Here is a 57,671-nt window from a genome sequence, read left to right on the forward strand (position 1 = left end):
CTGCGCGACACCTACATGCTCTATGCCGGCGCGAACCTGATCTGGTCGCCGGTGAAGGACCTCGATATCGGTGTCGAGGGCATGTACGCCCAGTACGGTGTCCAGAACGGCCGGGTGCTCGACACCCAGAAGTTCAACTACTCGGCGGCCTACGTGAATGCCGGCAACCCGGTGAAGACGGTCTCCAGCACCGACGTCTTCCAGGCCCGCTTCCGCGTCCAGCGCGACTTCTAGTCCCGAACGAGGGCCGCACCGCCGCCCTCCCCGGAGGCTGGCGGTGCGGCGACGGACTTGGGTGATCCTCGCGGTCTTCGGACGGCAGGGATCACCCGAGCGGAGGGCCGGCGGCCGTGACGTCCGCTCCGTTCTCCGAGCTCAGAGACCGACTGGGGCGTCTCCCGTGATCCTGTGATCCCGGGAGGCGCCTTTTTTGTCCGTGAGGCGGCCCCCGCCGCTCAACGCGCCTGCGCCCCGAGGCCGCGTCGGCGGCCGCGTCCGCCGGCCACCCCGTCAGGCCGCCGGGAAGCCGGCATGGCCCTTGTCGAAGTCGAGGTAAGCCGTCTCGATCACGATCTGCGTCCGGCTGATCACTTCGAGCTTGCGCAGGATCTCCGACACGTGGGCCTTCACGGTCGAATCGCCCACCTGCAATTCGTGGGCGATCTGCTTGTTGAGCTTGCCCTGGCGGATCATCATCAGCACGCGCATCTGCTGCGGCGTCAGGCGGGCGATCCGCTCGGCCAGGGGCGATTTGCGGCTCGGCGCCGGCTCCGGCGCTCCGGCGAGGTCGGGCGGGGTGAACAGGGCGCCGTTCATCACCTCGGAGATGGCCCGGGTGAGGGTCGCCTTGTCCACCGCCTTGGGCACGAAGCCGGACGCGCCCCGCTGGACCGCCTCGCGCATGATGCGCGGGTCCTCGAGGCCCGACACGATCAGCACCGGCACCCGCGGGAAGCGGGCGCGGATGGTCACGAGGCCGTCGAAGCCGGCCACGCCCTGCATCGAGAGGTCGAGGAGGGTCAGGTCGATCCCCGCCTCGCGGCCCAGCACCTCGCAGGCGGTGCGGATGCCGTCCGCCTCGTGGAGCACGGCGTCGGGGAAGGCGAGGGTGATGGCGCTCGCCAGCGCCTCCCGGAACAGGGGATGATCGTCCACTATCAGCAACTGCATCCCGGCCACCCCCGTCTCCGCCCCGCCGCCCCCGGGGGCGAGGATCATAGCGCCGGTCGCCGCGCGGGCAGAAGTCTCCGGCGTCGGGGCGTCCGGCAGGGGCGTCGTCGCGGTCATCGTCGCCGTCTGGCCGGTAAGGAGGGGGGATCCGTCGCCGCTTGTGGCCCCGGCCGGCTCTGGTGGCCGGCCGGGGCAGTCGGACGGGACCGGGGAGCGGTCCCGCCGGAGCGCCGTCTTAGCGCGACGCGACCTTCTTCGGCAGCTTGAACGCCCAGAAGCTGCCGCCCTGGTTGATGCCGGCGGTGGACTTGGCGACCTCGCCGCCCCAGAGCGGCACCGCGCCGCCCCAGCCGGCGGTGACGCCGACCCACTGCTCGCCATCCTGCTCCCAGGTGATCGGGGAGGACACGACGCCGGTGCCGACCTGGAACTTCCACAGTTCCTCGCCGGACTTGGCGTCGAACGCCTTCAGGAAGCCTTCGGGGGTGCCGGTGAAGACGAGGCCGCCCGCGGTGCTGAGCACGCCCGCCCAGAGCGGCGCCTTGTTCTTGTACTCCCACACCGTCTTGCCGGAGGCGGGGTCGATGGCCTTGAGCGAGCCGATATGGTCGTCGAAGACCGGCTTGATGGTGAAGCCGGCGCCGAGATAGGCCGCGCCCTTCTTGTAGTTCACCGGCTCGTTCCAGATGTCCATGCCCCACTCGTTGGAGGGCACGTAGAACAGCTTGGTGTCGGGGTTGTAGCCGATCGGCATCCAGTTCTTGCCGCCGAGGAAGCTCGGGACCGCGAAGACGGACTTGCCCTTCTTGTCGTCGCCGGTGGCCTGGCTCGGATCGCCGGGACGGTTCTCGGGGATGTAGATCGGGCGGCCGTCCTTATCGATACCGCTCGCCCAGTTGATCTTGTTCACGAACGGCGTGGCCGAGATGAACTTCCCGTTGGTGCGGTCGAGGACGTAGAAGAACCCGTTGCGGTCGGCGGTGCCGCCGGCCTTGATGGTCTTGCCGTCCTTCTGCATGTCGAAGGGCACGAACTCGTTCACGCCGTCGAAGTCCCAGCCGTCGTGCGGCGTGGTCTGGAAGCCCCACACGATCTCGCCGTTCTCGGGGTTGATCGCGAGGCGCGAGGCCGACCACTTGTTGTCGCCCGGGCGCAGCCAGGAGTTCCACGGGCCGGGGTTGCCGGTGCCGACGTAGACCAGGTTCAACTCGGGATCGTAGGTGCCGCCGAGCCAGGTGGCACCGCCGCCGAACTTCCACATGTCGCCGGGCCAGGATTCGTTGACCTTGCCGGTCATGGTCGAGGGCTTGCCGTTCAGCTCGCCCATATGGCCTTCGATGACCGGGCGCTTCCACACGACCTCGCCGGTCTCCGCGTCGCGGGCCTCGATCCGGCCGATCACGCCGAACTCGCCGCCGGACACGCCGGTGATGATCTTGCCCTTCACGATCATCGGCGCGGCGGTGTAGCTGTAGCCGGACTTGAAGTCGTCGATCTCCTTGCGCCACACCACCTTGCCGGTCTTGGTGTTGAGCGCCACCAGCTTGGCATCGAGGGTGCCGAAGTAGATGTTGTCCTTGTAGAGGGCGGCGCCGCGGTTCACCACGTCACAGCAGGGCAGGATGCCCTCCGGCAGGCGGGCGTCGTATTCCCACTTCTTCTCGCCGGTGTGCGAATCGATGGCGTATATCCGCGAATAGGACCCGGTGACGTAGATCACGCCGTCCTTGACCAGCGCCTGGCTCTCCTGGCCGCGCTGCTTCTCGCCGCCGAACGAGAACGACCACGCCGGGACCAGCGTCTTCACGCTCTCCTTGTCGATGGCCTTCAGCGGGCTGTAGCGCTGGCCCTGCGGGCCGAGGCCGTAGGTGACGACGTCGCCGGGGGTCTTGGCGTCGTTGATGATGTCCTGCTCGGTCACGCCGCCGCCCGGGGCCGCGGCGGCCTTCTCCGGCTCCTTGGCCGAGGCGGACAGGCTCGCCGCGCCGGCGGCGAGGGCGGCGATCCCCACCGCCGCGAGAAATTGCGTGCGCATTCTCATGACATCTCCTCCGGGTGTTCGACGGCCGATGGGGTTCGGACCCCTTGTTGGCGGCGCGGCCTTGACGCGATCCTCAGGCTAGGCGGAATCGCGCGGCCGAGTTATTGGCCATAAGTCTAATCTGAGAATGTCTATCCGGGTGCAGATGTGGCGATGATCTCGCTGCGATGCACAGTCTTGCCGGATCGATCATTGTATTCGCGGCCCGTCATCGCGGGCGAGGCGAGGCGATCCAGGGCGGAGAGACATCGGCCCGGGGGCGACGTATCTCGGGATTGCTTCGCCCTGCCCGCGGCGATGGGATGGGCGATCAGTATCCGGTCGGCGGCTCGTAGCTCACGCCGTGCTTGGCGAAGATGTCCTTCATGGTGCCGTTGTCGATCATCGCCGTCATCGTGTCCCCCACGGCGTAGCCGAGGTCGCGCGAGTCGCTCTTCACCGCGCCGCAGAGTTCCCAGGAGGTCTTGATCGGCCCGGCCATCTTGACCTGCGTGATGCCGACCGTGTCGCGCGGCGTCTTCGCCGTGGCCAGGGCCCCCTCGATCTCCGAGCGGGTGCCGGCCAGGATCGGCGCGTCGCCGGCCAGGAACGCCTTCGCCGCCTCGTCGAAGCTCTTGAAGTGCTTGAGGTTGGGGCGGAGGCTGCCGCCGTTGGCGGTGAGTAGCATGGCGTCCGAGGCGCTGTTGCCCTCGACGTCGATGGGCGTCTGGCCGATGTCGCCGAGCGTCTCGAAATCCTCCGTCACGCCCCGGCGCCACGCCAGGGCGAGGCGCTGCTGGAGATAGGGCCGGGTGGTGAAGACCTGCTCGTTGCGCTGGGCGAACATCCGGTCGGAGGGGACGTGCAGCATCACGTCCGACAGGGCGGAGTTGGCGAGGTCGCCCCGCCACAGGGCGAGGCGCAGGTCGCCGTCCGAGTTCTCCCCGGCATCGATGAGCCGCAGGTCGAGCTTCAGCTTGAGGGCCTCGGCCAGGGCCTGCGCGATGTCCACCTCGATCCCGGCGGGCTTGCCGTCCTTCAGGGCGGAGAACGGGGCGTTGTCGTCGTAGAGCGCCACCCGCAGGGTCCCGTCCGCGCGCACCGCGTCGAGGGGGCGGGACAGGGCGGGGGCCGCCGCCAGCAGCAGGGAGGCCGCCGCCAGCAGGGAGCGCCGGGGGAACGCGGGGGTCATCGCGGCGCGCTCAGTTGTCGACGTGCTGGGATTCGATGTAGCTGCGGATCGCCCACAGCCCCTCCTGGGAGATCACGCCCGCGAAGACCGGCATCTTGGTCATGCCGTCGATGATCGCCCCGTGGGTCACGCGCTCCTTGAACCACTCGTCGCCCTCCTTGCCCTTCTCCAGGTAGCGGAGATCGGGGGCGATGCCGCCGGAGATGACCTGGAGGCCGTGGCAGCGGGCGCAGTTCTGGTTGTAGGCCGAGGAGCCGATCTTCACGGCCGTCGCGTTGTCGCGATAGGGGTTCTCGTCGCGCCAGGTCTCGCCGAGGGACGGCAGGCCGTCGGTGTTCACGGGCTGGGGCTGCACGTCCCCGTGGCCGAAGACGGCGCCGCTCGACACGACGAGCGCAGCGAGGACGCTGCCTGCAAGCGCAAGCCTTCTGGACATCCCGATTTCCTCCCTCGCGGCCATCGGCCTACATCCGCCGTCCCGTTCGGCGGCTTGTTTGAATCGGAAGCTATCAAGCTCGCCGGGACTCACCCATTGTGCTTTGGTACGGTCCCCCGAGACTGTCTCCGGGCCGCACCTTGGTCCTATTCCCCGCCGCGAATGCGCCCTCTATGCCGGGGGCAAGAACGATCGACGGGTGGAAACGAGACCAGCCGGATGCGGGTGGCGACCGAGGGAGATGGCCGGGGCATGCGGCGCGCGGGGCGAGGCGCGGGACGCCTCGCGGCCTGCCTGATCCTGTCCGGCGCGGGGCTCGTGGCGGGGTTCGTGGCAGGACCGGCGCGGGCGGGCGATCCGGTCGGCGTGGCCTATCTCGAACGGCGGATCGCCCGGCCGAACCCCGTCAACAACGAGGACCCGGTCCCGGCCGACGAGGGGCTGAGGGGCGCGGAACTCGGCCTGCGCGATTCCAACGCGACGGGCCGGTTCGTCGGCCTGTCCTTCGCTCTCCAGAGCGCGGTGGTCGAGCCGGGGGCGGATATCCGCGCGGCCTTCTCCGACCTGCTCGCCCGGACCGGCAACCCCCGGTTCGTGGTGGTGAATGCCCCCGCCGCCGACCTGCTGGCCCTAGCCGACGCCCCCGAGGCGAAGGACGTGGTGTTCCTCAACATCGGCGCCACCGACACCGCCCTGCGCGACGGCGAGTGCCGGAAGCGCGTGCTGCACGTCATCCCCTCGCGGGCGATGCTGACCGACGCCCTGGTCCAGCTCCTCGTCTTCAAGCGCTGGACGCGGATCCTCCTCGTGTCGGGCCCGGAGGCGGGGGATGGCCTCTATGCCGAGTCCCTGCGCCGGAGCGCGCGGAAGTTCGGGGCGCGGATCGTCGCCGAGACGAAGTTCGACGCCCGCGGCGCGGACCTGCGGGACAGCGCGCTGCGGGAATTCGCCCTGGCGACCCGGGGGCCGGAGCACGACGTGGTGGCGGTGGCCGACGAGGCCGGCGAGTTCGGCACCAACCTCGTCTACAACACCGAGGCGCCGCGGCCCGTGGTGGGGACGCAGGGCCTGAGCCCCGCCGCCTGGGGCCGGGCGGTGGAGGCCTGGGCGGCGGCCCAGCTGCAGCAGCGCTTCAGGAAGCTCGCCGGGCGGACCATGGACCCGGTGGACTGGGCGGGCTGGATGGCCGTCCACGCGGTCGGCGAGGCGGCGGTGAAGCTCAAGTCGGGCGATCCGGCGGCCATCGCGGCGCTGATGCTCGACCCCACCTTCGAGGTCGGCGGCTTCAAGGGCCGGGCCCTGAGCTTCCGCGCCTGGAACGGGCAGCTGCGCCAGCCCCTCTATCTGCTCTGGCCCGGTGCGGTGGTCGGCACCGCGCCGGTCGAGGGGTTCCTGCACCGCTCCACCGACATGGACACCCTCGGCCTCGACCGGCCCGAGAGCGCCTGCAAGGCCTTCGGAGGATGACATGATCGGACAGCGTCATCGCGGGCGCAGCGAGGCGACCCAGGGCAGAGGGACGTGTCAGGCCGTCGCGCGCCGGGATTGCTTCGCTCCGCTCGCAATGACGGCGGTGGCCCTCCTTCTCCATGCCGCCCCCGCCCGGGCCGCCGAGATCTTCGTGACCAACGAGCGCGACAACACGGTCTCGGTGATCGATTCGGGGACCTACGCGGTGACGCGCACCTTCCCCGTGGGCCGGCGCCCCCGCGGGGTGGTGTTCTCGAAGGACGGAAAGCGCCTGTTCGTCTGCGCCAGCGATTCCGATTCCGTGCAGGTGATCGACCCCGACAGCGGCAGGCTCCTCACCGACCTGCCCTCGGGCGAGGACCCGGAGCAGTTCGCCCTCTCCCCGGACGGGCGCACCCTGTTCATCGCCAACGAGAACAACGCCACCACCACCGTCGTCGATGTCGACACCAAGAGCGTGAAGGCGCAGATCGACGTCGGGATCGAGCCCGAGGGCGTGGCCGTGAGCCCGGACGGCAGGGTCGCCGTGACCACCTCCGAGACCACGAACATGGTCCACTGGATCGACGTCGCCACGCTCAAGGCCATCGACGCGACCCCGGTGGACCAGCGCCCGCGCCACGCGGAATTCGCCAGGGACGGCAAGACCCTGTGGGTATCCTCGGAGATCGGCGGCAGCGTCGCGGTGATCGACGTGGCGACCCGCAAGGTGGCGCGGACGATCCGCTTCGAGATCAAGGGCGTCGCCGCGGACCGGATCCAGCCGGTGGGGATCAGCCTCACCGATGACGGGCGCCTCGCCTTCGTGGCCCTCGGCCCCTCCGACCGGGTGGCGGTGATCGACACCAAGTCCTTCCAGGTGACCGCCTATATCCTCGTGGGGCGGCGGGTTTGGCACACGGCGCTCACGCCGGAGCAGGACCGCCTCGTCACCACCAACGGCGTCTCCGGGGACGTGACGGTGATCGACGTGCCGGCCCTGAAGGCGATACGGACCGTGAAGGTCGGCCGCTTCCCCTGGGGGGCGGCGATCCGGCCCCAGGCGGGCGATGCGGCGGGGAAGTAGGGCCGACGCCTGCGACGCGCGCCCTCCCCCTCTCCGGGGTCTTCGGGGCCGTTTGCAAGATTTGCCCGCCACGACTTATAGTTCTGGCGACGAGGGCCGCCATGTCAGAGCAGCTCCGAGCGGGAGTGACGCCGTGATCGATGGGGCGCGGATGCGTTCGCATCTGTGCGGGATCCAGTCGGCCTGGACCGAGGCGTCCGACGTGAGGGAGGCCGTGGCCTCCGTCGCGTCGCTCCTCGACCGCGCGCCGATCGGCCACCTGCTCGTCTTCTTCTCCCCGGCCTACGATCCGCGGGAGCTCGTGGCGGCGGTGGCGGCGCATTTCCCCGGCGTGACGCTGCTCGGATGCAGCTCCTCCGGCGGGATCAGCCCCGCCGGCGCCATCGACCGGGGCCTCGTGGCCATCGCCTTCCCCCGCCGGGGCTTCCGCATCGTCAGCGACGTGCTCACGCACATCGATCGGCTGGATGTCGGCCGCACCGCCAGCGCCGTCCGCAGCCTGCGCCGCAACCTCGACCTGATCCGGCCGGACCCCGTATCCGGCAGCCAATTCGCCCTCTCCCTGATCGACGCCCTGAGCAATGCCGAGGAGACGGTGGTCTCCGCCGTCGCCTGGGCGCTCGACGGCATCCCCCTCGTGGGCGGCTCGGCGGGGGACGACCTCGCCTTCGCGGGAACCGTCCTGATCCATGACGGGGCGATCCACACCAACGCCGCGGTGCTGATCCTGGTGGAGACGGATTTCCCGATCCGCATCTTCAAGAGCGACAACTTCGCCCCGACCCAGCACAAGTTCGTCGTCACCGCCGCCTCGGAGGACAACCGCCGCGTCCACGAGCTGAACGCCGAGCCGGCGGCGCTGGAATACGCCAAGGCGGTGGGGCTCGACCCCGAGCGCCTGACGCCGATGAGCTTTGCCGCCTATCCCCTCGCGGTGAAGGTGGGCGGCGAATACTACTGCCGCTCGATCAGCCGGATGGAGGCGGACGGGTCGCTGACCTTCTTCTGCGCGATCAGCGAGGGCGCGGTGCTGACGCTGGCCGAGCCGCACGACATCGTGGAGGCGACCCGGGCGGAGCTGTCGGGCCTCGACGAGACGCTGGGCGGGCTCGACCTCGTGATCGGGTTCGACTGCGTGCTGCGCCGGCTCGATGCCGAGAGCCGGCAGGTCCGCCACCGCATCTCGGACCTCTACGGCCGCTACGGCGTGGTCGGGTTCGAGACCTACGGCGAGCAGTACCGCTCCATGCACCTGAACCAGACCTTCACGGGCATCGCCATCGGCCGGAACCACCCGGCGTGACCGCGGCGTGGGGCGTGCCGGCGGCGGACGGGGAGCCCGCTGCGCCCGAGGATCTCGCCCGCCGGGTCGTCAAGCTCGAGCGCATCAACGCCGCGCTGATGGCCCATGTCGAGCGGACCATGGACCAGCAGGGGGGCGCCTACGCCCTGTTCCAGACGGCGATCATGCTGGAAGGCCGCGTCCGCTCCCGCACGGAGGAGCTGACCTCCCTGATGCAGAGCCTGGAAGGCTCGAACGCGGCGCTCCAGGCGGCGAAGGACGAGGCCGAGACCGCCAACCGCTCGAAGACCCGCTTCCTCGCCGCGGCGAGCCACGACCTGCTCCAGCCCCTCAACGCCGCCCGGCTCTCCCTCTCGGCGCTCGCCGACCTCGCGCCGGGCCCCGAGGCGCAGGCCGTCGCCGGGCAGGTGGAGCGCGGGTTGCAGACCATCGAGGACCTGATCAAGGCGCTGATCGACATCTCCAAGCTCGATGCCGGCGTGGTGCTGCCGGTGATCAAGCCGGTGCGGCTCGCCGACCTCGTCGCGCATATCGAGGCGAGCTTCCGGCCCTTCGCCGAGCGCAAGGGCCTCCGCCTCGTCACCCGCACCTGCGACGTGGTGGTCGCCACCGACCTCGTGCTCCTGCAGCGGATCCTGCAGAACCTCGTCTCCAACGCCGTGCGCTATACCGAAGCCGGCGGGGTGCTGATCGGCCTGCGCCGCCGGGGTGGCCTGTGCCGGGTGGACGTGGTCGATACCGGCCGGGGCATCCCGGAGGAGGAGCGCGCCCTCGTCTTCGATGAATTCTTCCGCGGCACCGGCGAGGGGGAGGATGCGGGCGGGCCGGGGCTGGGCCTCGGCCTCTCCATCGTCCAGCGCATGGCCTGCGCGCTCGGGCATCCGGTGCAGCTCCATTCCCGGGTCGGGCGCGGCACGCGGATGAGCGTGGGGATCCCGCTCGCGGGGTCCGCCCCCGATGCGCCGGCCCATCCGGTGCCGGTCGCCACGACGCTCACGGGCGCGCGGGTGCTGGTCATCGAGAACGACGTCTCGACGGCCGATGCCCTGGAGCGGCTGCTGCGAGGGTGGGATGCGGAGGTCGAGAGCCACCGCGCCCTGTCCGGCGTGGTGGACGCCCTGCGCGCCGGGATGCGGCGGCCGGACGTGATGATCATCGATTACCACCTCTCCGACGGGGCCTGCGGCCTCGACGTGGTGGATTACCTCCGTCAGGCCTGCGGCTGGATCACCCCGGTGATCGTCGCCACCGCGGATTACAGCGCCGATGTCGGGCGCAGGGTGGCCGGGGCCGAGGCCGAGCTGATGCTGAAACCGGTCAAGCCGGCCCAGCTGCGCGCGCTCCTGGCCCACCTCCTCGCGTGAGGGGGGCGATCCATCCAATTTGAACGAATCGCCTTACGCGACCTCCAGGGCTGTGTGGGATGGTGCGGTCCTCCGCCGAGGCTCGCAATGAACGAACGCCGCGCTGCATCCCGTACCCGTCTCGACGTCCCGGGGCGGATCTGCCTCGATGAACACCGCTCGCTGTCCTGCCTCGTCTACGACCGGTCGGAGGGCGGCGTGCGCGTCACCCTGCCGGAGGCCGAGCTGATCCCGGAGACCTTCCTCCTGGAGATCGCGCAGGCGACGACCTTCTTCGTCTGCCGCACGATGTGGCGAAAGGGCGAGGAGATCGGCGCGCAGATGATGGCGGCGTGAGCCCCTGCCATTATCGTCCTGCGCCGCCGGCGCGGATGATGGGAAACGCCAGCGCGCCCCATCCTGAGGCGGCCCGCATCCCTGGGTCGCCTCGCTGCGCTCGCGATGACGGAGAGGATGGCGTGAGCGCGCCACCCTCCCCGCCCGGGCGGACTTCCGCCTGTGCTCTCAGCGCCCCCGTTCCCGGGCCTCCCGCACACGCTCGAGCAGGTCGGCGGCGAGGTCGGCGCGGGCGGCCGCGTCGCCGGTCGGGCGCCGCAGGACGATGCGGTTCTCCTTCAGCACCAGATCGTCTGCCGCGGGCATCGGCCCCGGACGGCAGCCCGGCCGGAAATCGGCGGCGATCCCCTGCGGACCGCCGCTGAGCCGGGCGATGCCGAGCTGCCGGCAGGCGGCCCGGAGGCGGCCGAGGGTGAACAGGGCGGCGACCGAGCCGGGGGGAGTCCCGAAGCGGTCCTCCACCTCGGCGGCCAGGGCCTCGATGGCCTCCGCCTCGCGCAGGCGGAGCACCCTCGTGTAGAGGTCCAGGCGGATCTCCGGCTCCGGCACGTAGGCGGACGGGATCGTCGCGGCGAGCCCGAGGGCGATCTCCGGCGTCCAATCCTCGGCCGGCTGGCCCTTGGCCTGCATCAACGCCAACTCGAGCAGGTGCCGGTAGAGGCCGAGCCCGACGAGCTTGGCGTGCCCCGCCTGATCCTCCCCCACGAGGTCCCCTGCCCCGCGCAGGTCGAGGTCGCGGGCGCTGATGGCGAAGCCCGCACCGAGCCGGTCCATGGCCTCCAGGGCGCGCAGGCGCTGCTCGGCGGCGGGGCTCGGCGGTGCGGCGGGGTCGCTCAGGAGGTAGACCACGCCCCGGCGCTGGCCCCGGCCGACCCGTCCGCGGAGCTGGTGCAGCTGCGCCAGCCCGAAGCGGGCGGCGTCCCACACCAGCATCGTGTTGGCCCGGGGCACGTCGAGGCCGCTCTCGATGATGGCGGTGGCGAGCAGCACGTCGCCGGCGCCGTCGGCGAAGCGGACCATCGCCTCGTCCATCTCGGAGGCCTTCAGCGCGCCGTGGGCCACGGCGATGTCGAGGTCCGGCACCAGCTTCGCCAGCCGGTCCCGCAGGGGGCCGATATCCTCGATCCGCGGGCAGACCACGAAGCTCTGGCCGCCCCTGCGGTGCTCGCGCACCAGGGCCTCCCGCACCGTGTCGTCGTCGAAGGCGGTGACGACGGTCCGCACCGGCTGGCGCAGGGCCGGCGGGGTCGCCAGCACGCTGAGGCTCTGGAGCCCGACCAGGGCCGATTGCAGGGTGCGGGGGATCGGCGTCGCCGTGAGGGTGAGGACGTGGCCCCCCGCCGCGAGGCGGCGCAGGTCCGCCTTCATCTTGGCGCCGAACCGCTGCTCCTCGTCGATGATCGTGAGGCCGAGATCGGCGTAGGCCACGCCCTTGCCGGCGAGGGCATGGGTGCCGACGGCGAGGCGGATCGTGCCGTCCGCGAGGCCCTGCTTCACCCGCTTCGCCTCGGCCGGCGACACCAGCCGGGAGAGGTGGCCGACGGCGATGCCGAACCGGGCGAAGCGGCGCTCCAGCGTCGCGGCGTGCTGGCGGGCCAGCACCGTGGTCGGGGCGATCAGCACCGCCTGCTTGCCGGCGAAGACCGCCGCCGCCAGGGCGCGCAGGGCCACCTCCGTCTTGCCGAAGCCGACATCGCCGCAGACCAGCCGGTCCATGGGCTGGCCCGAGGCGAGGTCGGCCAGCACCGCCTCCACCGCCTGGGCTTGGTCCGGAGTCGGCGAGAAGCCGAAGCCGGCGGCGAACCGTTCGAGGTCCCGGGCGGGGGGGACGAGGGTGGCGGCGCCGGCCTCCCGGCGCGCCTTGGCCGCCTCCAGCAGGGTGCGGGCGGTGCGGGCGAGGGTGGCCTCCGCCTCGAGGCGCCGCCGCGCCCAGGTGTGACCGTCGAGCTTGTCGAGGGTCACCGCCTCAGGCTCGGAGCCGTAGCGCCAGATCCGCTCCGCCTGATCCACCGGCACCATCAGCACGGCGTCGTCGGCGAAGCGCAGGCGCAGGGCCTCGGCGGCGTCGCTCCCGGCCGCATCGGCGCCGGCCAGGGTTTCCAGCCCCTCGAAGACGCACAGGCCCCGGTCGCGGTCGACCGCCACGTCGCCGGGCCGCAACTCGATGTCGCCCATCGGCAGGACCGGCCCCGCGGTGCCCACCGGGGCGGCGGACGGCCCGAGCAGGTCGGCCGCCGCGATCACGGCGATGCCGTCCGTGCGGAAGCCCGCCGCCAGGGGCGCCTCGAAGGCGAGGATCGCACCGGGCTCCGCCTCGACCGCCTCGCTCCAGGCGTCGATGAGCCGGATCGGCCGGCCGGCCGCGTCGGAGGCCCGGCGGACGAGACGGCGCAGGGGCGATTTCGGGCCGGCGAGGACGATCCGCTCGCCCGCCTTCAGCCGCTCGCGGACGAACTTCACAAGGGCCGTGCCGGGACGGGAATCCCGGGCGAAGACCGGGATCGCGGCCTCCTCGGCGGCGGTCTCAGTGGCACCGGTCAGCGCGCGGGCCTCGGCGAGGGCCCGCCATTCCTCCGGCGACAGGTAGAGGCCGTCCGTGGCCTTGCCGTTGCGGCGGCCGGGGCTGCGGCGCTCGCCCAGGGCGGCCTCCCGCCCCTCCTCGACCTGCTCGAAGAACGCGGTCAGGCGGCTGTCGGCCCCCTCCTCCACCACGAGGCGGGCGTCGGGCACGTAGTCGAGCAGGGTCGCGAGGGTCTTGTAGTAGCGCGGCAGGCCGTGCTCCTGGCCGGTGAACGGCACGAGCCGCTCCTCGGAGCCCGGCGTCAGCAGGATCTCCGTCGCCGGATCCACGAGCAGGGCGGGGGTGTCGGCGACGGAGCGCTGCGACACCGGATCGTAGGAGCGGATAGCGGTGACGCGCCCGTTCTCGTGCTCCACCCGGCAGGGCCGCGGCGCGGCGGCGGGGAACACCTCCAGCGTCCGCCCGCGGACGGCGACCTCGCCCGGCTCGTCCACCCGCTCGTCGAGGACGTAGCCGAGGCGCTGCAGTTCGCGGGTGACGGCCGCGACGTCGATCGTGTCGCCCACCGCGAAGGCGACCCGCGCCCCGCCCCAGGTGCCGGGCGGCGGCACCCGCTGGGCGAGGGCCGGGCCGGTGGTGAGGACGATGGCCGGCCGGGCCCCGGCGTCGGTGAGCCAGCGCAGGAGGGCGGTGCGAGCGCCCATCGTCGCCCGCGACGGGGAGGCATGGTCGAAGGGCAGGCAATCCCATTCGGGGAAGATGCCGACCGCGAGGTCGGGCTGGAGGAGGCGCAGGGTCGCGGCGAGCTCATCGAGCCGCCGCCCGTCGCGGGCGACGTGGACCACCGGCGCGGCCTCCGCCGTCAGGCCGATGAGGGCGACCGCGAGCGCCCCGGTGGGGACGAGCGGAACGTCCTCCGGACCGCGCTCCGCCGCCTTACGCCGTACCCGTGAATTGGCCATGCCCGATCCGCACTCGCACCCTGTGAGGCGGCAAACGCGGCAAGGGCCTCCCGGGTCCCCGGTCGATCCCCGTGATCCACAGCTGGCAACGGGCCGTCCCCCGCGTTGCGCCGGGCGCCCCGAGGGGCCAGAACGGGGCAGAGCCGTGCCCGGAGATCCCGCATGCGAACTGAGACGCCGCCGCTGGTCCGCCTGGAGAATTACCGGCCGAGCGCCTTCCTGATCGACCGTGTCGACCTCGACATCCGGCTCGATCCGCACGCCACCCGGATCACCGCGGCGCTCGCCCTGCGGCCAAATCCCGCCGGGGAGGACGGGGCGCCGCTCCACCTCGACGGCGACGACCTCACCCTCGTCGCGCTCGACCTCGACGGGGTGCCGGTCCCGGCCGGGGACATGGCCGTCGGCCCCTCGGGCCTCACCCTTCACCGGCCGCCCCGGCGGCCCTTCGTCCTGCGCGTGGTGACCGAGGTCGATCCCACCGCCAACACCCGCCTGATGGGCCTCTACCGGACGGAGGGGGTCTACTGCACGCAGTGCGAGGCGGACGGCTTCCGCCGCATCACCTACTTCCTCGACCGGCCCGACGTGATGGCGGTCTACACCACCCGGATCGAGGCGCGCCGGGACGAGGCGCCGGTCCTGCTCGGCAACGGCAACCCAGTCGAATCCGGCCCGGTCGGCGAGGACCGCCACTACGCCGTCTGGCACGACCCGCACCCGAAGCCCGCCTACCTCTTCGCCATCGTCGGCGGACGCCTCGGCAAGGTCGAGGCGCCGTTCCGCACGGTGGAGGGGCGCGCCGTGACCTGCGCGGTCTACGTCGAACCCGGCAAGGAGGACCGGGCCGGCTACGCCCTCGACGCGGTGATCCGCTCGATGGAATGGGACGAGCGCGCCTTCGGCCGGGCCTACGACCTCGACGTGTTCAACGTCGTCGCCGTCTCCGCCTTCAACATGGGGGCGATGGAGAACAAGGGCCTCAACATCTTCAACGACAAGTACGTGCTCGCCGTCCCCGAGACGGCGACCGACGCGGACTACGCCGCCATCGAGGCGATCATCGCCCACGAGTATTTCCACAATTGGTCGGGCAACCGCGTCACGTGCCGGGATTGGTTCCAGCTGTGCCTGAAGGAGGGCCTGACGGTCTTCCGGGACCAGGAATTCTCCTCCGACATGCGCTCCCGCCCGGTCCACCGGATCGGCGAGGTGCGCTCCCTGCGCGCCCGCCAGTTCCCCGAGGATGCCGGACCCCTGCGCCACCCGGTGCGGCCCACGGCCTATGCGGAGATCAACAACTTCTACACGGCGACGGTCTACGACAAGGGCGCCGAGATCGTGCGGATGCTGCGCACCCTGGTCGGCGGGGCCGCCTTCCGGGCCGGCATGGACCGCTACTTCGCCGACAATGACGGCCGGGCGGCCACGGTCGAGGACTTCCTCGCCGCCTTCGAGGCCGTGACCGGCCGCGACCTCTCGGCCTTCGCCCGGTGGTACGAGCGCCCCGGCACGCCCCGGCTGTCGGCCACGGGCGCCTACGATGCCGCGGCGTCGCGCTACACCCTGCGCCTCGCCCAGACCCTACCGGTGGAGGGGCCGCCCCTCGTCATCCCCGTGGCCCTCGGCCTCGTCGGCGCCGCCGGCCCCCTCGCCGGGGTGGCCTGCGCGGGGGTGACGGACGGCGTGTTCGTCCTCGACCGGGCGGAGGCGAGCGTCGTCTTCGAGAACGTCACCGAGGAGCCGGTGCCCTCGCTGCTGCGCGACTTCTCGGCCCCGGTGCGCCTGGACCTCGCCCTGTCCGACGCGCAGCGGCTGCGCCTCCTCGCCCACGACAGCGATCCCTTCAACCGCTGGCAGGCGGCGCAGGACGTGGCGCTGCGGCTGATCCTCGACCCCGATCCCGCCCGGGCGGGGGCCTTCGCGGAGGCACTCGGCACCTTCCTCGACGGGGAGGCGCTGGCCGACCCGGCCTTCGCCGCCCTGGTCCTGGCCCTGCCGACCGAGGGGGAGGCCGCCGACGCGCTCCCCGCGGATGTCGATCCCGACGCGATCCACCGGGCGCGGCATGCCCTGAGGGCGCATCTCGGCCGGACCCTGCGTCCGCGGTTCGAGCGGATCGAGGCCGCCCTCGCCCCCCAAGTGAGCGCCGCCTACAGCCCCGATGCGGCCTCCGCCGGCCGGCGCGCCCTGCGCAACGTCGCCCTCGACCTGATCGCCGCCGGCGACCCCGGGGCGGGCGCGGCGCTGGCCGTCCGGCGCCTGGACGAGGCCGGCAACATGACCGACCGTCTGGCCGCCCTCGCCACCATCGCGCAGATCCCGGGGGAGGCCCGCGAGGCCGCCCTCGCGGCCTTCGGCCGGCGCTACGCCCATGAGCCCCTGGTCCTCGACAAGTGGTTCGCCATCCAGGCCACCATCGCCGAGCCCGGCACCCTGGCGCGGATCGAGGCCCTGAAGGCCCACCCGGCCTTCGCCATGACCAACCCGAACCGGGTGCGGGCGCTGATCGGCAGCTTCAGCATGGCCAACCCCACCCAGTTCGCCCGGGCGGACGGGGCGGGATTCGCCCTCGTCGCGGAGACCGTGAAGACCCTCGACGCGGCGAATCCGCAGGTGGCGGCACGGCTGCTGACGGCCTTCGGATCGTGGCGCAGGCTCGAAAAAAACCGGCGTGTCGCAGCCGCCGAAATGCTCAACCGGATCAAGGCCGTTCCCGGTTTGTCCAGGGACGTCGCAGACATCCTGAGCCGGACGATGAAAGACGGCTAACGAGTTGTTTTCCTTGCGGAAAAGTGATTCTCCGAACGCCCGATCGGCACGCAATCCGTCAAGGCGGAATGGTAAAAAATCGGTGGACAAGCACCCTTCGCGGGTGATTGTATTCACCGAGATTCGCAGGGCGCCCGCGCCCCGGCCGGATCGATTCTCCGAGGGGTGAGGTTCGGCCATGCCGGAGGCGGTTTCCGCTTCCCTCTCCGCGCGTGCGGACTCGACTCTGTCGGCGGTTTGGCCCGTCCGCAGCCGGGACCCGCGTTTGCAGAGGGCGGAGCGCTGGTTGCGCTATGCCGTGCCCGGCGCGCTGTCGATCTTCCTGGCCTGCCTCGTCGCCCTGGCCGCTATCCATATCCGCGGCCAGCGGGCGGAAATCATCGCCGGGGCCGAGGCCGAGGTCGAAAGCTTCGCCCGGCTCGCCGCGCACGCCCTGCGCGCGACGGAAGGCGGCCGGATCGACCTGCACGCCCTTCTCCCGGAGGACGGCCGCCACCTCGGCCGGCGCCTCCTCGTCCTCTCCGCCGACGCGCGGATCGCGCAGGCGCATCCGCCCCTGCCGGCGGAGATCGCCACCCTTCCGGACATCCTCGGCCCGAGCGAACCCCTCTCGGCCCTGGGCGAGCGGGCGGGCGCGGTCCTCCTCGACCTGCCCGGCGGCGAGCGGGTGCTGGCGGCGGTGCACCACCTCCCCGGCGGCGGACAGGTCGCCGTGATGCAGCCCGTCGATCCGCTGATGGTCGGCTGGGGCGCGCGGACCCGCGACCAGATCGTGCTGGTCGGCGCCGCGATCCTCGTCATCGTCGGGGTCGGGGTCGCCTACGGCCTGCAGACCCGGCAGGCGACCCTCGCGGACAGGGCCTGTGAGCAGATCCGCCTCCGGCTGGAGACCGCGCTCCGGCGCAGCGATTGCGGCCTGTGGGATTGGGACATCGCCCGCGGCCGGATCTACTGGTCCGATTCGATGTACACGCTCCTCGGATACCGCCGGGAGCAGCCTTACCTCGCCTTCGGCACGGTCAACGCCCTCGTCCACCCCGACGACGGCGACCTCTACAGCCTCGCCCGGGCGGTGGCCGCCAACCAGACCCACGTGGACCACGCCTTCCGCGTGCGCGGGGCGGACGGGGCCTATGTCTGGCTGCGCGCCCGGGCCGAGGTGGTGGCCGACGGGTTCGACGGCGGGCGCCATCTCGTCGGCATCGCCGTCGACATCAGCCAGCAGCGCGCCCTGGAGGAGACCAACGCCGCGGCGGACATGCGCCTGCGCGACGCGGTCGAGGCGATCTCCGAGGCCTTCGTGCTCTGGGACCAGGGCAATCGCCTCGTCCTGTGCAATTCCAAGTTCCGGCACCTCCACGCCCTCAGCGCGGAGGATGCGCAGCCCGGCCGCCGCTACATCGACATCATGAGCCGCGGCGCCCTCCCCCAGATCCGCCGGGAGACACCGGAGATCGGGATGGCCACCGCCCGGACCTTCGAGGCGGAGCTCGCCGACGGGCGATGGCTCCAGATCAGCGAGCGCCGGACCCGGGACGGCGGCTACGTCTCGGTGGGCACGGACATCACCAGCCTCAAGCGCCAGCAGGAGCAGCTCGTCGCCTCCGAGCGGGAGCTGATCGAGACCGTCACCGACCTCAAGCGGTCCCGCCGGACCCTCGAAGTGCAGACCCAGCAGCTCGCCGACCTGGCCGAGCGCTACCTGGACCAGAAGGCGGTGGCCGAGTCGGCCAACCAGTCGAAATCCGAGTTCCTGGCCAACATGAGCCACGAGCTGCGCACGCCCCTCAACGCGATCATCGGCTTCGCCGACGTGATGGAGAACGAGGTCCTCGGGCCCATCGGTACGCCCCGCTACGGCGAGTACGCCCGCGACATCCGCCTGAGCGGCGGCCATCTCCTCACGATGATCGACGACATCCTCGACATGGCCCGCCTGGAGGCCCGGCGCGTCCGCCTCCAGCCCCGCGCCCTGCCCGCCGACAAGGCGGTGGACGACGCCATCGAGGCCGTCTCGGCCGAGGCCGCCCGCAAGGATGTGCGCATCCACGTGGATGTCCGCCCGGGCGTCGATCTTCTGGCCGACGTGCGGGGCATCCACCGGATCCTGCTCGGCATCCTGGAGAACGCGGTCAAGTTCACCGAGGCCGGGGGGCGGGTCGAGGTGCGCGTCCGCCGGGCGGGCGAGCACGTCCACGTGTTCGTGGCCGACAGCGGCATGGGCATCCCGCGGGCCGCCCTGCCCCGCCTCGGCCAGCCCTTCACCAAGGTCGAGACGCAGATCACCAGCCGGCACAAGGGCTCCGGCCTCGGCCTCGCCATCGCGCGCTCCACCGCGGAGCTGCATGGGGGCGCCCTCCGGATCCGCTCCGAGGAGAATGTCGGGACGATCGTCCTGCTGCGGCTCCCGGGCCCGACGCGGCAGCGCCTCGAGAAGATCGCCGAGGCCGCCGACAGGCACGCGGCGTCCCTCCGGCCCGTGCCGGTTCCGGCCAAGGTCGGCCCCCGGCGCAGCGCGGCCTGAGCGGGCCCTACCCCCGCCGCAGGGCGCTGCGCGCCGCCTCCCTCGCCCTGTCCTCGAAGCGCACGAGGCGCAGGCGGCGCTCCAGCGACAGGGCTTTCCCGGCCCCCGGTGGCAGGGCGATCATCGCGCTGACCGCCTGCCGGTCGGGATAGAGGCTCTCCAGGGCCGAGCCGGCCGAGGTGGCCGAGTCGAGCCGCTGCGCGAACGCCTCCGCATGGAAGGCGCGCACGATCTCGGCTTCCAGGAGCAGGCCGGGCGCGTGCGCCCGCAGCGCCTCGTCGTAGGCGGTCTTCAGGAGCGTCGCGGTCCCGCCGGCCACGAGGGCGAGGCTGATCGCGATCGGCCGGCCGCCGAGGGTCAGGGCGTCGGCCCGGCCCCGGACCGGGCCGGGGCCGGGCGCGAACAGGGTCCGCGCCAGGGCGGCGTGGTCGGGCCGGCAGGCCATCGCCGTGCCGGCGCGCCCTTTCCAGCCGCTTTGTTCGAGGCCGAGGAACGCCTCGATCAGGTCCCGCAGGTCCGGTCCTTCCGTCGCCGCGACATGGGCGACAGCGCCGATTTCCCCGAGCCGGCGCCCCCGGCGGCGCAGGTCCTTGAGCCGCCGGCCGTTCGGGTGGCCGGCCAGGAAGGCGTCGTGGCTGGCCCGGCGGTCGAGGACCGGGCGCCCGAAGGTCGTGGCCGCGCCGAGGGTCCAGCCCGCCCGCCCCATGGCCGCCCGCATCGCCGCGCCCGTGCCCTCCTCGACGGCCAGCGATGGCCAGCGCCACGGCCGGTTGCCCGAGCCGAGGGCCAATCCCGCCACCAGGGCGTCGTGGACCTCCTCCCCGCCCCCGAGGGCGACGAGGGGGGCGGTGGCGGTGACGAAGGGCGAGGTCCAGGGCAGCGCCACATGACCGCCGAGGCCGCTCAGGTCCCGGTTGCGCACGAAGGGCAGCAGCGCGGCGAGGAAGCCACCCCGCCGGACGGCGACGAAGCGCAGCCCCTCCGGCAGCAGCCCGGCCGCACGGTGGGCGTCGATGACGTGCCGCCCGTAATGGGGGTGGCCGGGCCGGGCCTCGCCGAGCAGCGCGTCCCACTCGGCCGCCTCCGGCGCGCCTTCGACCGTTACGGCGAGCCCGCGAGGCGCGGCCGCGGCGGATCGGGGCATCACGCGGCTCCGGCGGCCCAGACGGGGGTCGAGAGGCGGTGCAGGCGCCCCGCCGCCAGCGACAGGATGGCCGCGCGGCCCACCTGGGTGAGCGCCATCCCCAGGGCGGCGCCGAGGGGGCCGAGCACCGGAACGAGGATCAGGCAGAGGATCGCGGCCACCGCCACGGCGGTGCCGGTGACGGCGGCGCAGATCCCCTCGCCGCCGAGCATGGTGAGGAGGTCGGCCCCGGGGCCGAACAGGCTCGCGGCCACGCCCCCCGCCACGAGGACGGCGAGCAGGGGGAGGCCGGTGGAGGCCTGCGCCTCGAACAGGGCGAGGAGCAGGGGGCTCGCCGCCAGGAGGCCGAGGCCGACCAGGGCCGTCGCCCCGGCGGTGAGCCGCCCCTGGCGGCGGACGAGGCCGACGAGGCCCGGACGGTCGCCCCGCGCCTGGGCGGCGCTGTAGTGCTGCAGGGCGGCGGCGCTCACGGCGTATTGCACGAAGGCCGCGATCTGCTGAATGCGGGTGGCGGCGAAGTACAGGCCGAGTTCGGCCGGGTTCACCAGGGCGCCGAGGACGATCACGTCCACGAAGCCGAAGGCGGCGGTGGCGAGGTCGATCCCGGCGATGGGCAGGCTGGTGCCGAACCAGTGCCGCCAGCGGTAGCGGCGGTGTCCGGCCGGCCATGCCGCGCGCAGGCGGCGGGCGACCAGCCGGGCCTGGAGCAGGGTGGAGACCAGGGCGGCGGCGAACATGCAGGCCATCGCCGTCCCCGCGACGGGGGGCGCCCCGAGCAGCACGGCGCCGACCAGGAAGGCCATCATCGCCGACTGGCGCAGCAGGTAGGGCGGCACGATGGCAAGGCCGAGCCAGTTCTGGCTGCGGGCGATGCCCTCCAGGTAGTCCTGCATGGCGAAGACCGGCAGGATCGCCGCGGCGATCAGCACCGGGATCCGGTAGGGCGCGGGCAGCAGGCCGGGTTCGAGGAGCACGAGGGCCATGCCGAGGCCCCCCGCCGCCAGGGCGGTGCCCCCGGTGACCAGGGCGCCCGCCCGGAGGAAGCCGCGGACGTGGTCCGCATCGCCCCTGGCCTGATCCTCGGGCAGGAAGCGGCAGGCCCCCTGCGAGAGGCCGAGGGTCAGGCTGTGGCCCACCAGGGCCGTCCAGACCCAGGCCGTGGCGAAGATCCCGTAGCCGTCCCAGCCCATCAGCCGGGCGGCGAGCACCTGGGCGGCGTAGGCGAATCCGGCCGAGGCGACGCGGATGACGAAGACGGCCGACGCCCCCCGGCCGACCCCCTCCCGCAGCAGGTGCAGCCGGTGGAAGGCCGCTGCGGGCCGGATCGTCGCCGCCAAGGTCCGCTCCCCGCCCCGCCCCGGCCCGGCAGGATTGCGGGCGTGTCCTCCGGGTCTAGCCCGGGGCGCGTTGCGGCTCGGTTAAGGCGGGTGTCTCCCGGGGGGCCGGGGCGGCCGAACCCGGCTCCGGCTTCGGGGCCGGGGCGTCGTGGGCCGGCGTCCGGGCGAGCGAGGCGGAGATCGTGAGGGCGACGTGCTCGGCCATGCAGCGCAGGCCGAGGTCGTTCAGGCGGAACTGGCGCCCGAGGATGTGGCCTTCGCCCTTCTCGGTGCGGCCGGCGAGATAGCGCAGGGCCTCGAACCGCCGCACCAACGCCACGCCCTCCCGGGCGGCGACGTCCCGGACGCCGTCCACGATCCGGTTGTAGTCGGCATCCTCGGCGACGCTCGCGGTGTAGAGCGGATCGACCAGCACCACGTCGATCCCGTGGGACTTCAGCCACGCCACGGACTCGTCCAGCGCCTCCGTGAACGCGGCCGGATCGACCCGGGCGATGGCGTCGTGGGTGCCCACCTGCCAGACCACGAGGTCCGGCTCCGCGTCGGCCACCAGGCTGCGCAGGCGCTCGGCCGCGCCCGAGGCGATCTCCCCCGGCAGGCCACGGTGGTCGATGATCACGTCCACATGCGGCATCGCCTGTTCCAGGGCCGCTTCGAGCTTCACCGGATAGGAGGCCGAGGCCCCCGGCGCCGAGCTGCCGCCCACCGCCAGGATCTTGAGCACGTGCCGCTCCTCCAGCGCCGCCTTCGCCGCGGCGAGGCCGGCGGTGCTGTAGAGGGAGGAGCCGGGCACGCGGCATTCCATCGAGGGCGCGGGCATCGTGCCCTCCTGCGCCGCCGCGGACGAGACGGCCAGCATGCCGGCCACGAGGGCGCCGCCGAGGCGCAGCCAGGGGAGCGCCGGCCTCATGGGCGGGGCCGCGGGGCTTTGCGGGAACGCCACTCGACGAACCATGCGGTGATTCCCAACGCGACGAGGCCGATGCCCGCGACCGCCGTATCGACCAGCAGGCCGCCTCCGGTCTGGAAGCGAACGAGCTGTCCGATCAGGCTCAGCAGCGACCCCATCGAGAAGACGGCCAGGGAGTTCCTGCCCAGGCCCGACAGGAATCCGACGATCCAGCCGATTCGCGGTGCGATCAATGCGTAGATCGGCGAAAACGCCAACAATACCCCGAGGAAATGCACGAGACGGGCGGGTGTCAGGTAGCTTTTCTCGAAGGTGAACAGGAGGCGCGGCTCCGGGACCATCAGCGGATCGGGGCGGAGGTCCAGGACCGACAGGGTGATTCCGACGAGGACGATGCCGATTCCGAGGGGCATCAGCCGGCGCGTCAAGCGCCCGAAGGCGGGCGTGGTCCGGCTCCAGTCCTGGAGCACGAAACCGAGGGTCAGGAGCAGCTGCCAGCAGAACGGGTCGAAGAACCACGTCCCCTCACCCGGCCAGGAGGGCAGGTTCCAGTCCAGGACCAGGCTCGTGAGGTAGAGCGCGAACGAGAGCCCGAGGGCCGCGACCCGGCTCGCCCGGCCGATCAGGACGATCACCGGGGCGACGCCGATCAGCACCACGTAGAGCGGCAGGATGTTGAAGAAGCCGAGCTGGTAGGTGAGCAGGGCCATGCCGCAGACCGATTGGATCGGGTCCGCGAAGAAGTTGCCCGCATTGTGCCATTCGAGGATGAGCGGGTTGTCGAGGATGAGCGCCGCCCCGGCGATGATCGCCAGCGCCAGCAGCATCACGGTGATCTGCGCCCGGTAGACCTCGACCGTGCGCGCCAGCATCCGCACGACGCTGCGCCAGCGGGCCTCCGGCGCCCCGTCGCGGGTGCGCGTGGCGATGCCGATCGACCACCCCGCCAGGAACACGAACAGCTCGGCCGCGTCCGAGATGCCGTATTGCGAGAAGGTGTAGCGCTCGAACGTGTTGCCGGGGATGTGGTTGATGAAGATCGTGATCAGGGCGAATCCGCGCCAGAAGTCGATCGCATTGGGCTCCCGCATAGGGGCGGCGGCTCCGGTGTTCGGGCGGGCGGAAGGGTCCGAGTCGCGCCCCTAGTACGGTGCCCGGACGCCGCTGGATACCCGGAGTTCGGCGGTCGCCCGCGGGGAGCCGCCGGGCCGGAACGCGCCGGACCTGCCAGGAAAGCCAGACTTTCCAGGCCCCTGGGCCGGATGGCTGCGGGACCGAATTAAGGGCGGGGGCCGTCGAACCGGGCGACGACGATCGCGTTACCGACGCGAAGGAGTTCTCCCATGCGTCACGCCGTTCTGCCCGCCACCCTGATGTCCCTCGCGCTCTGGGGTGGCGCCGCGCTGCCCGCCGCGGCCCAGGCGGTGACCGGGACCGGCGGTGGGCCGACGAGCACGGTGACCGCGCCCCACACCGCCCCCACGGGCCGGACCATGCCCCCCGCGGGGGGCGATGCCGGCGCCGCCACTGCCGGGGACGACCGCGAGCGGCGCACCCCGGAGCAGAAGACCGACGACAAGATCACCAGCGGCATCTGCATCGGCTGCGGGCCGAAATAAGCCCGCCGCCGGGTCAGAGGTCGAGGGGGAACTCGTCCCTGGCGTTCGGCTCGTCGGCGAGGCGGAGCAGGTTCCGGCCGTAGGCGGTCTTGGAGAACAGCTTGCCGCGGGCGACCAGCTGCTCGCGGCCGATGAAACCCTGGAGGTAGGCGATCTCCTCCAGGCACGCGACCTGAAGCCCCTGCCGGTGCTGGATGGTGCGCACGAACTCCGAGGCCTCCAGAAGGCTGTCGTGCGTGCCCGTGTCGAGCCATGCGTAGCCGCGGCTCATCTTCTCCACGAAGAGCTGCCCGCGCTCGAGGTAGGCCTCGTTGACGCTGGTGATCTCGAGCTCGCCCCGCGCCGACGGCTTCACGGCGGCGGCGATGTCGAGCACTTGGTTGTCGTAGAAGTAGAGGCCGGTCACCGCCCAGGTGGAGTCCGGCTTCTCCGGCTTCTCGACGATCTTGGTGGCCTTGCCCGTCGCGTCGAGGCTGACGACGCCGTAGGCCTGCGGGTTCTCGACATGGTAGGCGAACACCGTCGCCCCGGTCGGCCGCTCCACGGCGCGCTTCAGAAGGTCGGCCATGCCGGCGCCGAAGAACAGGTTGTCGCCGAGGATCAGCGCCACGTCGTCGGCGCCGACGAAGTCCCGGCCGATCACGAAGGCCTGGGCAAGGCCCTCCGGCCGCGGCTGCACCGCGTAGGAGAAGGTGAGGCCGAACTGCTCGCCGGTGCCGAACAGGCGCTTGTAGTTGTCCAGATGCTCCGGCGACGAGATGATCAGGATCTCGCGGATGCCGGCCAGCATCAGCACCGAGACCGGGTAGTAGATCATCGGCTTGTCGTAGACAGGCAGGAGCTGCTTGTTGATCGACAGCGTCGCCGGGTGCAGCCGCGTGCCGGAGCCTCCGGCGAGGATGATGCCCTTCATCGGGGGTCTCCGTGGGTTCCGGTGTGGACCGGCCCGACGAGCCTGTCCAGAATGTCGGCGAGGGCGGCCTGCCACGGACGCGGGACCACGCCGTAGGCCGCCGTGAGGCTGTCCGTCGAGAGCCGGGAGTTGGCGGGCCGGCGGGCCGGCGTCGGGTAGGCGGAGGTCGGGATGCCGGTGACCGGCACCGTGCGCCCGCCCCGGCGGGCGCCGCCCGCCACGATCGCCTCGGCGAAGCCGCGCCACGTGGTCGAGCCCGCGTTGACGCAGTGGAACGTCCCCGTGGGCGCGTCCGGGTCGCGGGCCATCCGCAGGGCCACCGTGGCCAGCGCCGCGGCGAGGTCGGCGGCGCTGGTCGGGCAGCCGTGCTGGTCATCGACCACGGTGAGCGCGTCGCGCTCGCCCGCCAGCCGCAGCATCGTCTTCACGAAGTTGCCCCGGTGCGGGCTCACCACCCAGGCGGTGCGCAGGATCGCGTGGCGCGGATTGCCGGTGCGCACCGCGAACTCCCCCGCCGCCTTGCTGGCGCCGTAGACGCTGCGGGGGTCCACCGGCTCGTCGGGGGCGTAGGCGCCCTCCGGCTTGGTGCCGGCGAAGACGTAATCGGTCGAGACGTGGACGAGGGGGATGCCCCGCGCCCGGGTCTGCTCGGCGAGGAGGGCCGGGGCGAGGGCGTTGAGGCGCCAAGCCGCGGTCACGTCGGCCTCGGCCTTGTCGACCGCCGTGTAGGCGGCGGTGTTGATGACGGCCGCGTAGGCGCGCTCCGCCAAGGCGGCGGCGACGGCGGCGGGATCGGTGATGTCGAGCGCGTCCCGCGTCGGCGCGTGGACGCGCACGCCCTCGGGCCAGGGATGGGCCTGGAGCTCCGTGCCGACCTGTCCGGCGCCGCCGAGGACGAGGATGTCCATCAGCGCGCCAGCCCCAAGCGGTCGCCCGTGTAGCGGCCCTCGCGGATCGGCCGCCACCACGCCTCGTTGGCGAGGTACCACGCCACCGTCTCCTCCAGCGCCGCCTCGAAGGTCTTGCGCGGGTGCCAGCCGAGCTCGTCCTCCGCCTTGGTGCAGTCGATGGCGTAGCGCCGGTCGTGGCCCGGCCGGTCGGCGACGAAGGTGATCAGGCGCTCGTGCGGCCCGGCCTCCGGGCGCAGCCGGTCGAAGGCGGCGCACAGGCCGTGGACCACGGCGAGGTTGTTGCGCACCGCCCGGCCGCCGAGCAGGTAGGTCTCGCCGGTCCGGCCCCGCTCCAGCACGGCCACGAGGCCGGCGGCGTGGTCCTCGACGTGGATCCAGTCGCGCTCGTTCAGGCCGTCGCCGTAGACTGGCAGGTTCTTGCCCTCCAGGGCGTTGAGGATCATCAGCGGGATCAGCTTCTCGGGGAAGTGACGCGGCCCGTAATTGTTGGAGCAGTTCGTCACCAGCACCGGCAGGCCGTAGGTCTCGTGCCAGGCGCGGGCGAGGTGGTCGGAGGCGGCCTTGGACGCCGAGTAGGGCGAGCGCGGATCGTAGCGGCTCTCCTCGGTGAAGAAGCCCCCCGGCGGCAGCGAGCCGTAGACCTCGTCGGTCGAGACGTGGAGGAAGCGGAAGCCCTCCCGGTCCGCGCCGGTCAGGCCCTCGTAGAGCTCCCGCGCCGCATCGAGCATCGTTTGGGTGCCGATGACGTTGGTGCGCACGAAGGCGCCCGGATCGGTGATCGAGCGGTCGACGTGGCTCTCGGCGGCCAGATGCATCACCGCCTGCGGCCTGAACCCGGCGAAGGCGGCCCGGACGGCCTCGCGGTCGCAGATGTCGGCCTCGATCAGCCGGTGGCGCCCACTCGCCTCCAGGGGCTTCAGGGAGACCGGGTTGGCGGCGTAGGTCAGGGCATCGAGGGTCGCCACCTCGTGGCCGAGGTCCTGCACGAGGTGCAGGACGAGGGCCGACCCGATGAAGCCGCAACCGCCGGTGACGAGGATCCGCATATCTACCCCTCTCGGATCAAATCCGGGCCGGACCCAATCCGCATTGCATGGCAAAACGGCGGCATCCTGGCGCCATGCCACTCGGATACCTCGGTGTTTCGCGCGATGGCCCCACGCCCGACCGCGGATGCGGATTTCAGAACAGCGTGCCCGCATCGCGCAGGCGGGGGGCCTTCCGGTCCTTGTCCGACAGCACGGCCTCGTCCTCGCCCACCGGCCAGGCGATGCCGAAATCGGGATCGTTCCAGAGGATCCCGCGGTCATGGGCGGGGCTGTAGTAGGAATCGACCTTATAGGCGACCATCACGTCGGGGGTCAGGGTGCAGAAGCCGTGGGCGAAGCCGTGGGGGATGAACAGCTGCTCGCCCCCCTCCGCATCCAGGCGCACGGCCACGTGCTGCCGGTAGGTCGGCGAATCGGGGCGGATGTCGACGGCCACGTCGAGGATCGCCCCCGAGAGGACGCGGATCAGCTTGGCCTGGGGCTGTGGCAAGATCTGGAAATGCAGGCCGCGCACGGTGCCCTGCGGCGCCGAGAAGGACTGGTTGTCCTGTACGAAGGGCGCCGTGATGCCGGCGCGCTCCAGGGCGTCCGTCCGGAAGGTCTCGGAGAACCAGCCGCGGGCATCGCCGAACCGCTTCGGAACGATGCGCTTCACCGCCGGAATTCGCGTTTCGATCACGTCCACGGGATACCTCGGCGCAACCTGTCCTGCCGGCCGGGTTGCGAGCAGGCACCGGCCCGGTGGGGCGATGCCGTCGCTGCGCCGCACATGTCAACCCTGGGGTCGCCCGGCGGCGGGCGCGAAGGGGCCGCGGAGGGGCCGCGCTCGCCGAACGCCCTCAGGGGATGCCGATCATCTTGTGGGTCTGCAGCGACAGGCGCCAGCGGGCGTCGCCCCGGCAATAGGCGATGGCGGCCTGCGTGTGGGCCGCCGCCTCCGGCCCGTCCATGGGCTGGAGGAAGCGGTGCCGGAACGGCAGGTCGGCGAAAGCCTCGGGCCGGGCCTCGTCCTGCGGGAAGACGAGCTTCAGCTCGTCCCCGGTCGTCTGCGCCAGGGCGTTGCGGCCCTTCGGGCTGACGCAGATCCAGTCGATGCCCGCCGGTGCGGGCAGCGTCCCGTTGGTCTCGATGGCGATCTCGAAGCCGCTCCGGTGGACGGCCGCGATCAGCGCTGCGTCGAGCTGAAGCAGGGGCTCGCCCCCCGTGAAGACGACGTAGCGGGCGTGCGGGCCGCCTTCCCAGGTCGCGGCGATCGCCCCGGCGAGGGCCTCCGCGTCGGGGAAGCGGCCCCCGCCCTCCCCGTCCATGCCGACGAAGTCGGTGTCGCAGAAGCGGCAGGCCGCGGCGGCGCGGTCCTCCTCGCGCCCCGACCAGAGATTGCACCCGGCGAAGCGGCAGAACACGGCCGCGCGCCCGGCCTGTGCGCCCTCCCCCTGGAGGGTGTGGAAGATTTCCTTGACCGCGTAAGACACCCGCGTCCCGAACCCTCTCGCTCCCGCCCGGTCCGCCGCCCTGGGCAGGATCCGGTTTGACAGGCGCCGATCCGGCGCCAGATCCCTGTTGCGCCACGGGGGCCGGCGCACGCAACCCCGCGGCCTGCGGATGCGACCACCCTCCCCGCCCCGCATGCCGGGTCGTCCGCACCCACTTCCCCCGGTTCACACAGGCGGCTTGGCCGCCATCGTATCGCCATGGAGCCTGCGTTGAAGGCATGCTCGCTGCGCGCTTTCCCCCGGTGTGAACGGCGCCCGCCGCTCCACGACGAGACAGGTCCGATGCTCGATCACGTAATGGGACGTCTCCTGGCCCGCGCCGCCGGCGTCGCCGCGCTGCTCGGCGTGTTCGGCGGGGCGGCCGGAGCCGTCACGGTGCCGATCCTCGTGGCGGACGTCGAGTCCGGCCGGGTGATCTACTCCCAGGCGCCGACCGACCCGTGGTACCCGGCCTCCATCACCAAGCTGATGACGACCTACGTGGCCCTCGACCTCGTCCGGCAGGGACGGGCCTCAATGGACACGCTGATCACCATCTCCCCCACGGCGGCGGCCGAGCCCCCTTCCAAGATGGGCTTCAAGCCGGGCACGCAGCTCACCCTCGGCAACGCCCTCAAGATCATCATGGTGAAGTCGGCCAACGACGTGGCCTTCGCCATCGGCGAGAGCCTCGGCGGGACGGTCGACAACTTCGCCTCGATGATGAACGACACGGCCCACCGGATCGGCATGCAGGACAGCCGCTGGACCAACCCCAACGGCCTGCCCGACCCGCGGCAATGGACCTCGGCCCGCGACATGGCCGTCCTCGCCCGCGCCCTGATCCGCGATTTCCCCGACGACCGCGACCTGTTCTCCATCTCGGCGATCCAGTTCGGCGGGGCGGTGATCCCGAACCACAACGGCCTGCTCGGGCGCTACCCCGGCACGGACGGCATGAAGACCGGCTTCATCTGCTCGGGCGGCTTCAACGTGGTGGCCACCGCCACCCGCAACGGCCGGCGCATCGTCGCCATCGTCATGGGCCAGCCGAGCCCCCGCGAGCGCGACGTGAAGACCGCCGACCTGTTCGACTACGCCTTCGCGCAGGACGGCGCCAACGGGCCGGGCCTCGATGCCCTGCAGACATCCTCGCTCGGCGCCCCGCCCGACATGCGTCCCTACGTCTGCGGCGGGAAGAAGGTCCCCGCCATCGAAGAGGGCCCCGGTGCGGTGACGGCCTCCGGCTCCAGCGCCGCCCAGCTCCTCGGCGGCATGGCGGCGAACTCGCCGTCGCTCGCCATCGCCGCCTTCTCCAGCCCGGCGATGCGGGCCCGCACCCTGCCGCCGCGGGCGCCGCTGCAGCCGGTCGCCGTGTGGATCGGGCGCGATCCGGGCGAGGGCCAGCGCATCCTGGCCGAGCAGGCGGCCGAGGCCCAGGCCGCCGCCGCGAATGTCCGCACCGCGCGGATGGAGGCGGCCAAGGCCCGGCGCGAGGCGGCCCTGGCCAAGCGTCAGGCGGTCAAGGAGGCCGCGGCCCAGGCCCGTGCCGCGAAATCCGCCACCAAGGCGGCGTCGGGCACGACCCTCCCCCATGCGGCGAGCGCCTACACCGCGTCCGACACGCCGGGCATGCCGGAGGCCAAGCCCGGCAAGGGGCTCACCAAGGCCAAGGCGACCGCCAAGGCGCCGGCCAAGCCGGCCGTCCACAAGGTGCCCGCCAAGGCCGAGGCCAAGCCGGCCGCCAAGCCGGCCAGGAAGTCGGCCGCCAAGGCCGACGAGTAGAGGCGCGTCCGTCATTGCGCGCGGGGCGCGCAGTGACGACAATGCGGGCACCATGTCCCTTCCCCCCCCGCCGACACCCGATCCACGCCGGCCTGAGCCGATCCCGCTCACGGTGCTCACGGGTTTCCTCGGGGCGGGCAAGACCACCCTCCTGAACCGCTGGCTCAAGGACCCCGCGCTCGCCGACACGGTGGTGATCGTCAACGAGTTCGGCGAGATCGGCGTCGATCACCTGCTCATCGAGACGGTGGACGAGGACATGGTGCTGCTCGGGGCGGGCTGCCTGTGCTGCACCGTGCGCGGCGACCTGATCTCCACCCTGGAAGACCTGCTGCGCGAGCGCGACAACGGGCGCATCGGCCCGTTCCGGCGGGTGGTCATCGAGACCACCGGGCTGGCGGACCCGGCGCCGATCCTGCACGCCCTGATCTACCACCCCTATCTGGTCCAGCGGTACCGCCTCCAGGCGGTGGTGACCGTGGTCGATGCCGTCCACGGGGCGGCCACCCTCGACGCGCATCCCGAGGCCGTACGGCAGGTGGCCGTGGCCGACCGTCTCGTCCTGACCAAGGCCGACCTCGCCGCCGACGGGGCGGCCCTGCGCGCCCGGCTCGCCGCCCTCAACCCGGCCGCCCCGGTCCTCCCGGCGGACACCCCGGCCTCCGACCTCCTCGGCGGCCTGTTCGGCCTGGAGGGCAAGGGCGCGGACGTGCAGGCCTGGCTCGGCGCCGATGCGCTCGCGGCGGGGCCCGAAGGCGACCTCGACGTGAACCGGCACGATGCCTCGATCCGGGCGGTCTGCCTCACCAGCGAGGCCCCCGTGCCGCGCCCGGCCTTCGAGATGTTCCTCGACCTCCTGCGCTCGGGGCACGGGCCGAAGATCCTGCGGCTCAAGGGAATCGTCGCGCTGGCGGACGATCCCGACCGGCCCCTCGTCGTCCACGGGGTGCAGCACGTGGTGCACGCGCCGATGGCGCTGCCCGCATGGCCCGACCCCGACCGGACCTCCCGCCTCGTGCTGATCCTCAGCGGGCTCGATCCGGCCTTCGTCCACCGCCTGTGGGACGCCTTCCTCGGCCGCCCCCGCCTCGACGCCCCCGACGCGGCGGCGCTCACCGACAATCCGCTGGCCATCCCCGGCGGATGAGGGCCGGCACCGTCCTTGAAGAGAGTCGCTCCGAGGGCGCCGGGCAGGCGCGAGGTTGTCCCGGAACGGGACGCGGCGGACGAGGACGGGACAGTCGATGGCGCGACGCTTCACCGTGATCCAGGGCGGCCTCTCGCAGGCCTCCGGGCAGGACCGTCCGGGCGGTCGCACCCTGAACGCGCTGCCCGGGCGGGCGAGGCTGGAAGCGGTCGGCGCGGCCCTCCGGCGGCGCCTCGCCGCCCTGCCCCGGCCGGGGGTCGCCCCCGCGCTCCGCGGCCATCCCCAGCCCGTCGCCGCCGGCCCCGTCCGCCGGCCGATCCCCACCGGTGCCTTCCTCGGCGTGCGACCCGAAGGCTGGTCGCAGGACGCGGCCTGACACGCCGGATTGCGGCAAAGCTCCCGCGCCGCCCTATTTCGCGCCGATGGGCGACGACACGATTCACGGGCTTGCGCGCACCCGCTCCGCCGCGCGGCGGCGGGAGCCACCGGATGCGGCGGAGGCCGGGCGGGTCGCGGCGGTGATGGCCCGGCTCGCCGCCGCCGATCCGGACCCCAAGGCCGGCCTCGGCGTCGCCGATCCCTTCCGCCTGCTGGTGAGCGTGCTGCTCTCGGCGCAATCCACCGGGCCCACCGTCGCCCGGGTGTCGGAGGCGCTGTTCGCCCAGGCCGCGACGCCCGCGGCCCTCCTGGCGCTCGGCGAGGGCAGGATCCTCGACATCGTCCGCCCGGTCGGCCTCGGCCCGTCCAAGACGCGGGCGATCGTGAAGCTGTGCGCGGTCCTGGAGAGCTCGTTTGGGGGCGAGGTGCCGCGCACGGCCGCGGCCCTCCGGGGCCTGCCGGGCATCGGCCGGAAATCCGCCGAGGTGACCGCGAACTTCGCCTTCGGGGAGAAGGTGATCGCCGTCGACACCCACGTCTTTCGGGTCTCGAACCGCATTCCCCTCGCGCCGGGGCGCACCGTCGATGCGGTGGCCGACGGCCTCGCCGCCCTGGTGCCCGACGCCTACAAGGACGGCGCACATGTCTGGCTGTTCCGCCACGGGCGCGACACCTGCACGGCGCGCAGGCCCGCCTGCCCGCGCTGCCCGGTGTCGGACCTGTGCGCGTGGCCGGAGAAGACCGGCTGAGCCGCGCCTACTCGTCCTCGCCGAACCTGTTGGCCAGCAGCGCCTCGATGGCGTCGAGACAGTCCTGCGCGTCCTCGCCCACGGCGGTGACGGCGATGCGGGTGCCCATGGCGGCCCCCAGGGTCAGGAGACCCATGATCGAGCGCCCGCCCACCGTCTCGCCCGCGCGGGTGACCGTGACGGTGGAGTCGAACCGCTCCACCGTCTGCACGAACTTCGCCGAAGCCCGGGCATGGAGGCCCCGCCGGTTGACGATGGGCAGCTTCCTCAGGAAGCCGTCCTCCGGGACGGGGGGATTGTCGTCGTTCTCGTAGAGGTCGTCCATCGGACTCGCTTGGTCGGCAATGTGCCTGACGGAGACTAGACCAGGAGCGGGCCAAGTCGATCCCACGGGACCGAGATCGGCGGGGGAAGACCTACCATTCGTATTCGGCCCCGACCCCGAGGCTGGTCCGCCCGTCGCTGCCCGCCTCGCCCTTGAGCTTGATCCGGCGGGTGACGTCCACATCCACCCCCACGGCGGTGTCGGCGGGCTTGGCGCCGGCCTTCACGCCGATGCTGACCCGGTCCGAGATGTAGCGGGAGGCGCCGAGCGCCGGGCCGCCGCTCGCCCCGGTCGAGACGTCGAGGCTGTCGAGGCCGAGCCCCTTGCGCGCCTGCTCGAACACGTCCGGCCCGGCGGACCCGCCCGAGAGCTGCGCCACGGCCTGGGCGAGCTGCAGCGCCTGGAAGGCCGAGAGGCCGCCCGCCGCCTTCTTGAACAGCAGGCGCGACAGGATCTCGTCCTGGGGCAGGACCGGGTCCGAGGTGAGGGCGAATTGCGGCGCGTCGGCGGGGCCGCTCACCACCACCCGTGCGGTAACGTCGCCGGCCTTGGTCTGGGCCGAGAAGTCGAGGTCGGGAGTCGTCAGGTTGCCCGCGAAGGTGATCCGCCCCCGGTCGAAGTCGAGGCGCTGGCCCACGAGGTCGAACCGGCCCCGGCGCATGGAGAACTCGCCGTTGGCCCGCGGGTCCCGCGACGAGCCGGTGACCCGCAGCGACCCGCCGAGTTCCGCGTCGATGCCCCGGCCGCGCACGAAGATGCGGCTCGGCGCATCGACGGTGACGTCGAGGGTCGCGTCGAAGGGCGGGGCCGCCTTCTGGCCCTTCACCTTGGCGGCGCCGTCCTTCCGCTGTGCGAGGCGGGCGCGCAGCTCCGGCGGCGTGTTGACGTGGCGGACGCCGGGGAGCGGCCGGGCGGTGGCCGGCAGGCGGTCGGGCACGGCGACGTCGATGGAGGCGACATCGACCCGCCCCGCGATTCGCGGCGTGCGGGCCAGCGGCCCGGAGAGCGACAGGTCGAGCCCGGCCACCGCCGTCATCAGCGCGCTGGAGACCAGTTCGGCCCGCTCGGCGGTGATGCGGAAGTTGCCGGGGAAGCCCCCCGCCGGATCGAGGGCGACCCGGCCCGCGACCGCGAGGCGCCCGCCGTTGCGGGTCGCGGCGGTGAGGCGTTCCACCACCAGGGTGTCGCCCCGGCCGGCCACCCGACCCTCGATGCCGGTGAGGCGGATGCCGTTCAGGGGATCGGTGAAGCTCCCGCCCGAGAGCGTGGCGCTGCCCTCCGCCCGGGGCGCGGCGAGGGTTCCCGTCACGCCGCCGTCGATGGCCACCCGGCCCGCGACGCTCTGGCCGGTGGCGCTCAGCACCGAGTTGGCGAGCGCCGCGTCCAGGGTGCCCTTGCCGCGCAGGGCGAGGCGCCCGCCCGGCTCGACGGGCAGGGAGCCCGAGAGGGTGAGCGCGATCCCGCGCCCGGCGCTGACCCGGCCCTCGAGGCTGGCCTGACCGTCCGAGAGGACGCCTTTCGCCTCCGCCTCGATGGGCGGCAGCCCGGCGCTGCGGGTCTGCGGGGCGACGAGGCGGGCGACCTTGAGGGCGTACCGCCCCTCCGGCCGGCTCGCGCTGCCGTGCAGGTCGGCCTCGCCGTCGAGCGTCCCGGAGAGGGCGAGGTCGGGCGAGGCGATCCGGGCCAGCGACAGGGGCAGGGCGCGGATGGCGACCCGGAGGTCGAGGTCCCTGCCGGCCTTGCCGGATACCGTCACCTGTCCGGACCCGGCGGCGATGGAGAGCCCGTCGATCACCGCCCCGCCCTCGGCGAGGGTGATGGCGGCCGGGCCGGTCAGGGCGAAGCGGTCGGCCCCCCGCGCGGCGGAGAGCCGGGCGATCTCGATCCGCGTCGCGGCGGCGGGGATCACCCGGGCGGCCCCGTCGAGGGCGAAGCCCCGGGCGCGGGCGGTGAGGGTGACGTCGCTGGCGGCAGGGGTGCCGGTGGCCGCCAGCCGCAGGCTGTCGATGACCTGCCCCGCGGCCACGACCCGGTCCGCATCGAGGTGCCCGTCGAGCACCGGCCGGGCGCGGATGTCGCCGCCGCGCAGGTCGGCATCCAGGCGGCTCAGGGCGGTGTCGCCGTAGCGCAGGTTGGCGCCGGTGGCGCGGACCGCCACGTCCTGGCGGCCTCCGTCCCGGGCGAGGGTCACGGTGGCGTCGAGGCGGCCCGACAGGGTCTCGGGGCTCAGGGGCGACAGGTCGGCGAGGTCGCCCGCCCGCACGGTCAGGTTGCCCGCGGCGAGGCGGGTGTCCTCGGCCAGCGCCGCATCGCCGGCCACGGCCACCGAGCCGAGGTTCAGGGCGAGGCGATCGAGCACCCAGTCGGCGCCGGCCGGCGGCATGGTGCGGGCGAGGTGGGCCCCGCCGGACAGGGGCTTGCCGCCGATGTCGCCGGACAGCTTCAGCGTGCCGTCCGCCGCGCCGGTGGCGTCGGTGAGCGCCGCCTCGACGGCGAGGTTGCGGATCGGCTTCCCGTCCGCGGTGGCCGAGGGCGCGGTGAGCGCCAGGGCGACGTCCGGTTTCTCCAGGGAGCCGGTCAGCCGCCCGTCGAGGGCGGCCTTGCCGGTGAAGCGGGAATCGAGGTCGGCGAGGCTGCGGATATCCACATGGGCGCCGACATTGGCGGCGCTCGCCGTCGCCTCGCCCTGGAGGCTCGCGACGAGGCCGGCGCCGTCGAGGCGCAGGTGGTCGAACCCGTAGCCGTCATAGCTGCGCGAGACCCGGCCGGTCAGGCTCGGGGCCCGGCCGAGCAGGCGGTCGGCCGGGCCGCTGCCCGTGCTCAGCCCCGCCGCCGTGACGGTGAGATCGGCGGCGAGCGCCTTGCGGGCCGGATCGCCCGACAGGCGGGCCTTCGCCTCCAGGCTGCCGGCCAAGCCGCGCCCGGCGAGGCCGGAGAACGAGGCCAGATCCGGCAGGGCGGCGTCCAGGGTGCCCGCGAGGGTGTTCTGGCCGATCCGCCCCGCATAGGAGGCCCGGGCGGTATCCGACACGGCGGTGAGGCGCGTGACGTCGATCACCCCGTCCGGGCCGGAGGTGGCGCGCAGCGTCAGCTTGGCGGAGGAGCCGATGGCCCGGCGCAGGGCCGGGTCGGCGAGGCGCAGGCCCTCGGCGTCGCCATCCGCCGCGATGGCGAAGCGCCCGGCCTTGGCGTCGCCCTCCGGCTCGACGGAGAGGGTCGCGGCCACCTTGTCCAGGGCGGAGTCGCGGCTGCGCAGGCCGGCGGCGTCGAGCTTGCCCCGCACGGTGGGGGTGGTGAGCGGCCCCTTCAGGCTGCCGTCGAAGACGAGCTTGGCGATCTCCGCTTCGCCGGCCTTCGTCACCTCGCCCTCGGTGGGCAGGGCGCGGGCCTGGAGGGTCAGGTCGGCGACCCGGTCGGCGGTGACGCCGCCCGACGCCGCCAGCCGCGCGGTGCGGGAGGCCAGCTCCAGCCGGTCGATGCGGAAGGCGCCGCTGTCGGCGAAGCCCAGCGCTCCTTCGAGCTTGGTGGTGCCGGCGAAGACGGAGGCGGCCGGGCCGGGCACCAGCCCCTCGATCCGCGCGGCGAGGTCGAGGGCGAGCCGCCGCTCGGCGCCGACGCGGCTGATGCGGGCGCCGCCCTTGGCGCCGATCTCCGGGCCGGCGGTGAAGTCGAGCTTGGCGTTCCAGGCGTCCAGGGTGCCGGTGCCGTCGAGGTCGAAGGCGATGGGCGGTGCGCCGGGGATGGAGGCGGCCTTGGAGAGCAGGCCCCCCGCCTCCTCCATCAGGTTGGCCTTGATGTCGAGGCGGTCGCCGGTGGGGATGTAGGCGAGGGCGAGGGTGAAGAAGCCCGCCGCGTCGAGGCGCTTGGCCTCCGCCCGCAGGTCGAGCCCCTCGCTCGCCGCCCCGAGCTTCGCCCGCCCCTTCGCCGAGAGCCGCGCGGGCTGGCCGGCGACGGTCTCGCCGAGCACCAGCTCCGCCAGGGTGAAGCCCTTGATCTCGACCTTCACGGGAAGGTCGGGGAGCAGCTTCCCGTCGGGCTTGGCCTCCTCCGGCGTCGGGCCGGGAAGCGGCCGGCGCAGGACTTCCAGCCGGCCGATCTCCAGGGTGTCGACCTCGAGCCGGCCCGACAGCAGCGCCAGCCGGCGCCAGACGATCCGGGCCTTGTCGAGCTTCAGCCAGACGCCGGCCCGGTCGCTTACCGCCACGTCGCGGATCACCGCGTCCGAGGACAGGGCCCCGTCCACCGCGCCGATGGAGACGCGGGAGGCGGGGGTGGAGAGGGCCTTCGAGAGCAGCCCCCCGAGGACGGACTTGTCGGCGTCCTCGGCGCGGGGGCTAAGCGGCGCGAGGATGAGGAGGCAGAGGAGAACGGCGAGGAGGGCGACGATGCCCCTCCCCCCGCAGAGGGGGGAGGGAGTGGCGCTGCGCTGCGTGAACACACCCATCAGAACGCCTGACCGAGGCTGAGATACAGGACGGCGGGGCGGACGTGGCCGCCCTTGTAGGCGTCGAGGGGGAAGGCGAGGTCGGCGCGGATCGGGCCGATGCCGGTGTAGTAGCGCAGGCCGATGCCCACCGATTTGCGGATAGTCTCGTCGAAATCCGGCAGGGACGAGGCGAAGGCGGTGCCCGCGTCGAAGAACGGCACCACGCCGATCGTGTCCGTGATCTTGATCCGCGCCTCCAGGGAGGCTTCGAGCAGGCTGCGCCCGCCGATGGGCAGGTTGAACGGGCCGATGGGCCCGAGCGTCCGGTAGGGGTAGCCCCGCACCGAGCCGCCGCCGCCCGCGAAGAAGCGGAAGTTGTCCGGGATCTCGCCGAGCTTCGCCCCCGAGACGGAGCCGAAGCCGATCCGCCCCGCCAGGATGTACCGGGATTCGTCGTCGAGGGAGTAGTAGGTCGAGCCTTGGGCCTTGGCGACGAGGATGCCGGGGTCCGAGATGGCGCCGGGATAGGCGGCGAGCGAGGCGATGGCCCGGAAGCCCTTGGTCGGGTCCAGCAGGCTGTCGGTGGAATCGTAGGTGACGGAGGCGGGCACGCCGATCAGCCGGTAGTTCACCGTGCCGAGGGCGTCCTGCGAGCGGCCCGCCTGCGCGTCGAGGCCGATCTGCGCCGAGAACGTGTCAGAGAAGCGGTGGCGGATCGCGCCGGAGATGCCGCCGCCGTCCACGAGATAGCTCTGCTGCACCTCGCGGGTGACGAAGGCGTTCGCCAGGAAGTCGTTGCGGGTGCCCCAGAGGGCGGGCTGCACGTAGGTCGCCGAGAGGCGCCCCCCGAGGCCGTTGGTGCCGATGCCCGCCTGCTTGCGCTGCTGCGCGAACGGGTCGTAGCCGAGGCCGAGATAGTAGATGTCGGCATCCAGGCGGAAGGTCTCGCCGCCGCCGAACAGGTTGCGGTTGGCGTAGTAGGCCCGGACCCCCGGCCCATCGACGGTGGAGTAGCGCGCCGAGACGCCGATCAGGTTCTTCTCGCGCTCGGTCAGCTCCACGAAGAGCGGCAGGTTGCCGTCCGCGTCGAGTTCCGTTCCCTCGCGCACCCGCACCGAGCCGAGCCCCTCCAGGCGCGCCACCGACCGGCGGATCGCCGCCACCTCCTGGGGCGAGTAGGGGTCGCCCGGTTCCGCGTAGATGAACGAGCGGATCGTGGCCGGGTCCATGCCCGGCGCGCCGCTGACGCTCACCGCCCCGATCCCGGCCTTCGGCCCCGGATCGAGGGTGAAGGTCACGTCCATGACGTGGGCGGTGTCGTCCACCACCGGGTCGCGGTTCACCACCTTGGCGAAGGGATGCCCCTGGGCGCGGAAGCGATCGACGATGGCCGCCTCCCGGGCGAGCACCGCGGCGGACCGCGCCGGCACGTCGTCCCCGACGCGGGTGAGGCGCGGGGGCAGGACCTCCTCCGGGAAGGGGCGCCCGGCCGGGTCCCGCACCGCAATCCGGCGGAGATGGTAGAGGGGGCCGAGGTCCACGGCGAGCTTCACGGGGACGAGGCCGCGGTTGCGCCACGCCTCCGCGGCGCGCACCGCCGCCTCCGTCCGCCCCGGCGCCACGGGCACGCCGTCGATGCGGATCTCGGCCCGGCCCTGGTAGTAGCCGTAGCCGGAGAGCACGTCCGTCAGCTTGCCGAGGTCCAGTTCGGCCCGGCGGACCAGCCCCTCCCCGTCCGGCGGCGCCTCCTGGCGCAGGCGGTACAGGGCCGAGGCATCCTGCACGGCGGTCAGGATGTCGGAATCGTCGGTGCCGGTGATCTTGGCGGCATAGGGCAATGCCGTCGGGCTCGGGGCCGGCGGCTCGGGCTCGGACCCGAACAGCCCGAACAGATCGAAGGCGCGGGCCGGCTCGGGCAGGGCCAAGCCGGCGGCGCCGGCCGCCCAGGCGACCAGCAGGAAGCGGGCGGCCCCCTTCGGCGGAGCGAGCGAACGTCGAGAGAACAGCAAGCGGATGGCAGCCGTCAGGCCAGATCGCCGCCGAATGGGCCGTGTCCGTCCTGGTTCATGCTCGACGCCCCCACGCCTCGCTTGCCTGCGCCTCGCCGGAGCGCACGTATCCTCTAGTACCGGAGGTCGCAGAGCCGCGCGACCCCGGCCGTCCAGATCATGCCACAAATGAGTCGAGTCTGTGTCCGAGGCCGGGATCGGATCGCAGGCGGCGATGGCGACCCCGTCGAACCGGGCGCGGGGTTGCCGCGGGGTCAGGCCGCCCTCACCTGCGTCAGGAAGCCGGCGACCGCGCCGTGGAGGGCGTTCGCTTGGCGCGACAGGTCGCTGGCCGCCGCCAGCACCTGATCCGAGCCCTGGCTCGCCGTGGCGGCGGCCGTGTCGACCCCCGCCACATGGCCCGAGACGGCGCGGGTATCCTCCGAGGTCTGCGCAGTCGTCCGGGCGATCTCGGCGGTGGCGGCCCCCTGCTCCTCCACCATGGCCGCGATGTCGGAGCCGATGCGGGCGAGGTCGCGCACCACGGCGGTGATGCCGCCGATGGACCGCACCGAGGCCTGCGTGGCCCCCGTGATCTCCGCGACCTTGGCGGCGATGTCCTCGGTGGCGCGGGTCGTCTGGGAGGCGAGCTCCTTAACCTCCGCGGCGACCACCGCGAAGCCGCGCCCGGCCTCCCCGGCCCGGGCCGCCTCGATGGTGGCGTTGAGGGCGAGGAGGTTGGTCTGGCTGGCGACGTTCGAGATCATGCCGACGATCTCGCCGATGCTGGCGGCGGCCTCGGCGAGGCGGCGCACCTGCCCGGCGGCGCCGTCGGCGTCCCGTTCCGCCGAGGCGGCGAGGGTGGCCGACGCGCCGACCTGGGAGGCGATCTCCCGGACGGAGACGGACAGCTCCTCCGTCGCGGCGGCCACCGCGTCGGCCGAGCCCGCCGCCGAGGCCGAGGCGCTGGCCACGGCCCGGCTCAGGCCGGTCGTGTCGCGGGCCGCCCTGGCCATGCCGAGCGCCGAGGATTCGAGCTGGCTCGCGGCGGCGGAGACCGCCTCGACGATGCCGCCCACCTGCGCCTCGAAGTCGTCGGCCAGCATCCGCGCGGCCTCGTGCTGGGCGGCGGCGTGCTCCACCGCCATGCGCTCCTGGGCCGCCCGCGCCGCCCGGCGCTCGGCGAGGCTCTCGCGGAACGTCACCGCCGCGCCGGTGATGGCGCGCAGCTCGCGGGGGCCGCCCGTCGGCAGGGCGACCGAGTCGGCCTCGCCGTCGTCCCGGCCGATGGCGGTGAGGGCCCGGGCGACGCGGTCGAGGGGACGGCTGATCGCCGTGCCGAGGGCGGCGGCGATGCCGGCGGAGGCCAGGAGCAGGGCGAGCGCGCCGCCGACCCAGAGCCAGAGCATCCGCTCGGCCCCGGCCCGCAGGGTGCGGGCCTGGGCCACGAGGTCGCCGGTCAGCGTGTCCTCGACGCCCTTCAGCCCGTCGATGCGCTGGCTGGCGAGCGTGAACCAGCCCGGCGCGTCCCGGAAGGCCGGCGGGTCTCCGGGCATGGCGCCGAGCAGAGTCTCCCGCAGCCGGGCCACTTCCCGGGCGGGGGCGCCGGCTTCGGCGGCATCGAGGGCGGCGGCCTGGGCCGGCGCCGCCCCGGCGCGGAACATGTCGGCATAGCTCGCTTGGCGGGCGGCCAGCGTCGCGAGGCGCCGGGAGGCGGCGAGGTCGTAGGTGCCCGATGCGAAGACGGCCGAGGCCGCCGCCCGCTCCTGGCCCGCCGCCTCCTTCATCAGCAGGAAGGCCGCGTAGGCGTTGGCCCGGGCGGCGATCCCGGCTTCGTCCATGGCGCCGCCCATGTCCCGCACCAGGCCGAGGCCGGCGCCGATCATGCCCGTGTAGAACGCCGCCGCCTGCGGTGCCGGCGTCGCCAGGCCGTCCACGATCTTGCGCTGCGCCCCGAGCCCCCCGAGCCGCTGGACGAAATCCCTGGCGGCCGCGTCGGCGGCCCCGCCCATCGCCGGAAAGCCCCCGGCGGCCACCGCTTCCCGCAAGCCTGCGAGGGCGGCGTCGGTGCGGCCCCGCTGGGCCGCCAGCTCCGGCCCGAACTGCGCGCCCTTCGCCCCGATGAACAGGCTCGACGCGCCCCGCTCCCGCTGCGCCTCGTGGGCGAAGGCGCTGATCCGGGAGGCCACACCGACGAGGTCCTCGACCCGCACCATCTCCGCGCGGCGCGACTACTGCTCCGAGACGGTCAGGCCGGCGGCGCCCGCGAAGGCGAGGCAGGGCGCCAACGCCACGGCGAGGATGCGCGAATGCAGTGTTGAGAGCAGAGCCATGACGGGATCACAGGTGGATTCGACCGGCTCAATTCTTACTGAGGTTGTTAAATTTCTCGTTCGTCTCCGCTGAACTTAACCTATGCAAATTGCACGATTAAGCGGCACTGCGCGTCTGGTCGGCCGACTGGGTGTGCAGGTCTCCCCAAGTCTTCAGCGCGGTGATGATCGGTTCCAGCGTGCGTCCGCGCGCGGTCAGGCTGTACTCCACCTTGGGTGGGACCTCGGCGTAGACTTTCCGCGCGATGAGCCCGTCCGCCTCCATCTCGCGAAGCTGCGTCGTGAGCATCCGCTGGGTGACGCGGGTCAGCCGCCGCCGGATCTCGTTGAAGCGCAGGGTCCCCTCCAGGAGGTGGTAGAGGATCACGCCCTTCCACTTGCCGTCGATGAGCCGGAGGGTCGCCTCGACGGCGCAGCCGGGGCTGCAATCGCCCGGATGATGGCGGGTGCGGGCCATGACGGTATCCTTTTCGGCACTATGGGCTGTTTATGTGCGTACTTGCGCGGGGGGAAGCGCGGCGGCATCAGGCCGGCAACCACCACAGGAGGTCGCGATGCGCGCCGTCGGATACCGCAAGTCCCTGCCGATCACCGATGCGGAGGCGCTGATCGACCTCGACCTGCCGCAGCCGGAGCCCGGCCCGCACGACCTGCTGGTGAAGGTCGAGGCGGTCTCGGTGAACCCCGTCGACACCAAGGTCCGGCGCCGGGCCGAGCCCGAGGCGGGCGCCGCCAAGGTCCTGGGCTGGGATGCGGCGGGCACCGTGGTGGCGGCCGGGGCGGAGGTGTCCGGGTTCGCGGCGGGCGATGCGGTCTTCTATGCGGGCGATCTCGGGCGGCAGGGGACGAACGCGGAGTTCCACTGCGTCGATGCCCGCATCGTCGGGCGCAAGCCGCGGAGCCTGGACTGGGCCCAGGCCGCCGCCCTGCCGCTGACGGCGATCACCGCCTGGGAGACCCTGTTCGACCGGCTCGACACGGGCAAGCCCGTGCCCGGCGCGGCGCCGGCCCTCGTCATCGTCGGCGGGGCCGGGGGCGTCGGCTCCATCGCGATCCAGCTCGCCCGCCAGCTCACGGACCTCACCGTCATCGCCACCGCGTCGCGGCCGGAGACGGCGCAGTGGTGCCGGGACCTCGGGGCGCACCACGTCGTGGACCATTCCCGGCCGCTCGCCGCCGAGGTGGCCGCCCTCGGCCTCGGGGCGCCCGGCCTCGTGTTCTCGACCACGAACACCGACGCGCACCTGTCCGAGATCGCCGCGCTGATCGCCCCGCAGGGACGGTTCGGGCTGATCGACGATCCGGACAGCCTCGACGTCTCCCTCCTCAAGCGCAAGAGCCTGTCCCTGCACTGGGAGTTCATGTTCACCCGCTCGATGTTCGCCACCGCCGACATCGCGGCGCAGGGCCGGCTCCTCGACGAGGTGTCGCGTCTGGTGGATGCCGGGCGCCTGCGCACCACCCTGGGCAAGCATTACGGGGCGATCGACGCGCGGAACCTCCGGCGCGCCCACGAGATGATCGAGTCCGGCCGGGCCAAGGGCAAGATCGTGCTGGAAGGCTTCACCGGATAGGGAGGTTCGGAATGGGCGAGGCGGCGGACGGGACCGGCATCTTCGACGTGGCGGCCATCGCCGCCGCCCTGCCGCCGCATGCGGCGACGCTGCTGGTCGACACCTACCTGACCGACCGGCCGGCGGCGAGCGCCCGGGTGTTCCGGGTCTACCGCCCGACGCCGCCGCACTATCACGAGACCTGCGACGAGTATCTCTACTGCCTGTCCGGCGGGGGGACGTTCTGGATGGGCGATGCCGCGACGGTCGCCCCCTTCACGGCGGGGCAGCTGCTGTTCTTCCAGAAGGGCACGGTGCACGCCATGCCGGAGATCGCGCCCGGCGAACCGGTGGTGTTCCTCTCCATCGACACGCCCCGGCGGGCGCCCACCGACATCGTGTTCGTCGATCCGCAGGACGGCACCCCCGCGACCTTCATGGCCCGCAACGCGGAGGGGTGACGGCTCAGAGCTTGAGCCTGCGCCCCGCCCCGGCGACGCCGACGAGCAGGACGGCCACGGTGAGGAACGCCGCGGGCAGGCTGGTGGCCTGGGCGATGAAGCCGATGGCCGCCGGCCCGGCGAGGACGCCGGCATAGCCGAAGGTGGTCACGGCCGGGACGGCGACGCTGGGCGGCATCGCCTCCTGCCGGCCGGCGGCGGTGAACAGCACCGGCACGATGTTGGCGCAGCCCGCCCCGACCAGGGCGTAGCCGAGGAGCGCCGCCCCCCAGTCCGGGACGAGGACCGTCACGGCGAGGCCCGCCGCGGCGCAGAGGCCGCCGAGGACGAGGACCCTCGGCCGTCCGAGCCGGGCGACGATCCGGTCGCCCGCGAGCCGGCCCGCCGTCATCGTCACCGAGAAGGCGGCATAGCCCAGGGTGGCCCGGGCCGGATCGAGCCCCCGGTCCTGCACGAGGAAGACGGCGCTCCAGTCGAGCACGGAGCCCTCCGTCAGGAAGACGATGCCGCACAGCACGCCGATCAGCAGCACGGCGCCCCGCGGGAGGGCGAAGGCGGGCCCCCCGGCGGTCGCGGCGCGGGCCAGGATGCCGGGCCACGCGGCGGCCAGCAGCGCCCCGATGGCTGCGACCGCCAGGAGCGTGGTGGCGGCCGGGCCGAGGCCGGCGATGAGGAGTGCCCCGGCGGCGAGGGCGCCCACGAGGCTGCCGAGGCTGTAGAGCCCGTGGAAGCCCGACATCATCGGGCGCCCGGCCGTGCGCTCGACGGCGACGGCCTGGAGGTTCATGGCGCAATCGACCACCCCCATCCCCGCGCCGAACAGGAATAGGGCGGGCGCCAGCACCGAGGCCGCATCGGCGGTGGCGAGGACCGGCAGGGTCAGGCCGATGGCGGCGGTGCCGACGAGGAAGACCGGCCGGAGCCCGAACCGCGCCGAGGCCGCCCCGGCGAGGGGCATCGCCGCGATGGAGCCCACACCGAGGCAGAGCAGGAGCAGGCCGAGCTGCGCCTCGCCGAGGCCGGCCCGGAGCTTCACGTACGGCACCAGGGGCGCCCAGGCGGCGGTGCCGATCCCGACGATCAGGAAGAACAGGCGGGTGGACCACATTCCGGCGCGCGCTGCGGAGTCGGGGGCATCGGTCGTGGTGAGGGCGGGCATCGGCACCGGCAATGGCAGGTCGGGACCGGGACGGTGTGGGACGCATGGCGCGGCATCGCAATGCGCGCGGACACCCGGCTGCCTTGCGGTGAGGGGCGCCCTGCCCGGTGCCGTCATGCGTGCGGTGGGCGTCGGGGGGCCAAGCCTGCGCGGCCTGGACGGTTGCCCGCGTACTCATTCCGTTCTAGCACGCTCCCGCGGGGTCGGGTCCGCCAAAGGACCTCCGCACCTTGCCATCGGCCTGCGGGGATCGACATGAGCCAATGTCACGGCCGGTCCGCCGGCCGCGATGCCCTCCGCCCATCGACCGATCCGCATCGACGCCTCGAAAGACCGCCGCCCTCATGGCAAGAGCCCGAGCCGGAGCCCAGAAGCAGGCCGCCGAAAGCCCCGCCCCCGCCCGCAGCGCGGCCAAGGCTGCGACGACGCCCGCGGCCAAGCCCACGACGAAGGCCGCGGCCAAGGCGCCCCCGCGCGCCGCCAAGGCCGAGGCCGCCATCGACGCCAAGCTCGAACGGCTGTTCGATTCGGCGGACCGGGCGGAGCGCGACCGGCGGGTCATCTCCGTGCGGGGCGCGCGGGAGCACAACCTGAAGAACGTGGACCTGACGATCCCCCGGGACCGGCTGGTGGTGTTCACCGGCCTGTCCGGCTCGGGCAAGTCGTCGCTGGCCTTCGACACGATCTATGCCGAGGGGCAGCGGCGCTACGTCGAATCGCTCTCGGCCTATGCCCGCCAGTTCCTGGAGATGATGTCGAAGCCCGATGTCGATCAGATCGACGGGCTGTCGCCGGCCATCTCCATCGAGCAGAAGACCACCTCGAAGAACCCCCGCTCGACGGTGGGGACGGTCACGGAGATCTACGACTACATGCGCCTGCTCTGGGCGCGGGTCGGCATCCCCTATTCGCCGGCCACCGGCCTGCCGATCGAGAGCCAGACCGTCCAGCAGATGGTCGACCGGGTGCTCACCCTGCCGGAGAAGACGAGGCTGTACCTGCTGGCGCCCGTGGTGCGGGGCCGGAAGGGCGAGTACCGCAAGGAGATCGCCGAGTTCCAGAAGAAGGGATTCCAGCGCCTGCGGATCGACGGCGAGTTCTGCGCCATCGACGACGCCCCCAAGCTCGACAAGAAGCTGAAGCACGACATCGACGTGGTGGTGGACCGCATCGTCGTGCGGGACGACATCGCCTCGCGGCTGGCCGATTCCTTCGAGACCGCCCTGGAGCTGGCCGACGGCATCGCCGAGGTCGTCTTCGCCGACGTGGCCGAGGGGGAGGAGGCGCGCTCCATCACCTTCTCGTCGCGCTTCGCCTGCCCGGTCTCGGGCTTCACCATCGCCGAGATCGAGCCGCGGCTGTTCTCGTTCAACAACCCGTTCGGCGCCTGCCCGACCTGCGGCGGCATCGGCCATGAGATGCGGATCGACGCCGAGCTGGTCATCTCGGACCCGGCGCTCAGCCTGAAGCGCGGGGCGGTGGCGCCCTGGGCGAAGTCGACCTCGCCCTACTATGGCCAGACGTTCGACGCCCTCGCCGCCCATTACGGGTTCAGCACCGCCACCCCCTGGGGCAAGCTCGCGGATGCCGACAGGGCCGTGGTGCTCCAGGGCTCCGGCCGCCAGCCGATCCGCTTCCAGTACGACGACGGCCTGCGCAAGTACGCCGTGAACAAGCCGTTCGAAGGCGTGATCCCGAACCTCGAGCGCCGCTACAAGGAGAGCGACTCCGACGCGGTGCGCGAGGAGATCGGCCGCTTCATGAGCGAGACGCCCTGTGCCGCCTGCCTCGGCAAGCGGCTCAAGCCCGAGGCGCTGGCGGTGAAGGTGGCGATGCACGACATCGCCGACGTCACCGGCCTCTCGGTGAGCAAGGCGCACCGCTGGTTCGCCGAGCTGCCGGAGAAGCTGACCCAGAAGCAGAACGAGATCGCCGTGCGGATCCTGAAGGAGATCAGCGACCGGCTGAGCTTCCTGATGGATGTGGGCCTCGAATACCTGACGCTCGCCCGGGGCTCCGGCTCCCTCTCCGGGGGCGAGAGCCAGCGCATCCGGCTGGCGAGCCAGATCGGCTCCGGCCTCACCGGCGTGCTCTACGTGCTGGACGAGCCCTCCATCGGCCTGCACCAGCGGGACAACGAACGCCTGCTCGGCACCCTCAAGCGCCTGCGCGACCTCGGCAACTCGGTGATCGTCGTGGAGCACGACGAGGACGCGATCCTGCAGGCCGACTACGTGGTCGATGTCGGGCCCGGCGCGGGTATCCATGGGGGCGAGATCATCGCCCAGGGCACCCCCGCCGAGGTGCTGGCCAACCCGGCCTCGCTGACGGCGAAGTACCTGACCGGCGAACTCGCCGTGCGGATGCCCACCGCCCGGCGCAAGGGCCGAAAGGGCACGGTGGCGGTGTTCGGCGCCCGGGGCAACAACCTCAAGGACGTGGACATCGCGATCCCCCTCGGGACCTTCACCTGCGTGACGGGGGTCTCCGGCGGCGGCAAGTCCACCCTCGTCATCGACACGCTCTACAAGGCGGTGGCCAAGAAGCTGAACGGGGCGGTGGAGCACCCGGCGCCCTACGGGCGGATCGAGGGGCTGGAGCACCTCGACAAGGTGATCGACATCGACCAGTCGCCCATCGGGCGGACCCCGCGCTCGAACCCGGCCACCTATATCGGCGCCTTCACGCCGATCCGGGACTGGTTCGCCGGCCTGCCGGAGGCCAAGGCCCGGGGCTACCAGCCGGGGCGCTTCTCCTTCAACGTCCGCGGCGGGCGCTGCGAGGCCTGCTCTGGCGACGGCGTCATCAAGATCGAGATGCACTTCCTGCCGGACGTCTACGTCACCTGCGACGTCTGCAAGGGCAAGCGCTACGACCGCGAGACCCTGGAGGTGAAGTACCGCGAGCGGTCCATCGCCGACGTGCTCGACATGACCGTCGAGGAGGCGGCCGAGCTGTTCAAGGCGGTGCCCTCGATCCGCGACAAGATGGAGACGCTGAAGCGCGTCGGCCTGGACTACGTCCGCGTCGGCCAGCAGGCGACCACGCTCTCCGGCGGCGAGGCCCAGCGGGTCAAGCTGTCGAAGGAACTGTCGAAGCGTGCCACCGGGCGCACCCTGTACATCCTCGACGAGCCCACCACCGGATTGCATTTCCACGACGTCGCAAAACTGATGGAAGTGCTGCACGAGCTTGTCGACCAGGGAAATACTGTCGTCGTCATCGAGCACAACCTCGAAGTCATCAAGACGGCCGACTGGGTGATCGACATGGGCCCGGAGGGCGGCGACGGCGGCGGCCGTGTCGTGGCCGAGGGCACGCCCGAGCAGATCGCGGCCTCGACGGCCAGCCATACCGGCCGCTTCCTGCGGGAGGTGCTGGACCGCCGCTCCCCCAAGCCTCCGGCCCGCCGGAAAGCCGCGCACTAGGGCCGTCCTCCCCCGGCGCCCCCTCGCCCGCGCCTCCGGTGTGAGGGGGGCTTCGACCTTCAGGAGGACGGCGCGGCGGCGCGCGAGGCCGGTCCTTCGCGGCGACGGCTCCCCGCCCTCCCGCGGGCGCAAACTCCATACGCGCGACTCGGCAGATTCTGCCGCCCCAGGGCTCCGACCGCCTCCGGACGGGGCCGTGATTCGGGGCCTGCAGGGGCCGGATGCGCGCTCCGCCGGGGCGAGAACGGGCTCGGCGGGCCCGCCGCGGGGCCCCCGAAGCGGGGACGGGCCGGGCCGCGGGGTTGCCGGTTCATCCCGTCCCAGGCAGGGACAACAGCTTGACCATTCAACGATATTTTGCCGAATGGGGTGCCTAGGGCATGTGTTGCATCGCCGCAAAAATGCGGCTTTTGCGCAACGGTTGGGCCGGATGTGCCGAACACGCAAGCATTACTCTGTCTTTCCCGGGGGGTTTGTAGAATAGTCCGAGACGTTGAGACGGGGCGGCTCCGTGGGGGCGCTCGGCAGGTATCGAACGGCGATCGCCACAGGCGGATATGACCGGCACGGTAATGCCGAAAGCGGGACGGAAGCCTGAGACCTTGGGAAGGACCAAATAATGATGAAGAACTGGCTCGCGGCCGGCGCGGTCGCGCTCTCGGTCGGAATGACGTCCACAATCGCCCACGCGCAGAGCACCACCGTTCCCGGTGAGCAGGTCGGCCTCGCCATCGGCGCGCCGCTCCCGGAGGGCATCTACGCCCTGAACACCTTCACCTACCGCCGCACCGACGGCCGGAACGATCCCGACACCGCCGTTAACATCCCGGTGCTCGTGTGGTCGACCCCGCTGGTGCCGTTCGGCGGCCGCATCGAGCTCCTCGTCGCCCCCCCGACCGTGTTCGTGTTCACCCGTAACCCGGCCGGCGTCGCCAACAAGGACATCTCGATCAACGTCGGCACCTTCGTCGGCGGCATCTGGGCCTTCGACCTCGGCGGCAACTTCGGCGTCAGCTTGCTCGGCGGCGTGTACCTGAACGACCTGAACGGCGACCGTGGCTCGCTCGGCGTCGGCCTCGGCGGCACCCCGATCCTGCCGCAGCTTTCCTCCAACACCTACCGCTTCGGCGTCGCCGGCAGCTACACGGGTGACGGCTGGAACATCACCGCCAACCTGACCGCCAACATCTACGACAGCCCCGGCCGCTTCGGTGGTCCGGTCGGCGCCGTCCTCGGCCCGTTCCGCCTCTCGGATGCCCTGAACTTCGACCTCACGGCCACGAAGACCTTCGGCAACTTCGAAATCGGCGGCGTCGGCTACGGCACCTACAACTTCGACATCAGCCCGTTCAGCGCGGCAGCCGGCAACCGCGGCCGCTTCGCCCTCGGCGGCCTCGTCGGCTACGACTTCAAGGTGTTCAAGGTCCAGGCCTACGTCGCCCGCGACGTCGTGACCGGCGCCACCATCCCGGCGACCGCCTTCCGCGGCGCCCGCGACAACTACTCCACCGACGGCTGGGTGCGCTTCATCATCCCGCTCTACAGCCCGGCCCCCGTCTCGCCGGTCCCGGCCGCGCTCGTCCGCAAGTACTGAGCCCGACCACCGGATGCGGCGCCGCCGGCGCCGCATCCTTCGGCCTCGCGCACGCCCGGTCTCCCCTGGAGGCCGGGCGTTCGTCGTTGGCGGGATGCCCGCCTCGCCCTCCCACCTTGCACGCCGCCACAAAAAGTGGGAAAAATACCCACGTATTGGTTCGGCGGGTGTGGTTCGGGGGGGCGGGTCGTGGATGGGCGGAGGCCGGCACGGGGGCGATCGGCGGCATGGCGGGCGCGTGACCTCGCGGGGCTCGTGGCCGTCGCGCTCTGGGCGATCCTGATCGTCGAACTGTTTCCGGCCCCCGCCCCTGCCCCGCCCGCGATCCCCTATTCGGCGGCTCGCTTGCGGTAGGGCGCACCTGAATCGTGGGCGAGACGCCACAGGCAGCCCTCGCACGGGTGTCGCGCGGCCTCGGGCATCCTACTTATGGATCTCTTCGGCGTGTCTGCGTCCCGGCCGGGACGCCGCCGGTCAGGCGAGGCGATGGGGCGCCGACGATGCAGGGCGAACGCAAGATCCCGACACAGGTCCAGCCGAAGGCCGCCGACTACAGCTACGACCTCGACCGGGCGATCGGCGCGGTCCTGTCCCTGTCGACCCGGATTCCCGACGACGCCTTCACCGCCGAGACCCTCGGCACCGAGCGGGCGGGCAACGGGGTGGTGATCGGCGAGAACGGTCTCGTGCTCACCATCGGCTACCTCGTCACCGAGGCCGAGAGCGTCTGGCTGACGACCCGCGAGGGCCGCTCGGTGCCGGGCCATGTCCTCGGCTTCGACTCGGTCACGGGGTTCGGCCTCGTGCAGGCCCTCGGCGACCTCGGCACGCCGGTCCTGCGCCTCGGGCGCTCGGCCTCCCTCAAGGTCGGGGACAAGGCCGTGCTGGCCGGCGGAGGCGGGCGCGCCCACAGCGTCGCCGTCGAGCTGATCGCCCGGCAGGAATTCGCCGGCTACTGGGAATACGTCCTGGACGAAGCCCTGTTCACCGCGCCGTCGCATCCGCATTGGGGCGGGACGGCGCTGATCGGGCCGAAGGGCGATCTGCTGGGCATCGGCTCCCTCCAGCTGCAGCAGGGGGGCAACGCCGCCGGGCGGGCGATCAACATGGTCGTCCCCATCGACCTGCTGCCGCCGATCCTCGACGACCTGATGACCCGCGGCCGCGCGGACCGGCCCGCGCGGCCCTGGCTCGGACTGTTCGCGACCGAGAGCGAAGAGGGCATCGTCGTGATGGGGCTGGCCGATGGCGGTCCGGCCGAGGCCGCCGGCCTTCAGGGAGGCGACGTCATCGCCGCCGTGGCGGGGGAGCCGATCTCGGACCTCGCGGCCATGTTCCGGGCGATCTGGGCCCTTGGGGAGGCGGGGGCGCGGATCCCCCTGACGGTTCGCCGGGAGGGCAGGCCCGTCCTGCTCACGGTGGCGTCGGGCAACCGGGACAGCTTCCTGCGGACGCCCTCCGTCCATTGACCGGGCGGGTGTGCCGCAACTTCGCCGCGAAATAGCCAGGACCCTGCAAAATCCACAACTGTGGTCTCAGGGTCCGTTCAGGTGGGCGGGCCGATCCTTCCCGTCATCCGGCGCTCGGCAGCCGGAAGACGATGGAGGTTCTGTCATGGCACTCGTGAGCGCCCTGCGCGCCAAGGCCCTCGTCAAGCCCGCGATCCTGGCCGCGGCGCTGGTCGGTGGCCTCGGTCTGATGGGAACGGCCGAGGCGGCCGGCGGCTGCGGCCCCGGCTTCCACCCCAACCCCTGGGGGGTCTGCCGCCCGAACTGGGGCTATGGCCCGCGCCCCTACTGGCGGCGCCCGGTCGGTGCCTACGGCTACGGCCCCGGTTACGGCTACGCCCGCCCGCGGCCCTTCTACCGGCCCTACGGGTACGGATACGGCCCCCGGCCGTTCTACTGAGGCGATCGGTCTCGCAAGTGCGAAGGGCGCCATGCCGGCCGGCTTGGCGCCCTTCGCACGTCCGGATGCGGCCGGTCCATGCGCCTACAGAATGATCACAGGCGCAACTTGCCTTTGTCTTAAGCTCGCTATGCCTCGAACGCAGGGCAGACGTTTGACCTTAGCTCTGACGGTGCGCCGCAACCGGTTTATATGTGCGTTGCATCAACAACAGGCAGGGATGCCCCTTCGTTCGGCATCCCCTGCCTCATCAGAGGCCATGAGTTCCATGTCTGCCGCCCGCAGCGTCCTGTCCCGCGTCCGCGCCTACCTCCGCTACCGCGACACGGTCTCCCAGCTTTCGCGCCTGTCGGATCGCGATCTCGCCGATCTCGGCATCAACCGCACCGATATCCCGGGCATCGCCCGCTCCTGATCGTGGCGCGCCGCCGCCTCGCGTGAGCCCGCCCGCCCCTCCCTCGGGGGCGTCGGCGGGCTCGGCCTAGGTCGGTGCCGCCGAATGAGGGCCGTCCCCCGTTGATCCGGAGGGCGGCCCTCCGCTATTTTCGGGCATGACGCACACCATCCACATCGTCGGCGGCGGTCTCGCCGGGTCCGAAGCCGCTTGGCAGGTCGCACAGGCCGGCCACCGCGCCGTCCTCCACGAGATGCGCCCCGTGCGCGGCACGGAGGCCCACCGGGGGGACGGGCTCGCGGAGCTCGTCTGCTCGAACTCGTTCCGCTCCGATGACGCCAACGGCAACGCCGTGGGCCTGCTGCATCAGGAGATGCGCAGCCTCGGTTCGCTGATCATGGGCGCCGCCGACGCGCATCAGGTCCCGGCCGGCGGGGCGCTGGCCGTCGACCGGGACGGGTTCTCCGCCGCCGTCACCGAAGCCCTGGCCCAGCACCCCAACGTCACCCTGGTGCGCGAGGAGGTGGCCGGGCTTCCGCCGGAGGCGTGGGGGCCGTGCATCGTCGCCACGGGGCCGCTCACCGCCCCCGCCCTGGCGGACGGCATCCGGGCCCTGACGGGGGCCGAGTCCCTCGCCTTCTTCGACGCCATCGCGCCGATCGTCCACCGGGAGTCCATCGACATGGACGTGGCGTGGTTTCAGTCGCGCTACGACAAGCCGGGTCCGGGCGGCACCGGGGCCGACTACCTCAACTGTCCCATGGACCGGGAGCAGTACGACGCCTTCGTCGCGGCCCTGGTGGCGGGCGACAAGATCGGCTTCAAGGAATGGGAGGGCACGCCCTACTTCGACGGCTGCCTGCCGATCGAGGTCATGGCCGAGCGCGGCCCCGAGACCCTGCGCCACGGGCCGATGAAGCCCGTGGGCCTCACCAACCCCCGCGCCCCGGATCGGAAGCCCTGCGCCATCGTCCAGCTCCGGCAGGACAACGCCCTCGGCACCCTCTACAACATGGTCGGCTTCCAGACGAAGCTGACCTATTCCGAGCAGGTGCGGATCTTCCGCACCATCCCCGGCCTGGAGAAGGCCGAGTTCGCCCGGCTCGGCGGCCTGCACCGCAACACCTACCTCGACAGCCCCCGCCTCCTCGATGCCACCCTGCGCCTCAAGGCCCGGCCCGCCCTGCGCTTCGCCGGGCAGATCACCGGCTGCGAGGGCTACGTGGAGAGCGCCGCGGTGGGGCTCATGGCCGGCCGCTTCGCCGTCGCCGAGGCCGCCGCGACGAGCCTGGTCCCCCTGCCGCAGACGACGGCGCTCGGCGCCCTCATCGCCCACATCACCGGCGGGCACGTCTCGGCCGAGGAGGGCGTCGGCCCGCGCTCGTTCCAGCCGATGAACGTGAATTTCGGCCTGTTCCCGCCCCTCGACCGGATGCCGCGCGGCGAGGCGGGCCGGCGCCTGCGCGGGCCGGAGAAGGCCGCCCTCAAGAAGCGCGCCCTCACCGACCGGGCCCGGGCCGACCTCGCCGCCTGGATGGAGGGCCGCGAGGCGCTCCCCGCCGCGGCGGAATAGACCGGGCGGGTTGCAACGCGGCACCCCTGGCCGCGTTGACCCTCAGGGGAGCCCGGAGCCCTGTCTCATGCGGATCCGCAAGGAAGCGACCTACGACGGTGTGTGGACGCTCTTCGTCGGCGAGCATCTGTGCATCAGCGACCTGAGCGAGGCGCAGGCCGACGCCCTCGCCGCCGCCTTCGCCTCCCTCGCCCACGGGGAGTGAGCGGGGCCCCCTTCGCCACTGCCGTCGATGCGAGCGAAGCGAGGCCACCCCGGGGTGTCGCTCCGTCCGATGACTGTGCCGCCGGCTGGATTGCTTCGCTGCGCTCGCAATGACGGAGGGGGCGTTCGGGCGTCGCGGGTGGGTTTGCGACGCTCACCGTCTCGCGCGGTCGGAAAAAAGACCGAAGCCGTCATTGCGAGCGAAGCCGAAGCAATCCAGGGCAGCGCTCCGTCCGGGGACCGTGGCGCCAGCTGGATTGCTTTGCTGCGCTCGCAATGACAGCGAGGGTGGGGAGACGGTGGTGTCCTCAGACGGCGCGAGCCCCCGGAGGGCGGCGCTCACCCCTCCCCCCGCCGCAGCCGGCGCAACGCGTCCCAGCGGGCGAGGCGCTCGGCGAGGCGGGTCTCGTAGCCCCGGTCGGTGGGTTCGTAGAGGTGCCGGCGACCGAGCGCCTCCGGCCAGTAATCCTGCCCGGAGAAGGCGTCGGGCTCGTCGTGGTCGTAGCGGTAGCCCTCCCCGTAGCCGACCTTTCTCATCAGCTTGGTCGGCGCATTCAGGATCACCCGCGGCGGCGGCAGGGAGCCCGCCTCCTTGGCGAGCCGGGTCGCCGCCTTGTAGGCGGTGTAGACCGCGTTCGATTTCGGGGCACAGGCGAGGTAGATCGCCGCCTGGGCCAGGGCCAGCTCGCCCTCGGGGCTGCCGAGGAAGTCGAACGCGTCCTTGGCCGCGTTGGCGACGACGAGGGCCTGCGGGTCGGCCAGCCCGATATCCTCCACCGCCATCCGCACGAGGCGCCGGGCGATGAACAGCCGGTCCTCCCCGGCATCGAGCATCCGGCACAGATAGTAGAGCGCCGCATCCGGGTCCGAGCCGCGCACCGTCTTATGAAGCGCCGAGATCAGGTTGTAGTGACCTTCCTGCGCCTTGTCGTAGACGGGCGCCCGCCGCTGCACGATCAGCTGCAGGCCCTCCGCGTCGAAGGTCTCGCCGGGGGCGGCCGAACGCCAGACCTCCTCCGCCAGGGTCAGCGCCGCCCGGCCGTCCCCGTCGGCCATGCGGACGAGGACCGCCCGCGCCTCCTCGGTCAGGGGCAGGGCCTGTCCCGTCAGGTCCTCGGCCCGCGCCAGGAGGCGGGCGATGGCGCCGGGATCGAGGGCGCGGAACAGGAGAACGCGGGCGCGGGAGAGCAGCGCCGCGTTCAGCTCGAAGGACGGATTCTCGGTGGTGGCGCCGATCAGGGTGACGGTGCCGTCCTCCATCACCGGCAGGAAGGCGTCGAGCTGCGCGCGGTTGAACCGGTGGATCTCGTCCACGAAGAGCAGGGTGGCCTGCCCCTGCGCCCGGCGCTTGCGCGCCGCCTCGAACACCTTGCGCAGGTCCGGCACGCCGGAGAAGATCGCCGAGATCTGCTCGAAATGCAGGTCCGTGGCGGTGGCGAGCAGGCGCGCCACCGTGGTCTTGCCGGTGCCGGGGGGGCCCCAGAAGATCAGGGAGCCGAGGCTGCGCCCGCGCAGGAGCCGCGTGAGCGTGCCGCCCTCCCCCGTCAGGTGCTCCTGGCCCACCACCTCGTCGAGGGAGCGCGGCCTCAGCCTGTCGGCGAGGGGACGGTTGACCCCGCCCTCCGGCGGGGTCGTCTGCGGGGTCTCGGGGGGTGGGCCGGGCTCGGCCGAACCGAACAGATCGGGCATTCGGGCATCAACACCGCCGACGCGGGGCGATGCAAGCGCCCGTGGCGCCCGTCAACCGGCGAAGACGGAGGTCATCACCTCGCCGCCGCGGTTGATGACGATCTCCCACGAGCCCGGCATCGTGCGCATCACCCGGTCGAGATCCTTGGTCGCGGCGATCGGCGTCCCGTTCACCGCCACCACGACGTCCCCCTTCAGCAGCCCCGCCCGGGCGGCGAAGGAGTTCTCGTCCACCGATTCGACCGCCACGCCGTCGACCGTGAAGTCCACCTGCAGGTCCTCGGCCACGGCCGGCGAAGTGTTGACGAAGCTGGCCCCGAGGAAGGGCGACCGGCTGCGGACCTTCAGGGTCTCCCGCGGCCGGGTCTCCGGCGCCGTGCCGAGCTTCACCACCACCGTCTGCCGGGCGGTGCCGCGCAGGATGCCGAGCTTGGTCTGCCCCGTGATGCCCTTCAGGGCGAAGCGGTAGCCGAAGGCCTCCGGGTCATCGACCACCTGCCCGTCCACGGACAGGATCAGGTCGCCGCGCTTGAGGCCGGCCTCCTCGGCCGGGCTCTTGGCCTGCAGGCTCGCCACGAGGACGCCGGTCGGGTGGTCGAGGCCCATGCTGTCGGCGATGTCGGGGGTGACGTTCTGCACCCGCGCGCCGAGCCAGGGCCGGCGCACCACCGTCAGGCCGTCCTTGGCGGCCGTGACCACCGCCTTCACCATGCTGACGGGGATGGCGAAGCCGATGCCGTGGCTGCCGCCCGATTGCGAGTAGATCGCGGTGTTGATCCCGACGAGCTGGCCCTGGAGGTTGACGAGCGCCCCGCCGGAATTGCCCGGGTTGATCGCGGCGTCGGTCTGGATGAAGTATTGGTAGTCGGCCGAGCCGACCTGGGTTCGGGCCAGCGCCGAGACGATGCCCTGCGTCACCGTCTGGCCGACGCCGAACGGGTTGCCGATCGCCATCACGAAGTCGCCGACTTCCAGCCGGTCGGGGTCGCCGAACGGCATCGGGTTCAGCCCGGCCGGCGGCTCCTTGATGCGGATCACCGCGAGGTCGGTGCGGCTGTCGCGCAGGACGATGGACGCCTCGAATTCCCGGCGGTCGGCCAGGGCGACGCGCACCTCGTTCATGTTGTCGATGACGTGGGCGTTGGTGATGACGAGGCCCGATCCGTCCACCAGCACACCCGAACCGAGGGACTTCTGCGCCCGCTCGCCTCGGGGGCCGCGGCCCCCGTCCGGCTCGCCGAAGAAGCGGCGCATGAACTCCTCCATCGCGCTCGTGCGCGCGCTGGAGCGCTTGTCGACATGCGAGGCGTAGACATTGACTACCGAGGGCGCCGCCCGCTTCACGACCGGCGCGAAGGACAGCTGGACCTCGCCGCGGCTGAGGGGCACCTGCTTGCCCGCGGCATCCTTGCCCGGAGCCTCCTGCGGCTCCGTCCGCGCCATCTGCGCGGAGGCGGTCCCGGCGAGCAGGACGGCGAAGAGCGCGGCGAGGGGAAGGCGGGTCGTCATGCAAGGCTCCGAAGGCGGGCGCCCCCGCCGGCGGGACCGGACGGAGGCATTCGCACCCAGCCTATCGGAGCCGATTAAGGCAGGCGCGCGACACCTTCGCCGGATCGGGCCCGCGGAGCGCCGAAAGCACCCCCTCCCCGCTCACACGACGAGCTTGGGCTTCGCGTGGGTCCGGCCAAGGGCCTGCGCCGCGGCCTGCGCGGCGGGAATCCGGTGCATCTTGCCCAGGCCGAGGGCCCGGGCGAGCTCCGAACGGCGCTCCGAGTAGGAGGGCGAGGTCATCGGATAGTCGGGATCCAGGCCCCACTTCGCCCGGTACTCGTCCGGCGTCAGCCCGTGCATCGCGAGGTGGCGGCGCAGGGTCTTGTAGGGCTTGCCGTCCTCGAACGAGATCAAGAAGTCGGGCGTGATCGACCGCTCGATCTCCTGGGGCGTGAGCTTCGGCGGCAGCTCGATCGGCTTCCGCCTCTGTTCGATCTTCGACAGCATCCGATAGATGCTGGTGACCATCTCCGGAAGATCGGTCGGTTGGACGTGATTGTGGCTGACGTAGGCCGTCACGACATCCGTGGTCAGG

General features: G+C 72.5%; 43 protein-coding genes and 2 pseudogenes (1 of these 45 running past the window's edge). 22 read left to right on the forward strand and 23 right to left on the reverse strand.

Translation table 11 applies throughout. The annotated features are described in order from the left end of the window. A pseudogene (locus MKK53_RS10060) lies at positions 1-234 on the forward strand (porin); the annotation flags it as partial. Positions 235-510: 276 nt separating this feature from the next. On the opposite strand, the gene MKK53_RS10065 reads toward MKK53_RS10060, so the two are convergent. From MKK53_RS10065 to pedF, 4 genes are all read right to left on the reverse strand, one after another. Next, the gene (locus MKK53_RS10065) at positions 511-1,170 is read right to left on the reverse strand and encodes a response regulator (protein ID WP_243928601.1); all 660 of its coding nucleotides are present in this window, start codon (positions 1,168-1,170) and stop codon (positions 511-513) included. A 235-nt stretch (positions 1,171-1,405) separates the two neighbouring features. Next, positions 1,406-3,211, reverse strand: coding sequence for a PQQ-dependent methanol/ethanol family dehydrogenase (locus tag MKK53_RS10070; protein ID WP_243928561.1), 1,806 nt, complete (start codon positions 3,209-3,211; stop codon positions 1,406-1,408). Between the two features lie 310 nt (positions 3,212-3,521). After that, positions 3,522-4,382, reverse strand: coding sequence for a substrate-binding periplasmic protein (locus MKK53_RS10075; RefSeq protein WP_243928562.1), 861 nt, complete (start codon positions 4,380-4,382; stop codon positions 3,522-3,524). Positions 4,383-4,392: 10 nt separating this feature from the next. Next, positions 4,393-4,818 (reverse strand): cytochrome c-550 PedF, encoded by a 426-nt coding sequence (gene pedF, locus MKK53_RS10080; RefSeq protein WP_243928563.1) that lies wholly within the window; start codon positions 4,816-4,818, stop codon positions 4,393-4,395. A 219-nt stretch (positions 4,819-5,037) separates the two neighbouring features. On the opposite strand from pedF, the gene MKK53_RS10085 reads away from it, so the two are divergent. The 5 genes from MKK53_RS10085 (at position 5,038) to MKK53_RS10105 (ending at position 10,357) form a co-directional block, all read left to right on the forward strand. Then, entirely contained in the window at positions 5,038-6,285 is a 1,248-nt protein-coding gene (locus tag MKK53_RS10085) for an ABC transporter substrate-binding protein (protein ID WP_243928564.1), read from the forward strand. A 97-nt stretch (positions 6,286-6,382) separates the two neighbouring features. After that, positions 6,383-7,354, forward strand: a complete 972-nt coding sequence (locus tag MKK53_RS10090; RefSeq protein WP_243928602.1) for a PQQ-dependent catabolism-associated beta-propeller protein — start codon at positions 6,383-6,385, stop codon at positions 7,352-7,354. 151 nt (positions 7,355-7,505) lie between these two features. Continuing rightward, the gene (locus MKK53_RS10095) at positions 7,506-8,657 is read left to right on the forward strand and encodes an FIST N-terminal domain-containing protein (RefSeq protein ID WP_279598939.1); all 1,152 of its coding nucleotides are present in this window, start codon (positions 7,506-7,508) and stop codon (positions 8,655-8,657) included. A gap of 98 nt (positions 8,658-8,755) precedes the next feature. Beyond that, positions 8,756-10,021, forward strand: a complete 1,266-nt coding sequence (locus MKK53_RS10100; RefSeq protein WP_243928603.1) for a hybrid sensor histidine kinase/response regulator — start codon at positions 8,756-8,758, stop codon at positions 10,019-10,021. Between the two features lie 87 nt (positions 10,022-10,108). Continuing rightward, positions 10,109-10,357, forward strand: a complete 249-nt coding sequence (locus MKK53_RS10105; protein ID WP_243928566.1) for a PilZ domain-containing protein — start codon at positions 10,109-10,111, stop codon at positions 10,355-10,357. A gap of 168 nt (positions 10,358-10,525) precedes the next feature. Here the strand turns inward: MKK53_RS10105 and MKK53_RS10110 are convergent, their stop codons facing one another. Then, a complete protein-coding gene (locus tag MKK53_RS10110; RefSeq protein ID WP_243928567.1) occupies positions 10,526-13,840 on the reverse strand; it encodes a DEAD/DEAH box helicase in 3,315 nt (1,104 codons plus the stop codon). 162 nt (positions 13,841-14,002) lie between these two features. Here MKK53_RS10110 and pepN point away from each other — a divergent pair, with 162 nt between their 5' ends. Together pepN and MKK53_RS10120 are read left to right on the forward strand one after the other, a co-directional pair. Beyond that, on the forward strand, positions 14,003-16,612 hold the full coding sequence (pepN, locus tag MKK53_RS10115) for an aminopeptidase N (protein ID WP_243928568.1): 2,610 nt from the start codon (positions 14,003-14,005) through the stop codon (positions 16,610-16,612). A gap of 178 nt (positions 16,613-16,790) precedes the next feature. After that, entirely contained in the window at positions 16,791-19,136 is a 2,346-nt protein-coding gene (locus MKK53_RS10120; protein WP_243928569.1) for a PAS domain-containing sensor histidine kinase, read from the forward strand. 7 nt (positions 19,137-19,143) lie between these two features. On the opposite strand, the gene MKK53_RS10125 is transcribed toward MKK53_RS10120, so the two are convergent. From MKK53_RS10125 to MKK53_RS10140, 4 genes are read right to left on the reverse strand one after another with little or no spacing between them, the layout of a single operon-like run. Next, positions 19,144-20,280: a GNAT family N-acetyltransferase gene (locus MKK53_RS10125; RefSeq protein WP_243928570.1), complete on the reverse strand. Its 1,137-nt coding sequence runs from the start codon at positions 20,278-20,280 to the stop codon at positions 19,144-19,146. Then, positions 20,280-21,617 carry a lipopolysaccharide biosynthesis protein gene (locus tag MKK53_RS10130; RefSeq protein ID WP_243928571.1) on the reverse strand — a complete coding sequence of 446 codons (1,338 nt, stop codon included), beginning with the start codon at positions 21,615-21,617 and terminating at the stop codon, positions 20,280-20,282. Before MKK53_RS10130 ends, MKK53_RS10125 begins: the two co-directional genes overlap by 1 nt. A 55-nt stretch (positions 21,618-21,672) precedes the next feature. Further along, positions 21,673-22,527, reverse strand: a complete 855-nt coding sequence (locus MKK53_RS10135) for an SGNH/GDSL hydrolase family protein (protein ID WP_409564302.1) — start codon at positions 22,525-22,527, stop codon at positions 21,673-21,675. Beyond that, positions 22,524-23,618 (reverse strand): OpgC family protein, encoded by a 1,095-nt coding sequence (locus MKK53_RS10140; RefSeq protein WP_243928572.1) that lies wholly within the window; start codon positions 23,616-23,618, stop codon positions 22,524-22,526. Before MKK53_RS10140 ends, MKK53_RS10135 begins: the two co-directional genes overlap by 4 nt. Positions 23,619-23,870: 252 nt before the next feature. On the opposite strand from MKK53_RS10140, the gene MKK53_RS10145 reads away from it, so the two are divergent. Continuing rightward, positions 23,871-24,146 carry a hypothetical protein gene (locus MKK53_RS10145; RefSeq protein ID WP_243928573.1) on the forward strand — a complete coding sequence of 92 codons (276 nt, stop codon included), beginning with the start codon at positions 23,871-23,873 and terminating at the stop codon, positions 24,144-24,146. A gap of 13 nt (positions 24,147-24,159) precedes the next feature. On the opposite strand, the gene rfbA is transcribed toward MKK53_RS10145, so the two are convergent. The 5 genes from rfbA to queE form a co-directional block, all read right to left on the reverse strand. Beyond that, positions 24,160-25,059, reverse strand: coding sequence for a glucose-1-phosphate thymidylyltransferase RfbA (rfbA, locus tag MKK53_RS10150; RefSeq protein WP_243928574.1), 900 nt, complete (start codon positions 25,057-25,059; stop codon positions 24,160-24,162). Beyond that, the gene (gene rfbD / locus MKK53_RS10155; RefSeq protein ID WP_243928575.1) at positions 25,056-25,967 is read right to left on the reverse strand and encodes a dTDP-4-dehydrorhamnose reductase; all 912 of its coding nucleotides are present in this window, start codon (positions 25,965-25,967) and stop codon (positions 25,056-25,058) included. Before rfbD ends, rfbA begins: the two co-directional genes overlap by 4 nt. Then, positions 25,967-27,016 carry a dTDP-glucose 4,6-dehydratase gene (gene rfbB, locus MKK53_RS10160; protein WP_243928576.1) on the reverse strand — a complete coding sequence of 350 codons (1,050 nt, stop codon included), beginning with the start codon at positions 27,014-27,016 and terminating at the stop codon, positions 25,967-25,969. Before rfbB ends, rfbD begins: the two co-directional genes overlap by 1 nt. A 136-nt stretch (positions 27,017-27,152) precedes the next feature. Further along, positions 27,153-27,704, reverse strand: coding sequence for a dTDP-4-dehydrorhamnose 3,5-epimerase (gene rfbC, locus MKK53_RS10165; RefSeq protein ID WP_243928577.1), 552 nt, complete (start codon positions 27,702-27,704; stop codon positions 27,153-27,155). Between the two features lie 154 nt (positions 27,705-27,858). After that, positions 27,859-28,491: a 7-carboxy-7-deazaguanine synthase gene (queE, locus tag MKK53_RS10170; protein ID WP_243928578.1), complete on the reverse strand. Its 633-nt coding sequence runs from the start codon at positions 28,489-28,491 to the stop codon at positions 27,859-27,861. Positions 28,492-28,794: 303 nt separating this feature from the next. On the opposite strand from queE, the gene MKK53_RS10175 reads away from it, so the two are divergent. The 4 genes from MKK53_RS10175 (at position 28,795) to nth (ending at position 32,550) form a co-directional block, all read left to right on the forward strand. After that, positions 28,795-30,276 carry a D-alanyl-D-alanine carboxypeptidase family protein gene (locus MKK53_RS10175; RefSeq protein ID WP_243928579.1) on the forward strand — a complete coding sequence of 494 codons (1,482 nt, stop codon included), beginning with the start codon at positions 28,795-28,797 and terminating at the stop codon, positions 30,274-30,276. A gap of 52 nt (positions 30,277-30,328) precedes the next feature. Beyond that, on the forward strand, positions 30,329-31,423 hold the full coding sequence (locus tag MKK53_RS10180; RefSeq protein WP_243928580.1) for a CobW family GTP-binding protein: 1,095 nt from the start codon (positions 30,329-30,331) through the stop codon (positions 31,421-31,423). Between the two features lie 97 nt (positions 31,424-31,520). After that, complete coding sequence (locus MKK53_RS10185) at positions 31,521-31,799, forward strand: hypothetical protein (protein WP_243928581.1); 279 nt, start codon at positions 31,521-31,523, stop codon at positions 31,797-31,799. 46 nt (positions 31,800-31,845) lie between these two features. After that, positions 31,846-32,550 (forward strand): endonuclease III domain-containing protein, encoded by a 705-nt coding sequence (gene nth, locus MKK53_RS10190; protein WP_243928582.1) that lies wholly within the window; start codon positions 31,846-31,848, stop codon positions 32,548-32,550. A 7-nt stretch (positions 32,551-32,557) separates the two neighbouring features. On the opposite strand, the gene MKK53_RS10195 is transcribed toward nth, so the two are convergent. The 5 genes and pseudogenes from MKK53_RS10195 to MKK53_RS10215 form a co-directional block, all read right to left on the reverse strand. Beyond that, a complete protein-coding gene (locus MKK53_RS10195; RefSeq protein ID WP_243928583.1) occupies positions 32,558-32,875 on the reverse strand; it encodes an HPr family phosphocarrier protein in 318 nt (105 codons plus the stop codon). Between the two features lie 91 nt (positions 32,876-32,966). Further along, a complete protein-coding gene (locus tag MKK53_RS10200) occupies positions 32,967-37,319 on the reverse strand; it encodes a translocation/assembly module TamB domain-containing protein (protein WP_243928584.1) in 4,353 nt (1,450 codons plus the stop codon). Further along, a complete protein-coding gene (locus MKK53_RS10205; RefSeq protein WP_243928605.1) occupies positions 37,319-39,259 on the reverse strand; it encodes an autotransporter assembly complex protein TamA in 1,941 nt (646 codons plus the stop codon). Before MKK53_RS10205 ends, MKK53_RS10200 begins: the two co-directional genes overlap by 1 nt. Positions 39,260-39,564: 305 nt before the next feature. After that, positions 39,565-41,622, reverse strand: a pseudogene (locus tag MKK53_RS10210) (methyl-accepting chemotaxis protein). 97 nt (positions 41,623-41,719) lie between these two features. Continuing rightward, entirely contained in the window at positions 41,720-42,079 is a 360-nt protein-coding gene (locus MKK53_RS10215; RefSeq protein ID WP_243928585.1) for a winged helix-turn-helix transcriptional regulator, read from the reverse strand. A 97-nt stretch (positions 42,080-42,176) separates the two neighbouring features. Here MKK53_RS10215 and MKK53_RS10220 point away from each other — a divergent pair, with 97 nt between their 5' ends. Together MKK53_RS10220 and MKK53_RS10225 are read left to right on the forward strand one after the other, a co-directional pair. Beyond that, on the forward strand, positions 42,177-43,196 hold the full coding sequence (locus MKK53_RS10220) for a zinc-binding alcohol dehydrogenase family protein (protein ID WP_243928586.1): 1,020 nt from the start codon (positions 42,177-42,179) through the stop codon (positions 43,194-43,196). Positions 43,197-43,207: 11 nt separating this feature from the next. Beyond that, a complete protein-coding gene (locus tag MKK53_RS10225; RefSeq protein ID WP_243928587.1) occupies positions 43,208-43,636 on the forward strand; it encodes a cupin domain-containing protein in 429 nt (142 codons plus the stop codon). A 4-nt stretch (positions 43,637-43,640) separates the two neighbouring features. On the opposite strand, the gene MKK53_RS10230 is transcribed toward MKK53_RS10225, so the two are convergent. After that, a complete protein-coding gene (locus tag MKK53_RS10230) occupies positions 43,641-44,744 on the reverse strand; it encodes an MFS transporter (protein ID WP_313901540.1) in 1,104 nt (367 codons plus the stop codon). A gap of 395 nt (positions 44,745-45,139) precedes the next feature. On the opposite strand from MKK53_RS10230, the gene uvrA reads away from it, so the two are divergent. The 7 genes from uvrA (at position 45,140) to MKK53_RS10265 (ending at position 53,897) form a co-directional block, all read left to right on the forward strand. Then, the gene (gene uvrA / locus MKK53_RS10235; protein WP_243928589.1) at positions 45,140-48,223 is read left to right on the forward strand and encodes an excinuclease ABC subunit UvrA; all 3,084 of its coding nucleotides are present in this window, start codon (positions 45,140-45,142) and stop codon (positions 48,221-48,223) included. A 619-nt stretch (positions 48,224-48,842) separates the two neighbouring features. Further along, positions 48,843-49,817: a transporter gene (locus MKK53_RS10240; protein ID WP_243928590.1), complete on the forward strand. Its 975-nt coding sequence runs from the start codon at positions 48,843-48,845 to the stop codon at positions 49,815-49,817. A gap of 500 nt (positions 49,818-50,317) precedes the next feature. Then, complete coding sequence (locus MKK53_RS10245; protein WP_243928591.1) at positions 50,318-51,286, forward strand: S1C family serine protease; 969 nt, start codon at positions 50,318-50,320, stop codon at positions 51,284-51,286. Positions 51,287-51,431: 145 nt separating this feature from the next. Continuing rightward, a complete protein-coding gene (locus tag MKK53_RS10250; protein WP_243928592.1) occupies positions 51,432-51,725 on the forward strand; it encodes a GCG_CRPN prefix-to-repeats domain-containing protein in 294 nt (97 codons plus the stop codon). 268 nt (positions 51,726-51,993) lie between these two features. Further along, positions 51,994-52,140 (forward strand): DUF1127 domain-containing protein, encoded by a 147-nt coding sequence (locus MKK53_RS10255; protein ID WP_243928606.1) that lies wholly within the window; start codon positions 51,994-51,996, stop codon positions 52,138-52,140. 136 nt (positions 52,141-52,276) lie between these two features. Then, positions 52,277-53,692, forward strand: coding sequence for a methylenetetrahydrofolate--tRNA-(uracil(54)-C(5))-methyltransferase (FADH(2)-oxidizing) TrmFO (trmFO, locus tag MKK53_RS10260; protein ID WP_243928593.1), 1,416 nt, complete (start codon positions 52,277-52,279; stop codon positions 53,690-53,692). A 67-nt stretch (positions 53,693-53,759) separates the two neighbouring features. After that, on the forward strand, positions 53,760-53,897 hold the full coding sequence (locus MKK53_RS10265; RefSeq protein ID WP_243928594.1) for a hypothetical protein: 138 nt from the start codon (positions 53,760-53,762) through the stop codon (positions 53,895-53,897). Between the two features lie 338 nt (positions 53,898-54,235). Here MKK53_RS10265 and MKK53_RS10270 read toward each other — a convergent pair whose 3' ends face one another. The 3 genes from MKK53_RS10270 to MKK53_RS10280 form a co-directional block, all read right to left on the reverse strand. After that, entirely contained in the window at positions 54,236-55,585 is a 1,350-nt protein-coding gene (locus tag MKK53_RS10270) for a replication-associated recombination protein A (protein WP_243928595.1), read from the reverse strand. Between the two features lie 51 nt (positions 55,586-55,636). Next, positions 55,637-57,094 (reverse strand): Do family serine endopeptidase, encoded by a 1,458-nt coding sequence (locus MKK53_RS10275; RefSeq protein WP_243928596.1) that lies wholly within the window; start codon positions 57,092-57,094, stop codon positions 55,637-55,639. Between the two features lie 141 nt (positions 57,095-57,235). Then, positions 57,236-57,671: the 3' portion of a MucR family transcriptional regulator gene (locus MKK53_RS10280; RefSeq protein ID WP_243928597.1), read on the reverse strand. 35 nt of this gene lie beyond the right edge of the window; only the last 436 of its 471 coding nucleotides appear in the window; its start codon lies off the right edge, out of view; it ends in the stop codon at positions 57,236-57,238.

This window comes from Methylobacterium sp. J-076 (genome assembly GCF_022829405.1).
In the GTDB taxonomy this organism is placed as follows: domain Bacteria; phylum Pseudomonadota; class Alphaproteobacteria; order Rhizobiales; family Beijerinckiaceae; genus Methylobacterium.

Coding starts and splice junctions, on each gene's coding strand:
- MKK53_RS10275 (WP_243928596.1), bottom strand. CDS start 57,094: ATGACGACCCGCCTTCCCCTCGCCGCGCTCTTCGCCGTCCTGCTCGCC.
- MKK53_RS10180 (WP_243928580.1), top strand. CDS start 30,329: ATGTCCCTTCCCCCCCCGCCGACACCCGATCCACGCCGGCCTGAGCCG.
- rfbA (WP_243928574.1), bottom strand. CDS start 25,059: ATGAAGGGCATCATCCTCGCCGGAGGCTCCGGCACGCGGCTGCACCCG.
- MKK53_RS10270 (WP_243928595.1), bottom strand. CDS start 55,585: ATGCCCGATCTGTTCGGTTCGGCCGAGCCCGGCCCACCCCCCGAGACC.
- uvrA (WP_243928589.1), top strand. CDS start 45,140: ATGGCAAGAGCCCGAGCCGGAGCCCAGAAGCAGGCCGCCGAAAGCCCC.
- MKK53_RS10185 (WP_243928581.1), top strand. CDS start 31,521: ATGGCGCGACGCTTCACCGTGATCCAGGGCGGCCTCTCGCAGGCCTCC.
- MKK53_RS10090 (WP_243928602.1), top strand. CDS start 6,383: ATGACGGCGGTGGCCCTCCTTCTCCATGCCGCCCCCGCCCGGGCCGCC.
- MKK53_RS10240 (WP_243928590.1), top strand. CDS start 48,843: ATGATGAAGAACTGGCTCGCGGCCGGCGCGGTCGCGCTCTCGGTCGGA.
- MKK53_RS10125 (WP_243928570.1), bottom strand. CDS start 20,280: ATGCCCCGATCCGCCGCGGCCGCGCCTCGCGGGCTCGCCGTAACGGTC.
- MKK53_RS10140 (WP_243928572.1), bottom strand. CDS start 23,618: ATGCGGGAGCCCAATGCGATCGACTTCTGGCGCGGATTCGCCCTGATC.
- MKK53_RS10145 (WP_243928573.1), top strand. CDS start 23,871: ATGCGTCACGCCGTTCTGCCCGCCACCCTGATGTCCCTCGCGCTCTGG.
- MKK53_RS10075 (WP_243928562.1), bottom strand. CDS start 4,382: ATGACCCCCGCGTTCCCCCGGCGCTCCCTGCTGGCGGCGGCCTCCCTG.
- MKK53_RS10135 (WP_409564302.1), bottom strand. CDS start 22,527: ATGAGGCCGGCGCTCCCCTGGCTGCGCCTCGGCGGCGCCCTCGTGGCC.
- MKK53_RS10265 (WP_243928594.1), top strand. CDS start 53,760: ATGCGGATCCGCAAGGAAGCGACCTACGACGGTGTGTGGACGCTCTTC.
- rfbB (WP_243928576.1), bottom strand. CDS start 27,016: ATGCGGATCCTCGTCACCGGCGGTTGCGGCTTCATCGGGTCGGCCCTC.
- trmFO (WP_243928593.1), top strand. CDS start 52,277: ATGACGCACACCATCCACATCGTCGGCGGCGGTCTCGCCGGGTCCGAA.
- MKK53_RS10100 (WP_243928603.1), top strand. CDS start 8,756: ATGGCCCATGTCGAGCGGACCATGGACCAGCAGGGGGGCGCCTACGCC.
- MKK53_RS10220 (WP_243928586.1), top strand. CDS start 42,177: ATGCGCGCCGTCGGATACCGCAAGTCCCTGCCGATCACCGATGCGGAG.
- MKK53_RS10120 (WP_243928569.1), top strand. CDS start 16,791: ATGCCGGAGGCGGTTTCCGCTTCCCTCTCCGCGCGTGCGGACTCGACT.
- nth (WP_243928582.1), top strand. CDS start 31,846: ATGGGCGACGACACGATTCACGGGCTTGCGCGCACCCGCTCCGCCGCG.
- MKK53_RS10175 (WP_243928579.1), top strand. CDS start 28,795: ATGCTCGATCACGTAATGGGACGTCTCCTGGCCCGCGCCGCCGGCGTC.
- MKK53_RS10225 (WP_243928587.1), top strand. CDS start 43,208: ATGGGCGAGGCGGCGGACGGGACCGGCATCTTCGACGTGGCGGCCATC.
- rfbD (WP_243928575.1), bottom strand. CDS start 25,967: ATGGACATCCTCGTCCTCGGCGGCGCCGGACAGGTCGGCACGGAGCTC.
- pedF (WP_243928563.1), bottom strand. CDS start 4,818: ATGTCCAGAAGGCTTGCGCTTGCAGGCAGCGTCCTCGCTGCGCTCGTC.
- MKK53_RS10065 (WP_243928601.1), bottom strand. CDS start 1,170: ATGCAGTTGCTGATAGTGGACGATCATCCCCTGTTCCGGGAGGCGCTG.
- MKK53_RS10215 (WP_243928585.1), bottom strand. CDS start 42,079: ATGGCCCGCACCCGCCATCATCCGGGCGATTGCAGCCCCGGCTGCGCC.
- MKK53_RS10105 (WP_243928566.1), top strand. CDS start 10,109: ATGAACGAACGCCGCGCTGCATCCCGTACCCGTCTCGACGTCCCGGGG.
- MKK53_RS10245 (WP_243928591.1), top strand. CDS start 50,318: ATGCAGGGCGAACGCAAGATCCCGACACAGGTCCAGCCGAAGGCCGCC.
- MKK53_RS10095 (WP_279598939.1), top strand. CDS start 7,506: ATGCGTTCGCATCTGTGCGGGATCCAGTCGGCCTGGACCGAGGCGTCC.
- MKK53_RS10250 (WP_243928592.1), top strand. CDS start 51,432: ATGGCACTCGTGAGCGCCCTGCGCGCCAAGGCCCTCGTCAAGCCCGCG.
- MKK53_RS10070 (WP_243928561.1), bottom strand. CDS start 3,211: ATGAGAATGCGCACGCAATTTCTCGCGGCGGTGGGGATCGCCGCCCTC.
- MKK53_RS10195 (WP_243928583.1), bottom strand. CDS start 32,875: ATGGACGACCTCTACGAGAACGACGACAATCCCCCCGTCCCGGAGGAC.
- MKK53_RS10110 (WP_243928567.1), bottom strand. CDS start 13,840: ATGGCCAATTCACGGGTACGGCGTAAGGCGGCGGAGCGCGGTCCGGAG.
- pepN (WP_243928568.1), top strand. CDS start 14,003: ATGCGAACTGAGACGCCGCCGCTGGTCCGCCTGGAGAATTACCGGCCG.
- MKK53_RS10255 (WP_243928606.1), top strand. CDS start 51,994: ATGTCTGCCGCCCGCAGCGTCCTGTCCCGCGTCCGCGCCTACCTCCGC.
- MKK53_RS10230 (WP_313901540.1), bottom strand. CDS start 44,744: ATGTGGTCCACCCGCCTGTTCTTCCTGATCGTCGGGATCGGCACCGCC.
- MKK53_RS10200 (WP_243928584.1), bottom strand. CDS start 37,319: ATGGGTGTGTTCACGCAGCGCAGCGCCACTCCCTCCCCCCTCTGCGGG.
- MKK53_RS10085 (WP_243928564.1), top strand. CDS start 5,038: ATGCGGGTGGCGACCGAGGGAGATGGCCGGGGCATGCGGCGCGCGGGG.